We start from the raw sequence: 57553 nt of genomic DNA, 5'->3' as shown, positions 1-57553 counted from the left end.
TGCTCCTTTTGCTGGCTGTATCTCGGTGACTGGGGCCCCTCCGCCCCAGCCGCCAAGCATTTCATTTCTGCTCGCTTTGTGGCGTGACCCGCAGCACTTCTTCGATGGTCGTCAGGCCCGAGGCGACTTTTTGCGCACCGGACAGGCGCAAGCTGCGCATGCCCTCCTTGAAGGCGGCCCGGCGCAACGCGATCAGGTCGGTATCGGCGGTGATCAGCGGTTTGATCGCATCGGACAGCAGCATGATCTCGTAGACCCCGGCACGACCGCGGTACCCGGTGTCGCGGCATTCGAGGCAACCGACGGCGTGGTGGGCGCCGGTGGGCAGCGGTGCGCTCCAGGGTTTGGTCAGGCTGGTCCAGTCCTCCTCGCGCAGCTCCATCGGTGCCTTGCAGTGCGGGCAGAGGGTCCGTACCAGGCGCTGGGCCATGACCCCGAGCAGGGTGGCGCGCAGCAGGTAGTAGGGCACACCCAGTTCCAGCAGGCGGGTAATGGCGCTGGGCGCGTCGTTGGTGTGCAGGGTGGAGAGCACCAGGTGGCCGGTCAGGGCGGCCTGGATGGCCATCTCGGCGGTTTCCAGGTCGCGGATTTCGCCGATCATGATGATGTCGGGGTCCTGCCGCATCAGCGCGCGTACGCCGCTGGCGAAGGTCAGGTCGATGTTGTGCTGCACCTGCATCTGGTTGAAGGCGCCCTCGATCATCTCGATGGGGTCTTCGATTGTGCAGACGTTCACCTCGCTGGTGGCCAGCTGCTTGAGGGTGGTGTAGAGCGTGGTGGTCTTGCCGGAGCCGGTGGGGCCGGTGACCAGGATGATGCCGTTGGGCTGGTTGGTCATGCTCTGCCAGCGGCGCAGGTCGTCCTGGGAGAAGCCGAGCTGGTCGAAGCTCTTCAGCAGCACCTCGGGGTCGAAGATCCGCATCACCATCTTCTCGCCGAAGGCGGTGGGCAGTGTGGAGAGACGCAGCTCCACCTCGCCGCCGTCCGGGGTCTTGGTCTTGACCCGGCCATCCTGGGGCTTGCGCTTTTCCGCCACGTTCATGCGCCCCAGGCTCTTCAGGCGACTGACCACCGCCATGGTCACCTGCGGCGGGAATTGATAGACGGTGTGCAGCACGCCGTCGATGCGGAAGCGCACGGTGCCCTGTTCGCGGCGCGGTTCGATGTGGATATCGCTGGCGCGCTGCTGGTAGGCGTACTGGAACAGCCAGTCGACGATGTTGACGATGTGCGCGTCGTTGGCGTCCGGTTCCTGTTCGTTGGAGCCCAACTTGAGCAACTGCTCGAAGTTGCCGACGCCGCTGATCTTCTGATCCACCGCGCTGGCGCCGCTGACCGATTTGGCCAGGCGGTAGAACTCCAGGGTGAATTTCTGGATGTCCACCGGGTTGGCGACCACCCGCTTGATCGGGCGCTTGAGCACATGGATCAGGTTGCTTTCCCAGCTCTGCACGAAGGGCTGGGCACTGGCGATGGTCACCGCTTCGCTGTTGGCGGCCACGGCGAGGATCTTGTGGCGCTGGGCAAAGGCGTAGGACATCAGCGGCGTGATGGCAGCGACGTCGATCTTCAGCGGGTCGATGCGCAGGTAGGGCTGGCCGGCGAGCTCGGCCAGCCAGTGGCTGAGGGTTTCCAGGTCGAGCTTCTTGCCCGGACGCTTGAGGTCGTCCACCTGCTGGCTGGCCAGGAACTCCAGCGGGTGCTGCTGGTTGTTCACCGCGCTACGGCGAATGGCCAGGCAATGTTCCGCCTGGTCCTGGCTCAGGCGACCCTGGGACACCAGTTCGCGCATCAGGTCGTTGAGATCCAGCCAACGATCCTGGGCGGGTGAGGCAAAGGCGGACATGCAGGCTCCTCGGTCACGCTGCTCAGTCTGGAAGAGTAGTCAAACGCTCTTCTCGTGGGACGGCAAGCATGCCCGAATTGCCATCATTGGGCTAAGCGCTGCATCAAGGAACCGGCGAGAACTCCAGCTCCACCGTGAACACGCTGACCAGCGAGCGCATCTTCTGCGCGATGACTTCGGCCCGGTGTGGGGTCAGCCCGGGCTGGCGCAGCTGGACCAGCAGGTTGTCGCCGAGCCGGTTGACCTCCAGCCAGCGCGGTACCAGTTGCAGCTGGGCGAAGAAGGCGAGCAGGCGGCCGAGGATGTCCGCTTCGGCCTCGGCGAGGATGGCGAACTGCATTTCACGTGCCTCGAACCGGGCAGTGTGCGGGTGCCAGTGGTCTTCGCGGGCGACGGGGGCGGACTGGAGGCTGAGCATGCTGGATTCCTCGGTGGGGAGGACGATAGTTTTCCAGCCTGGGGTGGGATTTTTCTGCCTGAATTACGTGGATTGGCAATATTTTTGGATAGACTTTCCTGGTTATCTTCAAAGCTGGGATTTTTTATGTCCGTCACTCTGGATGCCTACGACAAACGCATTCTCGACCTGCTGCAGGAGGATTCGAGCCTGTCCACCGCCGAGATCGCCGAGCGGGTGGGGCTGTCCCAGTCGCCCTGCTGGCGGCGCATTCAGCGCCTGAAGGACGAGGGTGTGATCCGCCGCCAGGTCACCCTGCTGGATCGGCGCAAGGTCGGTCTGAACGCGCAGATATTCGCCCAGGTCAAACTCAACGCCCACGGCCGCTCCAACCTCACCGAGTTCGCCGAGGCCATGCGGGAGTTTCCCGAGGTGCTGGAGTGCCATGTGCTGATGGGCGCGGTGGACTTCATGCTGCGCATCGTCACCCGCGACATCGAGGCCTACGAGCGCTTCTTCTTCGAGAAGCTGTCGCTGGTGCCGGGAATACAGGAAGTGAACTCCATCGTCGCGCTGTCGGAGATCAAGTCCACCACTAGCCTGCATATCGAGTAGGTTGCGGCAGAGCGTTTGTAGGGGCGATTTCAATCGCCGAACTTGTAGGAGCTAGCTTGCTAGCGAAAAGGAGCCCTTCGCTGGCAAGCCAGCTCCTACGGGCAATGCAGCTACCTGCAAATTCGCCCCTACACAAGTTCTTCCGGAGGCCTTGGCTCCTTAGCCAACTTCCCCGCCTGATGCGGCGGCGTGAGGCCCATGGACAGGTAGATGCTGGTCAGGCCTTCCACGCCCATCTCCGCCGGACGCAGCCACTCCACCGGGACGTAGATCAGCCCGCCACCCACAGGAATGGGCGCGGTCGGCACCAGGATGGCGCAGTAGCTTCGGCCGTCCAGTTCGAAGGTTTCCGGGTTCGGGCGCAGGGCCAGGACGGCGGCGCCCTCGCCACCGAAAATGCACCAGACCGGGCTCATGGCGGCGATGTCGGCGTTCTTGCTGCGGTCGAGCAGGCCGACGAAGCGGTCTGCCAGGCCATAAAGGCTGCCGATCAGCGGTGCGCGGCGCAGGGTCATGTCCAGCAACCAGGCCAGTGGGCGGCGCAGGCCGAGCTGCACCGCCAGGCCCAGGGGGTACAGGCTGCCCAGCAGCACCAGTGTGCCGACCAGGTACGCCAGCACCGGGTTGCTGGCGAAGGGTTGGCCGAGGGCGCCGAGGAGGTGGCCGATCACCGTGGAAGGCCCCACCAGCCGGTTCAGCAGGCTGAGCAGCCAGGCCAGCAACGCCAGGGTCAGCACCAGCGGCAGCAGGGCCAGCAGGCCGGTGAGCCAGGTGGTGACCACGGAGCGGAAGCTTTGCTTGAGCATGGCGGGTTCCCGGCGCGGTGCCTTACCTGGTCAGCGCCTTCCAGCCGCGCAGGCTGATCAGGGTCTGCGCCTGCTCGCTGCGTGCGGCCAGTACCTCGCCGTCCAGCGGCAGGGCCGCCAGCTCGGCGAACTTGGACAGCTCGCCGTAGGCGCGGTCGGCTTCCGGCACTTCCAGTACCTGGCGGGCCAGACGCAGCCAGACCAGCAGGCGCTCGATACGCGGCAGCTGCTCGGCCAGGTCCTCGGGCTGGCGCTTGTAACGTTCCAGCTTGAGGCCCTCGGCTTCGTCGGCGAGCAGGCGCGGCAGCCAGTTGCCCAGCGGTGCCTTGCCCTGGCGATTGCCGCGCTCGTTGCGCTCGACGGTCCAGGCGCGGGCCAGCAGCCAGCGCGAGGCATTGAGGGAGAACAGGCCCCAGCGGATGCCGGCGAGTTCTTCGGCAAACTGTTGCGGCGCGGCGTGGCGTACGGCTTCGTCCAGCTCACCGGCCTGGATGCGCGGGCGCCAATCCTGGAGCAGGGCGTCCAGGGCTTCGCGCAGGTTGTGGCTGCTGGCGCGCGGGGCGGCCTGGCCGAGGCTGCCGATCAGGGCGCGCAGGTCGACCAGTTGCTGCAGCCAGTCCACCAGCAGTTTCCAGTGGCCATTGAAGCGGTACTGCTCGGCCAGACGCTGGCTGCTGCCCAGCAGGTGCCAGGCCAGCGCGGTGAAGGCGTCGTCCAGCGGCAGCTCGGCGCTGAGTTCCGGGACCGGCAGGCTGAGGTGGTAGCTATTGGCGTCGTGCAGGCGATAACCACGCTCGGCCTTGCTGATGTCGCAGGGCATCAGCGGCAGGTCGGTGGCCAGTTCAGCGGCCAGTTCCAGCAGGGCCTCGGGCTCGCCCTGGCGCAATTCCAGCTCCAGTTCGCAGATTTCTTCTTCCTGCTTGCCGGCGATGACCTTGCCCAGGTCGAGCGCGGCCTCGATCACGACCTTGGCCTTGCCACGGCCCCAGGCGATCTCGGCCCGGTCGCGCTGGAAGTCGGTGGTGAAGATCGGCTTGAGCTGCTTCTTGTCCAGCTCGGCCAGGCTGGCGGGCCAGCACTCGTCGGTAAGCTTCTTCGGGTCCAGCTTGGCCTTGTCCAGGTACCAGTCCCACTCGTTGCGCTCGGACAGCCCGGCCACGCTCTGGCCACGGGTCTTGAGGGTCTGGATGAACTGCTCGCCGTCACGGCGCAGGCGCAGGGCCACGCGGGCCTGGGCCAGGTCCCGTTCGGGGGTGTCGAAGTACTGGTTGAAAAGCTCGCGGCGTTCCCAGCCGGACTTGTTGCGCTTCTTCAGCAGCGGATGGTCGCGCAGGGCTTCCAGGGTCTCGCGACTGGCGCGAAGCTTGATTTCGGTCTCTTTGTTCATCGCCGGGGTCTTTCAGACGCAGCCAGGGGGTGGCTACCAAGGCGGTGAAGTTTACAGGACCGGTCGGCAGCGTGCCGCAGCGGTTTCACCCGTCGCGGCCTTGAGCCTATGATGATCCCTCGTCCGAGGAGGTCCCCCGATGTCCGTTCCAGACCTGAAATCGCAGTTCGCCGCGCTGATCGCCACACCGTCGGTGAGTTGCACCCAGCCCAGTTGGGACCAGTCGAACCAGGCGGTGATCGAATTGCTGGCCGGTTGGCTAGGCGACCTCGGTTTCCGCTGCGAGATCCAGCAGGTGTCGCCGGGCAAGGCCAACCTGCTGGCGACCTACGGCACGGGCCCTGGCGGCCTGGTGCTGGCGGGCCATAGCGACACGGTGCCCTTCGACGCCGCCCTGTGGAAAACCGACCCGTTGAAGCTCAGTGAAGTCAGCAATCGCTGGTACGGCCTGGGCAGCTGCGACATGAAAGGTTTCTTTCCCCTGGCCATCGAGGCCGTACGCGGCCTGCTGGACCAGCGGTTCCAGCAGCCGCTGATCATCCTCGCCACCTGCGATGAGGAGAGTTCCATGGCCGGTGCCCGCGCCCTGGCCCAGGCCGGCCGACCGCTCGGTCGTGCGGCGGTGATCGGCGAGCCCACCGGACTCAAGCCTATTCGCCTGCACAAGGGCGTGATGATGGAGCGCATCGATATCCTCGGGCAGAGCGGCCATTCCTCTGATCCGAGCCTCGGCCACAGTGCCCTGGAAGCCATGCATGCGGTGATGAGCGACCTGATCGAGCTGCGCGGCGAATGGCAGCAGGAATTCCGCAATCCGCAATTCACCGTGCCGCAGCCCACGCTGAACCTCGGCTGCATCCACGGTGGCGACAACCCCAACCGCATCTGCGGCCAGTGCAGCCTGGAGTTCGACCTGCGCCCGTTGCCGGGAATGAACCCGGACACTCTGCGCGCCGTGATCCGCCAACGACTGCGCCCGGTGGCCGAGCATTACCAGGTGAAGATCGACTTCAAGCCGCTGTTCCCGGCGGTGCCGCCGTTCGAGCAGTCGCCGGAAAGTGATCTGGTGCGCCTGGCCGAACGTCTTACCGGCCATACGGCGCAGGCGGTGGCCTTCGGCACCGAAGCGCCGTATCTTCAGCAGCTCGGTTGCGAGACCCTGGTACTCGGCCCCGGCGACATCGCCTGCGCCCACCAGCCGGACGAGCATCTCGAACTGTCACGGATCGAGCCTACCGTTGCGCTATTGCGCCAGCTCATCCAGCATTACTGCCTTCAATCCGCCGCCACATCCTGACCGAGAGGGTTTCCGTTGATGCTCATGCGACGACGATAACGCGCCGACTCACTGCTCGCCGGCCGAGCACGCCTTCGTCTATTCGCCACCTGTTCAGGCTCACGGAACCATGCCCGATTACGTCAACTGGCTGCGCCACGCTACTCCCTACATCAACGCCCACCGGGACTGCACCTTCGTGGTGATGCTGCCCGGCGAGGGTGTCGCCCATCCGAATTTCGGCAATATCGTCCACGACCTGGTGCTGCTGCACAGCATGGGCGTGCGCCTGGTGCTGGTGCACGGCTCGCGGCCGCAAATCGAAACGCGCCTGGCCACGCGTGGCCTGACCCCGCACTTCCACCGCGACCTGCGGATCACCGACGGCCCGACGCTGGAATGCGTGATCGATGCTGTGGGGCAGCTACGCATTGCTATCGAAGCGCGCCTGTCCATGGATATTGCCGCTTCGCCCATGCAGGGCTCGCGGCTGCGGGTAAGCACCGGCAATTTCGTCACGGCGCGTCCCATCGGCGTCGTCGACGGCGTCGACTACCACCACACCGGTGAAGTGCGCCGGGTCGACCGCAAGGGCATCGGCCGCCTGCTGGACGAGCGCACCATCGTGCTGCTGTCGCCGCTCGGCTATTCGCCCACTGGGGAAATCTTCAACCTCGCCTGCGAAGATGTGGCGACCCGCGTGGCCATCGACCTGGGCGCGGACAAACTGATCCTGTTCGGTGCCGAGCGCGGCCTGATCGACGAGTCTGGCAAGCTGGTGCGCGAGCTGCGCCCGCAACAGGTGCCGCCGCACCTGATCCGGCTGGGCAACAACTACCAGGCCGAACTGCTGGACGCCGCGGCCCAGGCTTGCCGCGCCGGGGTCAAGCGCAGCCACATGGTCAGCTATACCGAAGACGGCTCGCTGCTGACCGAACTGTTCACCCGTGACGGCGGCGGCACTCTGGTGGACCAGGAGCAGTTCGAATCCCTGCGCGAAGCCACCATCGACGACGTCGGCGGCCTGATCGACCTGATCACCCCGCTGGAAGACCAGGGCATCCTGGTGCGCCGTTCACGCGAGGTGCTGGAGCGGGAAATCGAGCAGTTCACCATTGTCGAACGCGACGGCCTGATCATCGCCTGCGCGGCGCTCTATCCCATCGCCGATTCCGATACCGGTGAGCTGGCCTGCCTGGCGGTGAATCCGGAGTATCGCCATGGCGGACGTGGCGACGAGTTGCTGGAGCGCATCGAGGAGCGTGCTCGCGCTATTGGTCTGAAGACTCTCTTCGTCCTCACCACCCGCACCGCCCACTGGTTCCGCGAACGCGGCTTCCAGCCCAGCGGCGTCGAGCACCTGCCGGCCGCGCGTGCCTCGCTGTACAACTACCAGCGCAATTCGCAGATATTCGAGAAGACGCTCTGATTTCACCCGAGCGCCTTGCCCCCCACGGGGCAAGAACTTCTTTTCTGTGGGAGCGAATTCATTCGCGAAGCAGGTCGTAGACCTGCACTTGGAAGTTGCAGGGGGCAGCAGAGCTGCCCTTAGCGAATGAATTCGCCCCCACAAGGGTTTCCCCTGCGCGATCAGTTACTGATCAACCCCAGGATGCTCGCCTGGTAGGCGGCGACGAAGGTGTCGAAATCCACTTCCGGTTCGGCTTCCAGGCGCGCCTGTTCATCCAGGGATTGGCGAGCCAGGGCCTCGAAGCGTGCCTGGTCCTCGACGCTCAGGGGTTGGCTGCGGAAGTAGTCGGCGTGCTGGCGGCTGTGGCGCAGGGCGAACTGGCTGAAGCTTTCACCATTGCCGCGAAGTTCCGCCAGTACCTGGGCCGAAGGGGTCAGCTCGGGATCGGCGACCTTGGCGCGTTGTGCGGCCAGGGCTTCGGCGTGTTCCTCGATGCCTAGCGCGCGGTCCAGCACTTCGGCGGTACGCGCGATGCGGTCGAGCAGATCGCCGGCCCACTCGGTGAGGCCGACGGCATGGCCGTGGCGTTGCAGGGTCAGACCCGGACGGCGTCCTTCCTTGACCACACGCTGGAAGTTGTCAGTGGCGCTGCGGCATTCCTCGCCGGCCATCGGCGGGCTGTCCTGCAGGGCGCAGAACAGCAGGAAGGCATCGAGGAAGCGGGCTTCGGTGAGGTCGATGCCCAGCGGCAGGAACGGGTTGATGTCGAGGCAGCGCACTTCCACGTACTGCACGCCACGGGCCATCAGCGCCTGGATCGGGCGCTCGCCGGTGTAGGTGACGCGCTTGGGACGGATCGACGAGTAGTACTCGTTTTCGATCTGGATCACGTTGGTGTTCAGCTGCACCCATTCGCCGTCCTGCTTGGTGCCGATCTCGGCATAGGGCGGGTAGGGCGTGGAGACCGCCTGGCGCAGGCTCGACAGGTAGCTGTCCAGGTTGTTGTAGCAAGGTGTGAGGCCGGCCTGGGCGTTGTTCTGGTAGCCCAGGTCACTCATGCGCAGGCTGGTGGCGTACGGCAGGAAGAGCGTGTCCGCGTCGAGGCTGTCGAGATCGTGCGGGCGGCCGCGCAGGAAGCTCTTATCCAGCGCAGGGGCGGCGCCGAACAGGTACATCAGCAGCCAGCTGTAGCGGCGGAAGTTGCGGATCATCGCGATGTAGCGCGCAGACTGGTATTCGCGGTCGCTCTGCGGATCGCCTTCGGCCTGCTTGAGCAGCGGCCAGAGCGCCTCCGGCAGGGAATAGTTGTAGTGGATGCCGGCAATGCACTGCATGGTCTTGCCGTATCGCACGGCCAGGCCCTTGCGATAGACGTACTTCAGGCGGCCAATGGGCGAGGTGCCGTAGCGGGCGATCGGGATGTCTTCTTCCGACGGCAGCCGGCAAGGCATGGACGGGCTCCAGAGCAGCTCATCGCCGAGCTTGTCCACGGTGAAGCGATGGACTTTCTCCAGGTCCGCCAGGGTCTGCGCCGGATCGGCCTCGGCCGGAGTGATGAACTCCAGCAGCGACTCGGAATAGTCCGTGGTGATCTGCGCATGGGTCAGGGCCGAGCCCAGTGCAGGGGAGTGCGGCGTCAGCGCCAGTTGGCCATTGCCATCGACCCGCAGGCACTCGCGCTCGATGCCATGCAGGCAACGGGTGAGCAGGGGCAGGTTGGCGCGCTCGCCGAGCAAGGCCAGGCGGCGGGAAAGAAGATCGCTCAATTTGGAATCCTTCACGCGTCGGTCGCCCCAATATGGGGGTGGACCAAGCTGTCTACAAGAGGCGGACTTTGCTGCCGGCCGAAATACTTTTCCAGCCGGCAGGTCGCGTTGTCGCTTCGTCCAGAATAGAGCTTTGCAACTGCCCCGCTGTTACAGCTGAGCGAAGGTGCCTTGTCCCTTGGCGACCAGTTTGTCGCCTTGCAGTACATCGGCCTCCACCACCAGCGTGCGCTTGCCGGCGTGCAGAACCCGCGCTTTGCAGATCACCTCGCCTTCCGCCACCGGCCGCAGGTAGTTGATCTTGCATTCCAGCGTGGCGCTGCGCCGATCGAAACCATGGGTGCTGGTGCAGGCCAGCCCCATGGTGATGTCCAGCAGCGAGAAAATCGCCCCGCCATGCATGACCTGGCCACGGTTGCGCAGGTGCTCGTCCATGGACAGGCGCGCCTCGGCGATGCCGTCGCCGAGGCTCAGCGGCTCGATACCCAGCAGCTTGCTGTAGGCGCTGGTGGTTTGCTGGTCGGTGAAGTCCATCGTCACTTCTTCTTGATCTGCTTGGCGTTGGCGAACAGCGATGCCATGGCGCCGCTCGCCGGCGGAGCGCTATTGCGCGGCGCGCTCTGCTGCTGGCGCGGCTGGCCGCCCTGGCGACCGCCGCCGCGTGGGCCTTCGATCTTCTCGCCGGGCGTGTCGCTCATGCGCATGGACAGGCCCACGCGGTTACGCGGGATGTCCACTTCCATCACCTTCACGCGGACGATGTCACCGGCCTTGACCACTTCGTACGGGTCCTTGACGAACTTCTCCGACAGCGCGGAGATGTGCACCAGACCGTCCTGGTGGACGCCGATGTCGACGAAGGCGCCGAAGTTGGTGACGTTGGTCACCACGCCTTCAAGCGTCATGCCGGGCTTGAGGTCCTTGAGGCTTTCCACGCCTTCCTGGAACTCGGCGGTCTTGAACTCGGGGCGCGGGTCGCGGCCCGGCTTGTCCAGTTCCTTGATGATGTCGGTGACGGTGGGCAGGCCGAAGGTCTCGTCGGTGAACTTGGCCGGGTCCAGGCGCTTGAGGAAGCCCGAGTCGCCGAGCAGCGAGCGGATGTCGCGGCCGGTTCCTTCGGCGATGCGCTGCACCAGCGGGTAGGTTTCCGGGTGCACGGCGGAGGCGTCCAGCGGGTTGTCGCCATTCATCACGCGGAGGAAGCCGGCGGCCTGCTCGAACGTCTTCTCGCCCAGGCGGCTGACCTTCTTCAGCTCGTCGCGGGTCTTGAACGCGCCGTTGGCATCGCGGTAGGTGACGATGTTCTGCGCCAGGGTGGCGTTGAGGCCGGAGATGCGTGCCAGCAGGGCGGCGGACGCGGTATTCACGTCCACGCCCACGGCGTTCACGCAGTCTTCCACCACGGCGTCCAGGCTACGCGCCAGCTGAAGCTGAGACACGTCGTGCTGATACTGGCCGACGCCGATGGATTTCGGGTCGATCTTCACCAGTTCGGCCAGCGGGTCCTGCAGGCGGCGGGCGATGGACACGGCGCCACGCAGGGAGACGTCCAGGTCCGGGAACTCCTTCGCCGCCAGCTCGGACGCGGAGTACACCGATGCGCCGGCCTCGCTGACCATGATCTTGGTCATCTTCAGGGCCGGGTATTTCTTGATCAGCTCGATGGCCAGCTTGTCCGTCTCGCGGCTGGCGGTGCCGTTACCGATGGCGATCAGGTCGACGCTGTGCTTGGCGCAGAGCTTGCCGAGGATGGCCAGGGTCTCGTCCCACTTGTTGTGCGGCACGTGGGGGTAGACGGTGGCGGTATCCAGCACCTTGCCGGTGGCATCGACCACGGCCACTTTGCAACCGGTACGCAGGCCCGGATCCAGGCCCAGGGTGGCGCGCGGGCCGGCTGGGGCGGCCAGCAGCAGGTCATGCAGGTTGCGGGCGAAGACGTTGATGGCTTCGCTTTCGGCGGCTTCGCGCAGCTCACCCAGCAGGTCGGTTTCCAGGTGGGTGTAGAGCTTGACCTTCCAGGTCCAGCGCACCACTTCGGACAGCCACTTGTCGCCGGCGCGGCCCTGGTTGGAGATGCCGAAGCGCTCACCGATCATCAGCTCGCAGGGATGCAGGGTGCCGGGCAGCTCTTCGCCGACCTTCAGGGCGATGCTCAGGACGCCTTCATTGCGGCCACGGAAGATCGCCAGGGCACGGTGCGACGGCACGCCCTTGAGGTTTTCGTCGTGCTCGAAGTAGTCGCTGAACTTGGCGCCTTCCTGTTCCTTGCCGGCGACCAGGCGGGCGCTGAGGGTGGCGCCGTCCTTGAGGAAACCTCGCAGGTTGGCCAGCAGCGTGGCGTCTTCGGCGAAGCGCTCCATGAGGATGTACTTGGCGCCTTCGAGCACGGCCTTGATGTCGGCAAAGCCCTTTTCAGCGTCGATGAAGCGCTCGGCTTCGGCTTCCGGAGCCAGGGACGGGTCATTGAACAGTGCATCGGCCAGCTCGCCGAGGCCGGCTTCCAGGGCGATCTGGCCCTTGGTGCGGCGCTTCTGCTTATAGGGCAGGTAAAGGTCTTCGAGGCGGGTCTTGGTGTCGGCGAGCTTGATCTCGCGCTCCAGTTCGGGGGTCAGCTTGCCCTGTTCGGTGATGCTGGCAAGGATCGCGGTGCGGCGGTCTTCCATCTCGCGCAGGTAGCGCAGGCGTTCTTCCAGGTTACGCAGCTGGGTGTCGTCGAGGCTGCCGGTGACTTCTTTCCGGTAACGGGCGATGAAAGGCACGGTCGAACCTTCGTCCAGCAGTTCCACTGCGGCGGCGACCTGTTGCGGGCGCACGCCCAGTTCTTCGGCGATGCGGTTGTTGATGCTGTCCATTGAAAACACCTGCATGGGCGGCAGCCCGGGCCGGGCCGCTGAGGCTGCCGCAGAATGACAGACCGGCGAGCCAGGGCTCGCCGGTGATGAAAGGCGCCGCATTATAAACACCGAGTTTCGAAGGGTAGGAAACCGTTCGGGGAAAAATCTGCTAACAATGGGCAGGCCGCCGCGAGCCGCTGGCAAGCGATAATGTGCGGCTTGTCGAACAGGAGAAAACATGAGCAGCAACCCGACCGCTGAAGGCGAAAAGATCCTCATAGTCGATGACGACGCCCGTTTGCGGCGCCTCCTCGAACGTTTCTTCGACGAACAGGGCTTTCGCGTGCGCGCCGTGGAGAACGTCGAGCAGATGGATCGCCTGCTGGCTCGCGAACTCTTCAATCTGGTGGTGCTCGACCTGATGCTGCCTGGCGAGGATGGCCTGTCGGCCTGCCGCCGGCTGCGCGCGTCGAACAACCAGGTGCCGATCATCATGCTCACCGCCAAGGGCGACGAGACCAGCCGCATCCAGGGCCTGGAACTGGGCGCCGACGACTACCTGGCCAAGCCGTTCAACCCTCGCGAGCTGCTGGCGCGGATCAAGGCCGTGCTGCGTCGCCAGTCCCCGCAGGTGCCGGGTGCCCCGGCCAGCGAGGACGAAAGTGTCAGCTTCGGCGAGTACGAGCTGTCCCTGGCGACCCGCGAGCTGAAGAAGGGCGACGACGTGCAGATGCTCACCACCGGTGAGTTCGCCGTACTCAAGGCGCTGGTCCAGCATGCCCGCGAGCCGCTGACCCGCGACAAACTGATGAACCTGGCCCGTGGCCGCGAGTGGGACGCCCTGGAGCGCTCCATCGACGTGCAGATCTCCCGTCTGCGCCGGCTGATCGAACCGGACCCTTCCAAGCCTCGCTATATCCAGACCGTCTGGGGCGTCGGCTACGTGTTCGTGCCCGATGGCAACAAGTGAACGCGCGGCGGGGGTTCCCGCCGCCGGGCAACCCAGGGTGGTGATGCGCACCCCCTACTGGTTCCCGCAGAGCTTCTTCTCCCGCACCCTGTGGCTGGTGCTCATCGTCGTCCTGTTTTCCAAGGCGCTGACCCTGGTCTACCTGATGATGAACGAGGACGTGCTGGTGGACCGCCAGTACAGCCACGGTGCGGCGCTGACCCTGCGTGCCTACTGGGCAGCGAGTGAAGAAGAGCGTCACGACCTGGCCAAGGCAGCCGGCCTCAAGCGGGTGACCCGCGACGCCGTGCCGGCCAGCGAGCAGCACTGGCCCTACAGCGAAATCTTCCAGCGCCAGATGCAGGCCGAGCTCGGTCCCGGTACCGAAGTGCGCCTGCGTGCGCAAAGCCCGCCGGCTCTCTGGGTCCATGCGCCCGAGCTGGGACCGGACTGGGTGCGTATCCCGCTTTATCCACACCCCCTGCGCGGCCAGCGAATCTGGAGCGTGCTCGGCTGGTTCCTCGGTATCGGCCTGCTGTCCACTGCGGCCGCCTGGATCTTCGTGCGCCAGCTCAATGCCCCGCTCAAGCGCCTCGTCTTCGCCGCCCGTCAGGTCGGCCAGGGCCGCAGTGTGCGCCTGCCGGTGAGCGATACGCCGAGCGAGATGGCCGAGGTGTACCGCGCCTTCAACCAGATGGCCGAGGACGTCGAACGCGGCGCCCGCGAGCGCGAACTGATGCTGGCCGGTGTCTCACACGATCTGCGCACACCGCTGACGCGGCTGCGCTTGTCGCTGGAGCTGATGAGCAACGACTCCGAGCTGACCGACGACATGGTTCGCGACATCGAAGACATGGATGCCATCCTCGATCAATTCCTCGCCTTCATCCGCGACGGCCGTGACGAGCGCGTGGAAGAGCTGGACCTCGGCGAACTGGTCTGCGAGGTGGTGGCGCCCTACAACCAGCAGGAAGAACAGGTGCGCCTGTGCCTGGAGCCGTTGCCGCCATTCCCGCTGCGGCGGGTGTCGATGAAGCGGCTGTTGGTGAACCTGATCGAGAATGCGCTGCGATATGGCGGCAACGGTGTCGAAGTTGCAGCTTTTGTGGCGGGCGACAATGCCGCGCCCTACGTCGTGCTCAGCGTGCTGGATCGCGGCCAGGGCATCGATCCGGCGGAACTGCAGGACATCTTCAACCCCTTCATCCGTGGCGACCGCGCCCGTGGCGGCAAGGGCACCGGCCTGGGCCTGGCCATCGTCAAGCGCATCGCCGCGCAGCATGGCGGCAGCGTTGAGCTGCGCAATCGCTCCGGTGGTGGTCTGGAAGCACGCGTCTGCCTGCCCATAGGGCTGATGCTCCCCCGCGACGCGGTGTAGGTTCCGACGAAAAGGGGCCTGCGCTTCGGTCATGCGTCGTTGGAAATCGGCTCGGCCTGCTCATTGACAGTCGTCAACTCCGCGGCCTCGCCGATTTCCGCCTAGCCTGACCTTTGCTCGGCTCCTTTTCGTGCGGAACGGGATTCCGCAAGCGCGCTGTTGGGCGCTTCTTTTCTTGAAATCCCTTCGGTCCCGGATTCCGGCCTGCTATCGGCGGTGATGCCACGCGGCCATATTTTAGGCGTACGCTTCTGCGGCGCTGGGCTATCTTCAGCTTGCGCACCGACATGAGGTCAGTATGCAAGCCGCTCCTTTCCGACTTCCCCAATGGACCTGGTGGTTGCCGCTGCCGCTGCTGCATCTGGCTACCTGGGCGTCCTTGCTGACTCAAGCGTCCAGCGGACTCGCCGTGTGGTACCTGCCCTTCGCGCTCGGCCTGGTGTTCTGTCTCTGGTGGGGCGCGCGGGTATTGCCCGCCATTTATTTCAATGCGCTGCTCAGCGTGCCGCTGTGGGACCTGAACCTTTACTGGGCGCCGCTCTACGCCATCCCGGAAACCCTCAGCGTGGCTGCCGGCTGGTGGGCGCTCAGACGCTCCGGCTGTCACGCCGACCTGCGTGATTTTCCCGAACTGCTGCGCTTCATGCTCTACGGTGTGCTGCTGCCGGTCAGCCTGCTGGTCTACGGCGAGCAGGTGGCCCTGATGCTGAGCGGCAATCCTGTCCGCGACAGTTGGGGCAACTCCGCCTTGCTGGTCTGGCCCGGCGCGTGCCTGACGACCCTTGCCGTGAGCCTGCCGCTGCTGACCTACCTGACGCCGCTGTTCAGCCGCCATGGCTGGGTGCCCGAGCCGGTGGAAGCGCTGCCCGAAACCTTGCACCGTCTGCCGCCCTGGCCGCTGTTGCTGGCGCTGGCACTGCTCATCCCCTGGCTGGTCACCGTGGTGCCGCTGATCCTCACCTTGCCGCCCATCGGCATGATGATGCTCGGCCTGGCGCTGGTCTGGGGCTTCCCTGGCGCGCTCTGTGGGGCTGGTCTCACCGCCTTGACCGTGCTCGCCCTGCCAGCGCTGCGCAAGCTGGATGGTGGATCGGCCCTGGCTGACCCGCAGTGGGGTGTCGAGCTGTACTTCAGTGTGTTGCTGCTGATGATGTCGGCGCTGCTGGTGGGTCGCAGCCTCAGCGACCTGCGCCTGGCCCTCGGTCGCCGCGACGAGATGCAGAAGGAACTGGCCCTGACCAACCTGGCGCTGCAGGCCAGCCCCCTGGGCGTCACCATCGTCGATGCGCGTCAGTCCGAACAACCGCTGATCTATTGCAACCCCGCCTTCGAGCAGATGAGCGGCTATTCGCGGGAAGAGGCGCTGGGCAACCATTGGCGTTTCCTGCTCCACCATGATCGCAACCAGTCCGAACTGCCGCGCCTCCAGGACGCGCTGCAACGCGGCGAGCAGTGCCAGCTGGTGCTGCGCAACTATCGCAAGGACGGCAGCCTGTTCTGGAACGAGATCACCGTGGCGCCCATGCGGGATGCGCAGGGCATCAGTCATTTCGTCGCCCTGCAGCATGACGTCAGCAGCCGCGAGATGCTTTCCGAGGAACTCGACACCCGCCGCGACGAGCTGCTGCGCCAGACCCATCTGCTGAACCAGACCGAGGCCATCGCCGATATCGGCAGCTGGGTGCTGGACATCACCACCCTGAAGATGGCCTGGAGCGAGGGCAGCTTCCGCATCTACGAGATGGACCCCGCTGCCGGTGCCCCCAGCCTCGGCCAGATGCTCAGTTTCTTCGATCCGGCCAGTCGCGCCCTGCTGGAAGACACTCTGGAGCAGTGCCTGCGCAGCGCCGAGCCCTTCGACGTGGAGTTGCGCATCCAGGGCGCGCGCGGCACACCGCGCTGGCTGCGGATCAAGGGACTGGCCGAACACGATGGCGACCAGGTGATCCGTATCTACGGCGCCATGCTCGACCTGACCACCCAGAAACGCTCGGAGCGCCTGCAACACGAGCGCGACAAGCACCTGCACCTGTTCTTCGAGGCGCCGCTGATCGGCATGGCCCTGTGCACGCCGGACCAGCGCTGGGAAGAGGTCAACTACAAGCTCTGCAGCATCCTCGGCCGCTCCCGCGAACAGCTGCGTGGCGTCGACTGGATGAGCATGACGGTGGCCGAGGACCGGGCCGCGGAAGAGGCCCTGCTGGACGAAGTACGCAAAGGGGAGCGCGACGGCTACGAGTTGGACAAGCGCTTCATGAGAGGCTCTGGCGGTACCGTGCACACGCGGGTCAACGTCCGCGGGGTGCGCGATCTGGATGGCCAGCTCTATGCCCTGCTGGCGCTGGTGGAAGACATCAGCGCCCGCCACGAGGCCGAGGCGCGCTACCGGACCCTGGTGGAGCACGCCCCGGAAGCCATCCTGGTGTTCGATCCGCAGCTCGGCATCGTGGAAGCCAACGAGAATGCCGCGCGCCTGTTCGGGCTGTCCCGCGAGCAGTTGAACGGCCACATGCCCACCAGCTTCAGTCCACCGTTGCAGGCTGATGGACGTTCCTCGCGGGAGCTTGGAAATGCTTACACCCGCGCGGCACTCAAGGGCGACACGCCGACCTTCGACTGGTTGATGCGCGATGTGAACGGTCGCGTGCGTCCCTGTGAGGTGCGCCTGGTGCGCCTGCCGGGTGAAGGCCGGCCGCTGATTCGCCTGAGCATCACCGACATTTCCGAACGACAGCGCTATCAGCGCGAAATCGAACGCCTGGCCTACAGCGACGAACTCACCGGTCTGCCCAATCGCCGATTGCTGCTCGACCGCCTGCAACACGCCATGGCCCGCGAACAACGCGAAGCCCGCTACGGCGCGCTGTTGTTCATCGACCTGGACCACTTCAAGACGGTCAACGACAGCCTCGGTCACCCGGTGGGCGACGCCTTGCTAAGAGAAGTCACCGCACGCCTGGCGGGTTGCCTGCGCAATGAAGACACCCTCGCGCGCCTCGGGGGCGACGAGTTCGTGGTGCTGCTGGAAGCCCTGGCCGATAGCCCGGAACAGGCCGGCAAACTGGCTGCGGAAGTGGGCGACAAGTTGCTGCAGAGCCTGCACGGCAGCTACATCATCGGCGAGCACGAACTGGTGGTCAGCGCCAGCATCGGCATCGCCCTGCACCCCTTCCTCGAACAGATCGCCGCGGATGTCCTCAAGCAGGCGGACACCGCCATGTACCGGGCCAAGCAGTCCGGGCGCAACGCGCTGCATTTCTTCGCTCCGGAAATGCAGGCGGCCATCGACCAGCGCCTGCAACTGCAAAGCGAACTGCGCCAGGCCATCGACCGCGGTCAACTGAGCCTGGAGTTCCAGCCGCAACTGGCCCTGTCCGATGGCCGTGTGCTGGGCGCCGAGGCCTTGATGCGCTGGCACCATCCCACACGGGGTGAGGTGCCGCCGGCGCAGTTCATCCCGTTGGCGGAAGAGACCGGCCTGATCATCGAACTGTCGGACTGGATGCTGGAGCGCGCCTGTTCGTGCCTGGCCAGTTGGCAAGCGGAGATGCCGTGGCTGGTGCTGGCCATCAACGTCAGCCCCCGCGAGTTGCGCAAACCCGGCTTCGTCGAACGCATCCATAGCGCGCTCAAGCGCCATGGCGTGTCGGGTTCGCGGCTGGAGCTGGAAATCACCGAAGGCAGCCTGCTGGAAGAAGTCGAGCAATGCATTTCCGCGATGCAGGCCCTCAAGGCCCTGGGCGTGCGCTTCGCCATCGACGATTTCGGCACGGGCTATTCGTCCCTGGCCTACCTCAAGCGGCTGCCCCTCGACCGGCTGAAGATCGATCGCAGCTTCGTCGATGGTCTGGCGACTGATGCGAGCGACCTGGCTCTGGTGGAGACCATCCTGGCCATCGGCCGCAACCTCGGGCTGGAATGCATCGCCGAAGGCATCGAAGGAGAAGAGCAGCTGGCCATGCTGCGCCAGCGCGGCTGCGAACTCGGCCAGGGCTATCACTTCAGTCGCCCGCTGGACGAGGAAGGATTCCGCCGCTGGATGCGCGACCGGGAAGGGCGGCAAATGATGGAAAGCAGTTTATAGGACGCACGAGTCTGCCCATGTGGGGGCGAATTCATTCGCGAAGCGGACCGCAGGTCCGCCTGGCTGGCTTGCATGGGGCCAGCTCCGCTGGCCATTGCGATTGAAATCGCCCCCACAGAGTGGAGCGCTTACCCCTTGCCCTTGGTCCGCGTCGAGTTGGGGCAAGCGTTTTTCTCGAGGTACTGGATGATGATCCCGGCCACGTCCTGCTCGGTGGTGGTCTCGATGCCTTCCAGGCCGGGCGAGGAATTCACTTCCATCACCAGTGGCCCGTGATTGGAACGCAGGATATCCACCCCCGCGACCGACAGGCCCATGACCTTGGCGGCGCGGATCGCCGTCATGCGCTCTTCCGGAGTGATCTTGATCAGGCTGGCGCTGCCGCCGCGATGCAGGTTGGAGCGGAATTCACCGGGCTTGGCCTGGCGCTTCATCGAGGCGATCACCTTGTCGCCTACCACGAAGCAACGGATGTCGGCGCCGCCAGCTTCGCGGATGTACTCCTGGACCATGATGTTCTGCTTCAGGCCCATGAAGGCTTCGATCACCGATTCGGCGGCCTTCTCCGTTTCGCACAGCACCACGCCTATGCCCTGGGTGCCTTCCAGCACCTTGATCACCAGCGGGGCGCCGTTGACCATGCGGATCAGGTCGGGGATGTCGTCGGGGGAGTGGGCGAAACCGGTCACCGGCAGGCCGATGCCCTTGCGTGACAGCAGTTGCAGCGAACGCAGCTTGTCCCGCGAGCGGGTGATGGCCACCGACTCATTGAGGGGGAAAACCCCCATCATCTCGAACTGGCGCAGCACGGCGCAGCCATAGAAGGTGACCGAGGCGCCGATGCGCGGGATCACCGCGTCGAAGCCTTCCAGCGGCTGGCCGCGATAGTGGATCTGCGGCTTGTGGCTGGCGATGTTCATATAGGCGCGCAGGGTGTCTATCACCACCATTTCATGGCCGCGCTGCTGGCCGGCCTCGACGAGGCGGCGAGTCGAATACAGGCGCGGATTGCGCGATAACACGGCGATTTTCATTGGGCACCCGGAAGGGAAAGAGTCGGTTTTTCCTGAACGTAGGTGAGCGCCGGGTTGACCACCAGTTGCGCCTGCACCAGGGCTTTGGAGCCCAGCAGTACGCGGTAACGCATGGTCTTGCGGCAGGCCAGAGTGAACTCGATGGGCCAGATCCGGTCACCCAGCGCGAGCAGGGTGCGAATGACATAACGGGTCTGCGCCTGGCCGTTGGAGCTTTTTATGGTCTTCACCGAAACCACCTGCGCCTCGCAACGATGTCGCCGCTGCACCAGGGTGCCGAGGTGCGCGGTGAACCTGACCCACTTCTCGCCTTTCTTTTGGAAGGGGACGATGTCACTGGCGTGCAGGGTAGAGGTGCTGGCTCCGGTATCGATCTTCGCGCGCAGGCCAACCATGCCAAGTTCCGGCAGGGCGATCCACTCGCGGAGTCCGATCACGGAGAGATGGTCGAAAGTCTTCAATACAGGCTTTCCGGTAAAGTTGGCGCATTCTAGTGGGCCGATGTGACAACTGCATCTGGCCCTGGCTGAGCTTAGACCGGGCTGGCGAATGGGGCAGCCCGGGCAGGATGGAAACGAGTCATGCGTGATAAAGACGAAAAAGACGACAAGGTGCGCCTCGACAAATGGCTCTGGGCGGCGCGCTTCTACAAGACCCGTGCCCTGGCCAAGGAAGCCATCGAGGGTGGCAAGGTCCACCATCAGGGCGATCGCTGCAAGCCGTCGAAGGAGCCGCGTGTCGGCGACGAGTATGTGATCCGCACCGGTTTCGATGAGCGCACCGTCATTGTCCGTGCGCTTTCCGCGGTGCGTCGCGGCGCCCCGGAAGCTCAGACCCTCTACGAGGAAACGGCCGAGAGCCTGGCCAAACGGGAAGAGGCTGCCGCCATGCGCAAGGCGGGTGCCCTGGGTATCCAGACCGATGGCCGGCCGACCAAGAAGCAGCGCCGGCAGATTCATTTCCTGCGGGGTGGCAGCGAGTAATAAAGGCCGGCGAATACGGGCTTCCAAGCGCGCGCTGAGCATCGATAGAAAACACCCGAGCCGGCGATAGATAACCGGCCCTTGGTCCGTTGACGGATTTGCGCATAAAATCGCCAGCCTTTCGGCCAAATTGGCCCAAATGCAGCGAGTCCGGCATGTCCGATTTCACCCAACGTTTTCTGTTCGACGACACCGACGTGCGCGGCGAACTGGTCTCTCTCGGCGAGAGCTACGCCCACGTCCTGGCCAAACATCCCTACCCGGAGCCGGTCGCCCAGCTGCTCGGCGAAATGCTCGCGGCCGCTTCCCTGCTTGTCGGCACCCTGAAGTTCGATGGCATGCTGGTGCTGCAGGCACGTTCCTCCGGCGCGGTTCCGCTACTGATGGTCGAATGCTCCAGCGACCGCGAAGTGCGTGGCATCGCCCGTTATCACGCGAGCCAGGTCAGCCCGTCCGCCGGCTTGGCCGAGCTGATGCCCGAAGGGTCGTTGACCCTGACCGTTGACCCGAAGCAGGGCCAGCGCTACCAAGGCATCGTCGCCCTCGAGGGCGCCACCCTGGCCGAATGCCTTTCCAGCTATTTCGACACCTCCCAGCAGTTGCCCACCCGCTTCTGGCTCAACGCCGACGGTCGCAATGCCCGTGGCATGTTGCTCCAGGCCCTGCCGGCCGATCGCCTGAAGGACCCCGAGGCCCGCGAGGCCAACTGGCAGCACCTGACCACGCTGGCCGACACCCTGACCGCCGAAGAACTGTTGGGGCTGGACAACGAAACCGTGCTGCACCGGCTCTACCATGAAGAAACGGTGCGCTTGTTTGATCCCCAGGCCATCCACTTCCGCTGCAGCTGCTCGCGTCAGCGTTCGGCCAACGCGCTGGTGAGCCTGGGCAAGGACGACGCCGAAGCCCTGCTGCAGGAAAGCGGCGGCACCGTGGTGATCGACTGCCAGTTCTGCAACCAGCGCTACAGCTTCGACGCGGCGGATATCGCCCAGCTGTTCGCCGGTGGCGGCAGCGCCGCGCCGTCGGAAACGCGCCACTGAAAAGATGTAGTGTGCCCGCAAGGTCGCTGAGTGACCGGGGTGCGATTATCGGTCATGAATATGCCTCCCTGACAGGAGGTTTCTACCCAAAGCGGGCTTTTCTGGCATAATCGCGCGCACTTTTTTCGCTGTAGGGGGTCGCAGTACCCACTACAAAACGTTTGGAGGACTCGGCTTCTAGCCGACGGGGAACCACATGACGCAAGCCAATAACGCCGTGTACACCGATATCAGCGCCGCGCAACTGGTCGAAGAGGCCATCCGCCGTGGTGAGGGTGAACTGGCCGCCAACGGTTCGTTGGTAGTGAAAACCGGTCATCGCACCGGTCGTTCTCCGGCAGATCGTTTCATCGTTCAAGAGCCGAGCACCGACGCCAAAATCGCCTGGGGCAACATCAACCGTGCCTTCCCGGCGGACAAATTCGATGCGCTGTGGGCTCGCGTTGAAGCTTATGTGACCGAACGCGAGCGTTTCGTCTCCCACGTGCACGTTGGCGCCGATCCCGAGCACTACCTGGCCGTCAAGATGACCACCGAGACCGCCTGGCACAACCTGTTCGGCCGTTGCCTGTTCATCAACCCGGAACAGTACAACCCGCAGTCCCGCCAGGAGTGGCAGATCCTCAACGCCCCGAACTTCGTCTGCGAGCCGGAGCGTGACGGCACCAACTCCGATGGTTGCGTGATCCTCAACTTCGCCGCCAAGAAAGTGCTGATCGCCGGCATGCGCTACGCCGGTGAAATGAAGAAGGCCATGTTCTCCGTGCAGAACTTCCTGCTGCCGGAAAAAGACGTGCTGCCGATGCACTGCGCCGCCAACGTTGGCGAAGAAGGCGACACCACCCTGTTCTTCGGCCTGTCCGGCACCGGCAAGACCACCCTGTCCGCTGACGAAAGCCGTTACCTGATCGGTGACGACGAGCACGGCTGGGGCGTGGGCACCGTCTTCAACATCGAAGGCGGCTGCTACGCCAAGTGCATCGACCTGTCCGAGAAGAACGAGCCGGTAATCTGGAAAGCCATCCAATTCGGTGCCGTGCTGGAAAACGTGGTCCTGAACCCGGAAACCCGCCTGCCCGACTACAGCGATGACAGCCTGACCCAGAACACCCGTGCCGCCTACCCGCTGCACCTGGTCGAGAAGCGCGTCGAGGCCAACCGTGCCGGCGAGCCGAACGCAGTGATCTTCCTGACCTGCGACCTGACCGGCGTGCTGCCGCCCGTTTCCATCCTGAACAACGAGCAAGCTGCCTACCACTTCCTGTCCGGCTACACCGCGCTGGTCGGTTCCACCGAAATGGGTTCCGGCGGCGGCATCAAGTCCACCTTCTCCACCTGCTTCGGCGCACCGTTCTTCCCGCGTCCGGCTGGCGAGTACGCTGAGCTGCTGATCAAGCGCATCCAGGGCTTCGGCTCCAAGGTGTACCTGGTCAACACCGGCTGGACCGGTGGTGGCTACGGCGTTGGCAAGCGCTTCAACATCCCGACCACCCGTGGCGTGATCGCTGCCATCCAGAGCGGTGCCCTGATCGGTGCCGAGACCGAGCACCTGGACACCATCAACCTGGACGTGCCGAAAGCCGTACCGGGCGTCGAAACCAACCTGCTCAACCCGCGCAACACCTGGGCTGACAAGGCTGCCTACGACGAAGCCGCCAAGGCCCTGGCCAAGCAGTTCGTCGAGAACTTCAAGAAGTTCGACGTCTCCGACGCCATCAAGAACGCCGGCCCGCAGCTCTAAGCCGCACCGCGTCCTTGTCGAAGAAGCCGCCTCCGGGCGGCTTTTTCATTGTTGGCGAGCCCGGTCCCTCTCGTAGGATGGGTAGAGCGGAGCGAAACCCATCAAAGCGGATCGATGGGGCTCAAAGGCGAAACGTCGTACCCGGATTCAGGACCCTGTCAGGTCCATCGCGGTCCATGATCAATGCCCCATCAAAGGAGTGATCCCCATGCCCGCAACCAGCCTCACCAAGGTCTTCGGTTACGACCATTTCCGTCCCGGCCAGGAAGCCGCCATCTCCGCCGTGCTGGCGGGCCGTTCGGCCGCCGCCATCTTCCCCACCGGTTCCGGCAAGTCGCTGTGCTACCAGCTGCCGGCGTTGCATCTGCCACACCTGACCCTGGTGGTATCGCCATTGTTGGCCCTGATGCAGGATCAGCTGGCCTTCCTGCACCGCCACGGCATCGCCGCTGCCAGCATCGACTCGGCACAGAGCCGCGAGGAGGCCGCCGAGGTCATGGCGCGGGCCCGCTCCGGCGAACTGAAGATCCTGATGATTTCCGTGGAGCGGCTGAAGAACGAGCGATTCCGTGGCTTTATCCAGCAGGTACCGATTTCCCTGCTGGTGGTGGACGAGGCCCACTGTATTTCCGAGTGGGGGCACAACTTCCGCCCCGACTACCTCAAGCTGCCCGAGTACCAGCGCCAGTTCGGCATCCCCCATGTGTTGCTGCTGACCGCCACGGCGACGCCGGCGGTGATCGCCGATATGCAGCGCAAGTTCGCCATCGCCGATGCCGATGTCATCACCACCGGCTTCTACCGCCCCAACCTCAACCTGCTGGTGGAACCGGTGGCCGGCGAGCGCAAGCTGGAACGACTGGTGGATTGGCTGGGGCAGCGCAGCGGGCAGCCGGCCATCGTCTACGTGACCTTGCAGAAGACCGCCGAAGAAGTCGCAGCGCGCCTGAGCCAACGGGGCGTTGCGGCCAACGCCTACCACGCCGGCATGCCCCATGAGGAGCGCGAGGCACTGCAGCGCCGGTTCATGGCCGGGCAGGTCAACGTGATGGTTGCGACCATCGCCTTCGGCATGGGCATCGACAAGAGCGACATTCGCCAGGTAGTGCACTACGACCTACCCAAGTCAGTGGAGAACTACAGCCAGGAAATCGGCCGGGCGGGGCGCGACGGCAAGCCATCGGACTGCCTGGTACTGGCCAACCGCGACAGCCTCAACGTGCTGGAGAACTTCGTCTATGGCGATACGCCGGAACTCGCCGGCATCCGCCAGGTACTGGCGGAACTCAAGGCGGCGGGGCAGGGTGGCGATCGCTGGGAGCTGATGCTCGGCGCGCTCTCCGACCAGAGCAACATTCGCCAGTTGCCGCTCAAGACCTTGCTGGTGCAGCTGGAGCTGCGCGGCATCATCGCACCGCTTTACGCCTACTTCGCCGAGTACCGTTTCAAGCACCTGCTGGAGCCCGAAGCCCTGGTGGCGCAGTTCGAAGGCGAGCGTCGCCAGTTCGTCGAGGCGCTGCTGCGTACCTCCACCCGCGCACGTACCTGGTGCACCGTTGATTTCGACCGCCTGTACCGCGAATACAGCGCTGAACGCAGCCGCGTGGTGAAGGCCCTGGACTACTTCCAGGAGCGCGGCTGGATCGAGCTGGAAAGCAAGCAGATGACTGAGGTCTACGCCGTGGACAATCGCGACTTCGAGCCGGAGGCGTTGGCTACCGAGCTGCATGACTACTTCCGCCAGCAGGAGCGCAGCGAGATCGCCCGCATCCAGGCGATGCTGGCCTTGTTCGCCAGCGAGACCTGCCTCAGCGCGCGGCTGGCCCACTACTTTGGTGACCACGACGTACCGGAGCGTTGCGGCCATTGTTCGGTCTGCCAGGGACGTGTGGCGCAGCTGCCGGCGCCGGCTGCGCTGCCGCCATTGGCGGATCGCAACTTCAGCGCCCTGTGTGGCGGCTTCATCCAGCGCTTCGAAGAACTGAAGGGCGAGCGGCCCGGCGCCGAATGCCTCACGCGCATGCTCTGCGGCATCACTGCGCCGCTCTTCACGCGGCTCAAGGCTCGCAACCTGCCGGGTTTCGCTGCGCTGGAAGCCTATCCCTACGCCGAGGTGCGCGACTGGGTAAGCCAACAGCCGGGCCTGTAGGGACGAGTTCATTGCAGGAACCTCGTAGGAGCTAGCTTGCTAGCGAAAAGGGGGCCCCGCTGGCAAGCCAGCTCCTACATGCAGACACAGCGAATTCATGTAAAGCCCGCTCCCAACAGGAGGGTCGGGCCAGACCGATTTTTTGATCGATACCATCGTTAATCAGTGTTGGAAGCAGGCCTTCCGGCTGCTTAGGATGGCGCCACTTTCAATCTCGCCTCTCACAAGGATTCCTACATGCACATTGACGACGCCATCCGCAGCCGCCGTGCCATCAAGGCCTACGACACCGGCCACAGCATCAGCCGCGAAGAGAAGGACGAGCTGCTGCAACTGGCGCTGCTCGCGCCCACTGCCTTCAACCTGCAGCACGTGCGCCTGGTGGAAGTCAGCGATCCGGCACTGCGCCAGCGCATTCGCGATGTGGCCTGGGACCAGTCCCAGGTCACCGAAGCCTCGATGCTGGTGATCGTCTGCGCCCGCCTCGATGCCTGGGAGAAGGACGCCGCCCGTGTCTGGGAGGAAGCTCCGCAGCCGGTGCAGGACTTCATGGCTGGCGCCATCGACAACTACTACCGTGGCAAGCCCCGGGTGCAGCGCGATGAAGTGATGCGCAGCTGCGGCCTGGTCGCCCAGACCCTGATGCTCGCTGCCCGCGGCAAGGGTCTGGATACCTGCCCCATGGACGGCTTCGATTTCGACGCCGTGGCCGACCTGATCCGGCTGCCGGAGAACCATGCCATTGGCCTGATGGTCGCCGTCGGCAAGCAAGCGGTCGCGGCCAGGCCGCGTATCGGCAAACTGGCCTTCGACGAAGCGGTGATCCGCAACCAGTTCTGACGACCCCCGCTGTATGTGGGAGCGATTTCAATCGCGAATGAATTCGCTCCCACAGGCTCCTCCGTAGGATGGGTAGAGCGGAGCGATACCCATCATCCCGGTGGACTGAAGCCCACTCTACTCACCCACCTCATATCCGGCCGATACCCATCAGCCGCTCGATCAGCCATTGCAACGCTTCGTCTCCCGCGCGTTGGGCCACGCTCACCAGGTCGAGATGGAAGGGCCCGACCGCGAAGGGCAGGGGATGTACCTGCAAGGGCAGCAGACGGGCGAAGTGCTGGGCCAGCCGCGCCGGCAGCACCACGGTGAGGTCGGTACTGGCGACGATATGCGCCGCCTGCAAATAGTTGGGTGTGGTGTAGACGATGTCCCGTGCCAGCCCTTGCTCGCCCAGCCATTGATCGACCATGCCTTTGGTCTGGCCACCGTGCACCCAGAGGTGACGTAGCCTGAGAAAACCGGACAGGTCGGGTGCTTCCTGCATTTGCGGATGGTCGCGGCGGGCCACCAGGCGCAGCGTTTCGCTCATCCAGCGGCGGCTGGCGAAGCGCGCGGGAATGCTTTCGAAGCGGCCCAGCACCAGATCCAGTTCGCCCTGGTCCAGCGCGGCGGCGGGCAGGCTCGGGGACAGGTGGCGGATGGCGATCTTCAACCCCGGCGCCTCCTCTGCCAGCTGCTGCAACAGGCGCGGCATGCAGATCAGTTCCACGTAGTCGGTCACGGCGATGGTGAAGCGCTGGCGGCTACGTGCCGGATCGAAGCCTTCTCCGACGACCAGGCTCTGCTCGATCTGCTTGAGCGCGGCACGGATCGGCGTCTCCAGTGCCAGCGCCCTTGGCGTCGGCTGCATCGCCCGGCCCACGCGCACCAGCAAGGGGTCGCCAAGCAACTCGCGCAGCCGGTTGAGTGCGTTGCTCACTGCCGGCTGGCTGAGGGAAAGACGTTCCGCCGCGCGCGAGACGTTGCGTTCGCGCAGCAGGGCGTCCAGCACTCGCAGAAGGTTGAGGTCGAAGTTGGAGATATTCACCAGGGGAATGCCATCTATCACAAGACTAAATTTCAAAAATAGTACCGGCTTCCTTAAGGTGATTGGCGTTTTCGTGATCACGCGGCGGTCGATTGGCCGAGGTTCGTAGGAGCGAGCTTGCTCGCGAACCACGCAGCACATTCGCCAGCAAGCTGGCTCCTACAAGGGACGCCGCGTCCGTAATCGCCCTACTAGAACAAGAGGACATCTCAGTGACCCCTAGCGTATCCACCATCCAGCGGGCCGCCGTGATCGGCGCCGGCACCATGGGCCGTGGCATCGTCATGAGCCTGGCCAGCGCCGGCCTCGACGTCCTCTGGCTGGACAACAATCCGCAGATGCTCGAACAGGCCCAGGGCGTGGTGGCCGATACCTACGCCCACCATGTGCGCCAAGGCCGTATCAGCGAGGCTCAGGCCGCCGAGCGCGTCGCGCGCATCCAGCCTGTGGGGGGCTACGCGGACCTGGCCGATGTCGACCTCGTGATCGAAGCGGTCTTCGAGAACCTCGAGCTCAAGCAATCCATCTTTCGCGAGCTGGACGCCCGGCTGACGCCGTCGGCGATCCTCGCCAGCAACACCTCGGCCCTGGATATCGATGCCATTGCCGCGGTCACCGGGCGCCCGGAGCAGGTCCTGGGCCTGCACTTCTTCAGCCCGGCGCACATCATGAAACTGCTGGAAATCGTTCGCGGCGCCCGCACTGCCCCCGCCGTGCTGGGCGCCGCTGTTGCATTGGGCCAGCGCATGGGCAAGGTCAGCGTGGTCGCCGGCAACTGCAAGGGCTTTATCGGTAACCGCATGCTCCATACCTACGTGCGCGAGGCGCGGATGATGCTGCTGGAAGGCGCCTATCCGCATCAGGTGGACAGCGCGCTGCAAGGCTTTGGTTTCGCCATGGGTCCCTTCCGCATGTACGACGTGGTCGGCATCGACCTGGAATGGCGCGCCCGCGAGCTGGCCGGCAAGGGCCAGGACGACCCGGCGGTGCAGGTGGACAATCGCCTCTGCGGCCTTGGCCGCTTCGGCCAGAAGTCGCGCATGGGCTACTACCGCTACGCCGAAGGCAGCCGCCAGGCCGAGCCCGACCCGGAAGTGGACGCGCTGGTGCTGCAGGTGTCCGAACAGCTCGGCTTCGAGCGCCGCGACATCTGCCCGGAAGAAATCCTCGAGCGTTGCCTGCTGGCACTGGTCAACGAAGGGGCGAAGATCCTCGAAGAGGGCATCGCCGCCTCCAGCGCCGATATCGACACCGTTTACCTCAACGGCTACGGCTTCCCGGCGGACAAGGGTGGGCCGATGGCCTGGGCCGACAGCCAGGGGCTGGCGGCCATCCGCGAGCGCCTGCACGCGCTGGCCGAACGCTTTGGCGCCCATTGGCAACCGGCCGCGCTGATCCGTCGCCTGGCCGAGTCCGATCGCCACTTCGCCGATTTCCAACAGGAGGCCTGACATGGCTTACAAGGCACCCCTGCGCGACATGCGCTTCGTACTCCATGAGCTCTTCGACGTCGCCGGCCACTGCGAGCTGCTGGCCAACGGTCTCGACCGCGAACTGATCGACGGTGTGTTGGAAGAGGGCGCGCGCTATGCGGGCGAAGTGGTGTCGCCACTGAACCGCAACAGCGACGAAGAAGGCGTGACCCTGGAGCAGGGCGCGGTGACGACGCCCAAGGGTTTCCGCGAGGCCTATCGACAGTACTGCGACAACGGCTGGGCCAGCATGACCGGGCCGCAGGAGTTCGGCGGCCAGGGCTTCCCGCAGATGGTCGCCTGCAATTTCCACGAGATGCTGATGGGCGCCAGCCTGTCGTTCCGCGTGTACTCGGGCCTCACCGAAGGCGCCGTGCTGGCGCTGTACAAGCACGGCAGCGATGCGCTCAAGCAGGCTTACCTGGAGAAACTCGTGAGCGGCCAATGGGCCGGCACCATGTGCCTCACCGAGCCCCAGGCCGGCACCGACCTGGCGCTGCTGCGCACGCGCGCCGTGCCCCAGGCCGACGGCAGCTACAAGGTCAGTGGCAGCAAGATCTTCATCAGCGGTGGCGAGCAGGACCTCTCCGAGAACATCGTCCACCTGGTGCTGGCGCGCTTGCCGGATGCCCCGGCCGGAGTAAAGGGCATCAGCCTGCTGCTGGTCCCCAAGTTCATCGCCAATCCCGATGGAACCCCGGGAACGAAGAACGCCGTTTCCTGCGGTGCCATCGAACACAAGATGGGGATCAAGGGCGCCGCCACCTGCGTGATTAACTTCGACGACGCCACCGGTTGGCTGATCGGCGAAGCCAACCAGGGCCTGGCGTGCATGTTCACCATGATGAACGACGCGCGCTTCCAGGTCGGCCTGCAAGGGCTCGGTATCGGCGAGCAGGCGTTCCAGGGCGCGCTGGCCTATGCCCGCGAACGCCTGCAATCCCGTGCCCTCAGCGGCCCGGCGGCACCGGATAAACCAGCTGACCCGATCATCCACCACCCCGATGTGCGGCGCATGCTGCTGACCCAGAAGACACTGGTGGAAGGCAGCCGCATGCTGGCCGTGTATTGCGCCCGCCAGCTGGACCTGGAACACGGCCACCCGGATGCAACGCAACGCAAGGCCGCTGGCCGCCGTGCGGCGCTGCTGATTCCCATCGTCAAGGCCTTCTTCACCGATATGGGTCAGGAAGTGGCCAGCCTGGGCGTGCAGGTCTACGGCGGTCACGGCTTCATCCGTGAGTGGGGTATGGAGCAACTGATGCGCGACAGCCGCATCACCCAACTCTACGAAGGCACCAATGGCATCCAGGCGCTGGACTTGATCCGCCGCAAGCTGATGGGCGACGGCGGCGCCGAACTGGCCGCCTTGCAGGACGAGTTCGCCGCCCTGGCCGATGCCCAGCTGGAACGTGCAGAAGTGGCCGAACTGGCGGGCGCCGTGCTGGCACGCCTGCAGGAATGGCGTGGCTTGAGCTCGACCCTGCTGGATCGGGTGCGGGAGAACCCGGAAGAAATCGGTGCCGCCTCGGTGGACTTCCTCCAGTACTCGGCCTATGTGCTATTGGCGGGCTTCTGGTTGCAAGCCGCGGCGCGCGCCCAGGACGCCCTGGAGTCGGGCACCTTGGAGGCGGACTTCTACCAGGCCAAGTTGCACAGCGCGCGCTTCTACGTGCGTCGCGTGCTGCCGCGTGCCAGCAGTCATCGTGAAGCCCTGTTGGGCGGCGCGGACTGTCTGATGGCGCTGTCCGAGGAGCATTTCGCGTTCTGACGGCGTGAGCCGGCGTGAACCGGCGTGCCGCGTGCTCGCGGTACGCCTCGACAACAACAAGGGAGGACGCCCGGATGCAGCCCTTCAGCTTCGCCACCACCGCGCAGATTCTTTGCGAATCCGGCTCGGCCGCACGCCTTGCTGACCTTTGTCGCGAGCGTGACGCCCAACGCGTCCTGCTGGTGACCGATCCCGGCATTACCCGGCTCGGCTTGCTGGACGATATCCTTCTCGGCTTTGCCCTCGCGGGACTCAGCGTTGCGGTCTACGACCAGGTCCAGGCCGATCCGCCCGAGGCGGTGGTGCTGGAGGCCGTGGAGCTGGCGAAAGTCCTCGGCGCCCAACTGGTGGTGGGTTTCGGCGGTGGCAGTTCGATGGACGTGGCCAAGCTGGTGGCGCTGCTGGCGCACCCCGACTGCCAGCAAGGGCTGGCGGACATCTACGGCGTGGGCAACGCGCGAGGCCGGCGTCTGCCGCTGCTGCAGGTGCCGACCACCGCCGGCACCGGTTCCGAGGTGACGCCCATTGCCATCGTCACCACCGGCGAGACCACCAAGATGGGTGTCGTCTCGCCGCTGCTGCTACCTGACCTCGCCCTGCTGGACGCCGACCTGACCCTCGGCCTGCCGGCAGCGGTCACGGCGGCCACCGGGATCGACGCCATGGTCCATGCCATCGAGTCCTACACCAGCAAGCTGAAGAAGAATCCGCTGTCCGACCTGCTGGGTCGCGAGGCCTTGCGCCTCCTGGCCGGCAACCTCGACGCGGTGGTCCAGGACGGCCGCAACCGCGAAGCGCGCCAGGCAATGCTGCTGGGTGCCTGCCTCGCCGGCCAGGCGTTCGCCAACGCTCCGGTAGCGGCCGTGCATGCGCTGGCCTATCCGCTGGGCGGGCACTTCCACATTCCCCATGGCCTGTCCAACGCCCTGGTGCTGCCCCACGTGCTCCGATTCAACGCCGAAGTGGCTGCGCCGCTCTACGCGGAGCTGGCGCCGCTGGTGCTCGGTAGCAAACTCAAGCCGGGCAGCGAGGCGGAACTCACCCAGCAGTTGATCGGCGAGCTCGCCGCCTTCAGCGAGCGCAGTGGATTGCCCACGCGCTTGCGTGATGCCGGTGTGCCCGAGGCGATGCTGCTGCGTCTGGCCAGTGATGCCATGTTGCAGCAGCGCCTGCTGGTGAATAATCCGCGCGAGGTCAGCGAAGCGCAGGCCCTGGCTATCTACCAAGCCGCCTTCTGACCCCCCCCTTGTAGGAGCCAGCTTGCTGGCGAAGGCAACGGTTCGCGAGCAAGCTCGCTCCTACATGAGTCGATCCAACCGAACCCAGGGAACCCCATGAGCCAACCCGAGCACCTGCGCGGCGACTACCGCCACTTCCAGCCCATCACCACGCGCTGGCACGACAACGACATCTACGGTCATGTGAACAACGTGGTCTATTACGGCTTTTTCGACAGTGCCGTGAACACCTACCTGATCGAACAGGGTGGGCTGGATATCCATGAAGGCGGCGTGGTGGGCTTCGTGGTGAGTTCGTCCTGCGATTACTTCGCCTCCATCGCCTTCCCCGACCGCATCGAGGTCGGGCTGCGGGTGGGCAAGCTGGGCAACAGTTCGGTGCAGTACGAACTGGCGATCTTCAAGCAGGGCGAGAGCGAGGCCTGTGCGGCCGGACGCTTCGTGCATGTCTTCGTCGAGCGCGAAAGCAACCGGCCAGTGCCAATTCCCGAGACGCTGCGTGCGGCATTGGCGGAGTTGGTGGTCGCAACCTGACTGACTGCTTTTCCTGTGGGGGCGAATTCATTCGCTATGCAGACCGTAGGTTTGCCCGACGAAGCCTAGGGGGCGGCTACGCCGCCCTTAGCGAATGAATTCGCCCCCACAAGTGCAGCTTCCCGCCGTCCTCAGCCTGTGGGCAACTTTCATCCATTCGGCCCGATATGGCTGAAATAGCGACATCCAGAGTCCCGACCGTCCGCGCGATCTATCCATTGCTGGCGTGAATCCGCACAATGCGCGCCAAACCCGAAACGTCCCGACCGGCTGCGAGGTGAACACCACGCGGCAGGGTTCTTTCTTTTTTGCTTGATCTGCAGCATGGAGGACGGGACGTCATCGGAGTCCAATTGCCATTCCCGGGCTGGCTTGTCGTGTGGCCCGAACGTTCTGCGGTACCTGCCATGACTCATGCAAACGGCTCCATCCTGCAACGCTTGAAACGCACCAGCCTGGTGACCCGGATCATCGTCGGCCTGATCGCCGGCATCGCCCTCGCCTTGACCGCACCCCAGTACGCCAGCGCCGTTGGCCTGCTCGGCAAGCTCTTCGTCATGGCCCTGAAGGCCGTGGCGCCTGTGCTGGTGTTCATCCTGGTGATCGCTGCTATCGCCAACCACAAGCCGGGCGAGCGCACGCACATTCGCCCGATCCTCGTGCTTTACCTGATCGGCACGTTCTCCGCCGCCGTGGTGGCCGTGATGGCTTCCAGCGTCTTCCCCTCGACCATCACCCTGAGCACTGGTGCCGCTGACCTGGCGCCGCCCGGCAACATCTCCGAAGTGTTGCTGAGCCTGCTGGGCAGTGCCGTGGCCAACCCGGTGACGGCGCTGATGGAGGCCAACTTCATCGGCATCCTGGTCTGGGCCGTGGGCCTGGGCATTGCCATCCGCCAGGGCAGTGAAACCACCCGGAATGTGTTCAGCGACCTGTCCCATGGCGTGTCGCTGATTGTCCGCGTGGTGATCAGCTTCGCCCCACTGGGCATCTTCGGCCTGGTGGCTTCGACCCTCGCCGAGAACGGCATTGGCGTGCTGGCCGACTACGCCCACCTGCTGGCGGTGTTGCTGGGCTGCATGCTGTTCGTGGCCTTCGTCGTGAATCCGCTGATCGTGTTCTCGAAGATTCGCCGCAACCCCTATCCGCTGGTGCTGACCTGCCTGCGTGAAAGCGGCATCACGGCCTTCTTCACCCGCAGCTCGGCGGCCAACATCCCGGTCAACCTGCAACTGGCGGAGAAGCTTGGCCTGCACGAAGACACCTACTCGGTCTCCATCCCGCTGGGCGCCACCATCAACATGGCCGGTGCCGCCATCACCATCACCGTGCTGACCCTGGCAGCGGTGACGACCCTGGGCATTGTCGTCGACATCCCCACCGCGATCCTGCTCAGCGTCGTGGCCTCCATCTGCGCCTGTGGCGCTTCCGGCGTGGCGGGTGGCTCGCTGCTGCTGATCCCGCTGGCCTGCAGCCTGTTCGGCATCCCCAGCGAAGTGGCAATGCAGGTCGTGGCCGTGGGCTTCATCATCGGCATCCTCCAGGACGCCGCCGAGACCGCGCTGAATTCGTCGACCGACGTTCTCTTCACCGCAGCCGCCTGCATGGCCAGCGGCGACGTGGATGAGGCGCGCGCCGAACAGCAGATCGGCTGATTTCGCCCAGCAACAAAAAAGCCCGGCAAATGCCGGGCTTTTTCATGGGTGCATCAATCAGTGGCGATGCTTGCGGTGCTTGTGGTTGTGACCGTCGTGATCGTCCTTGGTCAGTTCGGTGGCGATGGCGCCACCCGCTGCGCCACCCAGGCCAGCGCCGATGGCGGAACCTGTGGAGCCGCCCAGTGCGCGACCGGCTACCGAGCCGCCCGCTGCACCCAGGCCACCGCCGATGGCGGCTTCGGTCTTGCGGCCGCTCTTGGCGGTCATGGCGCCACCTGCTGCACCACCCAGGCCGGCACCGATAGCGGCGCCAGTGCTGCCGCCGACAGCGTTGCCAACAACGTTGCCCAGGACGCCACCGAGGCCGCCACCGATGGCGTTGTTGGTGGTTTCACCGGCTACTACGGCCTGAGTGGCCAGCAGGCTGAGGGCGAGGGCGGTTACTGCTTTACGCATGTTGCTAAGTCTCCATTTCAAAAAGGTGAGCCATGGTCCCGCCGCTTGGCCGGTACTCATGACAGAAGTCGAATTTTGGAATCGGGAGGGGTGGCTGTCGCTCGACCAGACCTCAGGTCTTGAAAAAGCCCGCTTCAAGCGGGCTTTTTTGTTAGCGGGGTCGATCAGTCGTCCCAATCACCGTGGTGCTTGTGCTTGTGCTTGCGATGGCCCCAGGCGTGTCCACGACCGGGGTGGTCGCGGTAGGCACGACGATAGTGGCGATGGTCATCATCGTAGTCGTCATCGTCGTAGCGGTTACGGTCACCGAATTCGTTGCCGAGGGCACCGCCGGCGCCGCCGCCGAGGGCCGCGCCGATCAGACCACCGGTGGTGCCGCCCATCTGCCGACCAACGACTTGACCGCCAGCCGCGCCCAGGCCACCGCCGATGGCGGCTTCGGTGCGGTTGCGTTTCGGGGCTGCTACTGCGCCACCGGCTGCACCACCCACGCCGGCACCAATGGCCGCGCCGGTGCTGCCGCCTACGGCATTGCCGACCACAGAACCCAGGACCCCGCCCAGCGCACCGCCAATACCGGCATCGGTATTGCCGCCTGCGAAGACGCTGCCGCTGGCGAGGCCAAGGGACAGAAGGAGGATCGAGGTGTACTTCATGATGAGGGTCGCCTCATTGGTTTTGGTGAGGCGATATTTACTGTGGGAATTTACTTACGCAAGTAGTGGGCGACGAAAAGTATCAACTTTTCTTATTTTTTTAATTATCTGATTTTGCGACAGAACTTTTTTCGATTCGGGTTGTCAGAGACCTATTCCCATCCGCTTGTTTCGTGCCTTTCAGGCTCTTCTGGATGCTGGCAAAGTGCCCATTCACATAAAGTTCCGTCGAGACTTTATATAGGCATTTATTCCGTATTTCAAATTGTTTCTTGTTATTCAAGTTCGAGAAGCAAACTTACCCTACTTAAGTTTCAAGTTGATATTTACCGCAATCCGGCACCCCGGATTGCGGTGAATTCTTGCGCGCGCACTGGCGCCATTCGGTAGGAGCAGCCGCAGTCTCAGAGGATGCGGCTGTTGTCGCGGGAGGCTTCGAGGCGGATGGCCACGAACTTGGAGGTGGGGGTGTAGCTGCCGTCGCCGTAACTTTCCAGCGGTACCAATGGGTTGGTTTCCGGGTAGTAGGCGGCAGCCTGTCCGGCCGGGATGTCGAAGGCCAGCAGGCTGAAGTCGGATACGCGGCGTTCCACACCGTCGTCCCAGAGCGTGACCATGTCCACCTTCTGCCCAGGCTCAAAGCCCAGCCGGCGAATGTCGGCCTCGTTGGCGAAGACCACATCGCGCTGGCCGCGCACGCCACGATAGCGGTCGTCCAGGCCGTAGATGGTGGTGTTGTACTGGTCGTGGGAGCGCAGGGTCTGGAGGATCAGGTGCGGCGTTTTGCCGGTGCTGCGAACCTTCTCGTGGAGCAGGTCGGCCGGTAGCGGATTCGACTGGAAGTTGGCGCGGCCGGTCTGCGTCGTCCAGCGCCGGGCATTGGCGCTGTTGCCCAGGTAGAAACCACCGGGATTCTGCACGCGGCGGTTGAAGTCCTCGAAGCCGGGAATGGTCTCGGCGATCAGATCCCTGATGCGGTCGTAGTTGGCGATCAGGGCGTCCCAATCCACCGGATGGTCGCCCAAGGTGGCCTTGGCGATGCCGGCAATGATGGCCGGCTCGGAACGCATTTCGCGGGAAGAGGGCTCCAGCTGGCCGTAGGACGCATGGATCATGCTGAAGGAATCTTCCACCGTCACGGCCTGCGGGACGTCCAGCTGGCGGTCGATATCGGTACGGCCGAGGCAGGGCAGGATCAGCGCTTCCTGGCCAATGGTCAGGTGGCTGCGGTTGAGCTTGGTGCTGATCTGCACGGTCAGTTCGCAGTTCTGCAGCGCGGCATGGGTGCGGGAGCTGTCCGGCGTCGCCTGGGCGAAGTTGCCGCCGAGGCCGATGAAGACCTTCCCATGACCCTCGAGCATGGCGTTGATCGCTTCCACGGTGTTGTGGCCGTTGTCCCGGGGGACCTGGAAGCCGAAGCGTTTTTCCAGTGCGTCGAGCAGCGCCGCGGGCGGCCGGTCATTGATGCCCATGGTGCGATCGCCCTGCACGTTGCTGTGGCCGCGAACCGGGCACAGGCCCGCGCCGGGACGGCCGACGTTACCGCGCAGGAGTTGCAGGTTGACGAGTTCCTGGATGGTCGGCACCGAATGGCGGTGCTGGGTGATGCCCATCGCCCAGCAGACGATCACATTGCGGGAATTGCGGTAGATGCGCGCGGAGATTTCGATCTCTTCCAGCGTCAGGCCCGATTGCGCTTCGATCTGCGCCCAGGGCGTGGCATCCACTTCCGCCAAATAGGCGTCGACGCCGAGGGTGTGTTCGGCGATGAAGGCGTGGTCGAACACTGGCGCTTCGCCGTTCGCCTGGGCTTCGCGCTCCCACTGCAGGAGGAACTTGGCGATGCCGCGAATGGCCGCCATGTCGCCGCCCAGCGCAGGGCGGAAGAACGCGGTGTTGAGCGGCCGAGAGCCGTTGCTGAGCATCTCCAGGGCATGTTGCGGGTGCTGGAATCGCTCCAGGCCGCGCTCCTTGAGCGGATTGAAGCAGACCACCTGCGCGCCCCTTTGCACGGCTTCGCGAAGCGGCTCAAGCATGCGCGGATGGTTGGTGCCCGGGTTCTGGCCGAACACGAAGATGGCGTCGGCATGTTCGAAGTCGTGGAAGGTCACGCTGCCCTTGCCGACCCCGACGCTCTGGATCAGCGCAACGCCGCTGGCCTCGTGACACATGTTCGAGCAGTCGGGGAAGTTGTTGGTGCCGAAGGCGCGGACGAAGAGTTGATACAGATAGGCCGCTTCGTTGCTGGCGCGGCCGGAGGTGTAGAACTCCGCCTGGTGCGGGCTTTCCAGGTTGCGCAGATGGCGTGCCACCAAGGCGAAGGCATGGTCCCAGCTGACCGGCACGTAATGGTCGGTCTGGCGGTCGTAGCGCATCGGCTGGGTCAGGCGACCCTGGTATTCGAGCCAATAGTCGCTCTGGTCGCGCAGCTGGCTGACGCTGTAGCGGGCGAAGAAGGCGGCATCCACCCGGCGCTTGGTGGCTTCCCAGTTGACTGCCTTGGCGCCGTTCTCGCAGAACTTGACGCGGCCGTCCTCGGGGGAATCGCCCCAGGCGCATCCGGGGCAGTCGAAGCCGCCGTTCTGGTTGGTCTTGAGCAGGGCGCGGAGATTCTTGAACGGCTGTTTGCTGTCCAGCCAGAAGCGGGTGACGCTTTTCAGCGCCCCCCAACCAGCCGCGGCGCCTTTGTAGGGCTTGTAGCGGGGGTTTACGGGTTGCAGGCTCATTCGATGTCGGCTTTCGATTGCGGCGCCGGGCTGTAGACCCGTGGTGCGCTGTGATGGGGCAGGTGGATGAGGTTGAGGTGATGCCGGCGTGCCCATTCCACCGTCAGGGTGGTGGGGGCGGAGAGGCTGACCAAGGTGGACAGGCCCGCGCGCACGGCCTTGTGGATAAGTTCCAGGCTGCAGCGGCTGGTGACCACGGCAAAACCGCAGCGAGGGTCCAGCCCCTGGCGCAGCAGCGCGCCGATCAGTTTGTCGAGGGCGTTGTGGCGGCCGATGTCTTCGCGGCAGAGGCGCACCTCACCATCGCCATCGACGAACAGCGCGGCGTGCAGTGCACCGCTGCGTCGGGCCAGTTCCTGCGCGGCGTTGATACGCTGGCGCAGGTCGATGAAGTGCTCTGCAGGCGGCAAGGGAGCCGGCGTCAGGGAGCGCAGTTCCGGCAGCGCCTGTTCCAGCGCTTCTACGCCGCAGAGTCCGCAGCCGGTGGTGCCGGCCAGATTGCGGCGCTGTTCCTTGAGCGACCAGAAGGCGCGATTGCCGATATCCACTTCCGCGTGCAAGGCGATGCCCTCGCCTTCGAGCTGGATGTCATAGATATCGTCGATTGACTGGACTACGGCGCTGCTCAGGCTGAAACCCGCGACGAAGTCTTCCAGGGCACTGGGGGAAACCATCATCACGGCATAACTGATGCCGTTGTAGGAAATCGCCAGGGCGCACTCTTCGGCCAGGGCGGCATCTTCCACGCGCGCTTCACCATCCAGCTCGGCATATTGGTAGCCGGTTGGTTCGGGCGGGTTATCCACAGCGGTGAGATGGCGCTTGGCGTCTGGGTTCGGCATGGTTCTGCCCCCTGCGACGGATTGACTCAGCCATCCTAGGCCCGCCTGGTACGGGCGTCTAATCGCTATTCCCGATTCATTGATCGAGCGCGTCTATCGGCTGGGCGAATCGAGCTCCAGCAAGGCCCGCGCTTCGGAGAAACAGGCATCCGCCAGGGCCGAGCGCGGGGCGCCCCGCCGCAGGATCAGGCCCAGTGGGGCCAGGGTGCGGGCGTCCTCTATGGGGATCAGTGTCAGGTGCTCGGTGAAATCGTCGAGGCCGCTGTCCAGCGGCATGATGGCGCAGCACAGTCCGGCACTCACGGCCTGCAGCAACTGATGGACGGCATCGGTTTCCAGCCTCGGCTGGGGCGACAGGCCCCGGCTGCGGAAGCCATGGTCGATGGATTGGCGGAAGTGCATGCCGCCCGAGAGCAGGCCCAGGGGCAGGTCCACCAGGCTTTCCCAGGGCAGGGCCGAGGTGTCGAAGCTGAAATGCCGGCGATCGTGCAGAAGGCCCATGCGGGCCTGTGCCAGTTCCAGGCTCTCGAAGTGCTCGCGATCCAGGCGGTCGAGATAGGACAGGCCAAGGTCCAGCTGATTGCGCGCCAGGCCTTCGAGAATCTGCTCGGAACTCATCGAAAACAGCTGGAAGCGCAGGCTCGGGTGCGGTGCCGAGAAGGCTTCGACCAGGCGCATCGGGTCGAAGCCGGCCAGCGGCACCACCCCGAGGCGCAAGGTCCCGACCAGTTGGCCGCGACAGGCCGCCGCTTCGGCGTAGAGACCGTCATGGGCCGCGAGCAGGGTGCGCGCCCAGGCCAGCACACGCTGGCCGGCATCAGTGAACCCTTCGAAGCGCTGACCACGGATCACCAGTTCCAGGCCGAGCTCCTCTTCCAGGCTGCGCAGGCGCATGGACAGCGTCGGCTGAGTGACGTGGCAGCGCGCGGCGGCCTGGCCGAAATGGCGGGTTTCCTCCAGCGCGATGAGGAACTTCAGTTGCTTGATGTCCATGCCGGCTCCTTGATGTGCAGCGGAATTCTAGCCTGTCGTCGCCATCGGGCGGTCGAGCTGGAACGGACGTCTAGACTTGCACCTCCCAGGCGCCGGGTGCGCCATCCCTGTGGAACGAGAGGATTTGTCATGGGCATCTTCGACTTTGTCAAAGAAGCGGGTGTGAAGCTGTGGGAAACGCTGGTGGGCCAGGAGGCGCAGGCTGCTGATGCGCTGAAGGAACACGTGGCCAAGGTGGGCTTGGGCAATCCTGCCATCGAGCTGACGGTGGAAGGTGACAAGGTGATCGCCCGTGGCGAAGTGGCCACCCAGGAAGAGAAAGAGAAGATCCTCCTGGCCCTGGGCAATGTCGAGGGTGTGGCCAAGGTTGAAGACCAGATCAGCGTCAGCGCGCCTGCCGTGGCTCCGGCACGTTTCGTCACGGTGAAGAAGGGCGACACCCTGAGCGCCATTGCCAAGGCCGAGTACGGCAACGCCAATGCCTACAACAAGATCTTCGAGGCCAACAAGCCGATGCTCTCGCACCCGGACAAGATTTATCCTGGGCAGGTGCTGCGCATCCCTGAATAGCGATCTGCTGCGCGCGTCTGGAGTGGTTTCGGGCTACTGAAGGCCTGTCAGAGGCCTTCCACGAGCGTCCGGTAGTTCTCCACTGCGGCGAACTCTTCGGTGTCCTTCGGACCCTTGCGGCTGTCCGGCTCGCGCACCGCCAGCAACTGGGCGATGCCGTACTGCCGCGCGCTGCGCAGGATCGGCAGGCTGTCGTCGACGAACAGGCTGCGCGCCGCGTCGAAGCCGAAATCCTGCTGCAGGGCGTGCCAGAACTGCTGGTCTTCCTTGGGGAAACCGTAATCGTGGGAGCTGATCAGGCGGTCGAACCAGGGCGCCAGCTCGACGCGCTCCATCTTCAGCGACAGCGAATCGCGGTGGGCGTTGGTGATCAGCGCCACACGCTTGCCTGAGCGGCGCAAGGCAGCGAGGAAGAAGTCGGCATCCGGCCGCAGGGCGATCAGGTGCGCGACCTCGCGCTTGAGGTCGCGGATCGACAGGCGCAGCTCGCGACTCCAGAAGTCCGTGCAGTACCAGTTCAGCTGTCCGGCGTTGTCGCGGAACAGCGGCAGCAGCTCGGCGTCGGCCAGCGCGCGGCTGATGCCGTGATGCTCGGCATAGCGTTGCGGCAGGTACTCCATCCAGAAGTGGTTGTCGAAGTGCAGATCGAGCAGGGTGCCGTCCATGTCGAGGAGGACGGTGTCGATTGCATTCCAGGGCAATTGCGGCATGGGCGGTATCGGTGGTTGCGGGTGGCTGTCGTCCTTGCGTCGCTGGCCGTCGCGGGCACGCAATCTCCGGCGGGGACATTCGGCAAAGGCGGAGTATGATAACCCGCCGGTCATGCCAAGGAGTCCGTTATGCGCCAGAAGCCCACGGTGCTCGCTCGCGAGATAGTCGCCAGCAGCCGCCTGTTCCGTGTCGAGGAATTGCAGTTGCGTTTCGCCAATGGCGTCGAGCGCACCTACGAACGCCTGGTGGGCAAGGGCTCCGGTTACGGTGCCGTGATGGTGGTGGCCATGGCCGATGCCGAACACGTGCTGCTGGTGGAGGAGTACTGCGCTGGCACCGACGATTACCAGCTGTCCCTGCCCAAGGGGCTGATCGAACCGGGCGAGGAAGTGCTCGCCGCCGCCAACCGGGAGCTCAAGGAAGAAGCCGGATTCGGTGCGCGCAAGCTGGAGCACCTCACTGAGTTGTCCCTGTCCCCCGGCTACATGAGCCAGAAGATCCAGGTGGTCCTGGCCCGCGACCTCTATGAGGAAAGCCTGCCCGGCGATGAGCCGGAACCGCTGCGGGTCGACCGCATCAGCCTGCGCGAGCTTTCCAGCCTCGCCCAGCACCAGCAATTCAGCGAGGGTCGCGCCCTGGCTGCGCTATACCTGACCAGAGACATCCTGACCCAACGTGGGGAGTACCAACCTTGAACCATCCCTTGCTTCCCGCCGTGATCGAACTGGTGCGCCAGGCTGGCGATGCCATCCTGCCTTTCTGGGGGGGTGACCTGGACGTTACCGAGAAGGACGACGCTTCGCCCGTGACAGCAGCCGATCTCGCCGCTCACAAAGTCCTGGATGCGGGGCTGGCGGCACTGGATGCGAGCATTCCGGTGCTTTCAGAAGAGGCGGCCAACATTCCTCTCGCCGAGCGTGCCAAGTGGCAGCGCTGGTGGCTGGTGGACCCGCTGGATGGCACCAAGGAGTTCATCTCCGGCAGTGATGAGTTCACCGTCAACGTGGCGCTGATAGAAGGTGGCCGGGTGGTCTTCGGTGTGGTCGGCATGCCGGTGACCGGACGCTGCTACTACGGCGGCGCTGGCCTTGGCGCCTGGAGTGAGGATGAAGAGTACGAGGCCGACGAAATCGCAGTACGCATCGCACCAGACGAAGCGTTCACTGTGGTGGCCAGCAAGCGCCATTCGAGCCCGGCGCAGGAGCGCCTGCTGGCAGGGCTGTGCGAACGCTTCGGCGATCTGCAGCTGGCCAGTATCGGCAGCTCGCTGAAGTTCTGCCTGCTCGCCGAAGGGTCGGCGGACTGCTATCCGCGTCTCGCGCCCACTTCGCAGTGGGACACCGCCGCCGCCCAGGGCGTGCTCGAAGGTGCGGGTGGCGAGGTGCTGAATCTCGCCGGCGAACCCCTTACCTATGAGGCTCGCGAGAATTTCCTCAACCCTTCGTTCCTGGCGCTGCCGGTTGCCGCCGAATGGCGGGCTGAGCTGATTCAGCTGGCGCGCGCGCTGGACTGAGCACACCGAATATGAAAAAGGGCCCCGAGGGGCCCTTTTTTGTGGCGGGCATTTCCTGTGGGAGCGAATTTATTCGCGATTAGGGGACCGCTGCGCGGTCCTTCGCGATTGAAATCGCTCCCACAAGGGCAAACGCCTCAGTCGAGCATATCGGCGAAACGCTCGTCCTTCTTGTAACGCAGGGTCTGGGCGAAGCCGGGAACCTGGATACCTTCAGGGCTCAGTTCGATCTGTTGCTCGTCGATCAGGTCGTTGCCGAAGTTGTAGATGATGTCCAGCTCGCCCAGGCGCGCGCGGCGATCGTATTCCTCGGCGTTGGCGCGGGTCTGCTCGCGCTTGGCGTTGTAGGCGGAGAAGGCCGCTTCTCCATGGCGCTTCTTCAGCATCTTCTCGGCCAGGCGCGGGGAAATGACGACGCCAGTGGCGTTGTTGCCGCCAAAGCCCTTGGAGTTGATGAAGCAGACGTCCATGTGGCGATCGCCCAGGACCCGATCACGGGTCTCGATGGACAGGTGCTGGCGATGGACGTCGTCGGCCACGCGGTCAATGGTCTTGATGCCCGGCAGGATGCCGTACTTGAAGGTGCCCAGGGCGGCGATCACCTGGTCGCCGCTGGCGGTGGCCAGGGAGTGGCCGACGTAGGCCTTGACCGCCGCAACAGGCCATCCTTCGATGCCGAACGCACCGGCAACGCGGTCCAGCAGCTCGGACTCGGTGACGCGGTTGGCCGGGGTGCTGGAGCCGTGGGCATGGACGAAGCTGCGCTCGCGCACGCCATCCGGACCGATCAGCTGGGAGGCGGCGGCCACGGCCTTGGCCAGGGTCAGGTAGTTGCCCGGGCCGGGAGCAGAGATGGATTTCTTGAAGCCGTCGGCGTTGATGAACACATCGGTCACTGCACCATGGATATCGGCGCCCAGTTCCAGGGCCAGTGCGTCGTCCATCAGCACCACGTACTGGCTGGACTCGGCCAGGGTGAAGCCGCAGTTTTCACCGAAGGGGCGGCTGGCACGTTGGAAGTCGACGTCCTCGCGGCCACCGACCTGGCGCAGGCCCTCCTCGGTAGCCAGGGCGCCCATGGCGCCGTAGCCGTCGATGCATTCCTGGTTGATGGGCGCCTCGGCGTTGCCGATCAGGGCCACACGGGCGTGGCCGGAGGTGATGAGCTCGATGCCCTTCTGCAGGTTGTAGAGGAAGGTGGCGCAGGCGCCGGTGACGCTGCCGGTGGTGCCGACGCTGCCCAGCACGTAGGCGTTGATGAAGTCGGCGGGCATGGTGTTCAGGCCAAGCGGACACTGCTTGGCGGTGACGCGGGTGCCCTTGAGGCGCGACTGCATCATGCCGCCGAATCCGAACTCGTCCAGCTGGCTCATGATGCTGCCGGAGAACACGGCGATTTCGTCGGGCTGCACGCGGTCGACGATGTCCTTCCACGGCAGGCCGATGGAACGGATGGCGTCGGTCGCCGCGACCACCGACATCTGCAGGCCGCGCGGGTGGAAGCGGGAGTTGTACAGCTCACCCGGCTCGAAACCGGTGGGCAGTTGGCCGGCGGACTTCACCGGCAGTTCGCGGTAGCTGTCCACCTTGAAGTCGGAGGTGCCCTTCAGGGTCACGCGCACTTCACCGTTGTCCAGGGTTTCCACTTCCCAATTGGCCGGCAGCGGCTCGGGGAGTTGCTTGCGCGAGGTGATGAAGCTGAGGGCCTCGCCATCGGTGGCCGCAACGCTGAGGTTCTTGTGCCAGTGAGCGGCGTCTACATCCAGGTGCTGCTTGCCGATGCGGCGAACCAGGGTCGCTTCGAGGATCTCGGCGGCGTAGCGGGCTTCGATCTCCGCCAGGGTCAGGACCTTGCCGTCGGCATCGTGGTACTGGCCATCGGTCACCGATACCAGCTTCGTCATCACGGCGAGGCCGGCCAGGGTTTCCTGGCGGGCCTGGGCGTCCAGGGTCTCGATCACGATGCGGCGGAAGCCGTGGTGGAACGAGCTTCGCCCAGCCGCGTTATAGCCGCCAAAACCCACAATCACTGGAAGTCGGGACATCTCTCGGAAACTCCTCAAAAAGACCATCTCATGCCGGCGGGATGGCTTGCCCACGGGGCGCCGCGTGTCGGGGCGGCAATTTGCGGGGTCAAGCGTCACGGGCCAGGTGGCATGAGCCAGGTGGCAGCTCGAATGAACGGGATGTCTACCTGACGCGGGGTGTGACTATCAAGTCACTCCTTTGGTCATTCGGCGGGAGATTGGGGGCTGTGCGACGGGGGCGGGAAGCAACCTTGTGGGGGCGATTTCAATCGCTGAGCAGACCGCAGGTCTGCTTTTCGGGATATCCGAGGGCAGCTGCGCTGCCCTTTGCGAATGAATTCGCCCCCACAGGGGAGGTGCCTCGCGATCAACGGTACTCGATGCCGGCCTTCTTGGTGCTGACGCGGGTACCGGACTTGCCTTCGGTGATCGCCACGATGTTTTCCAGGGAGCCGATCACCGCGTCCTTGCCAGTGAGGCGGGCGAACTCCATGGCGGCCTGGACTTTCGGACCCATGGAGCCAGCGGCGAAGCCGAGGCGTTCCAGTTCGTCCGGGTGGGCCTGGGCGATGGCTTTCTGAGTGGGTTTGCCCCAGTCGATATAGGCCGCGTCCACGTCAGTGGCGATGATCAGCACATCGGCATTGAGTTCCTGGGCCAGCAGCGAGGAGCAGAGGTCCTTGTCGATTACCGCTTCGACGCCGGAGAGCTTCTTGCCCGACTCGTCGTACATGGTCGGGATACCGCCACCGCCTGCGCAGATGACGATGGTGCCTTTCTCCAGCAGCCATTTGACCGGGCGAATTTCGAAGATGCGCTTCGGACGCGGGCTGGCGACCACACGGCGGAACTTGTCGCCGTCGGGGGCGATGCTCCAGCCTTTTTCCTTGGCCAGGGCTTCGGCCTCTTCCTTGGCGTATACCGGTCCAATCGGCTTGGTCGGGTTCTGGAAGGCCGGGTCTTTAGCGTCGACTTCGACCTGGGTGAGGATGGTGGCGAACGGCACTTCGAACGGCAGCAGGTTGCCCATTTCCTGTTCGATCATGTAGCCGATCATGCCCTCGGTTTCGGCACCGAGGACGTCCAGCGGGTACGGCGCGACCTTGTCGTAAGAAGCGCCCTGCAGGGCCAGCAGGCCAACCTGCGGGCCATTGCCGTGGGCGATCACCAGTTCGTTGCCCGGCGCGACCTTGGCGATCTGCTCGGCGGCGATCTTCACGTTGGCGCGCTGGTTGTCGGCAGTCATGGGTTCGCCACGACGCAGCAGGGCGTTGCCACCCAATGCGACGACGATACGCATATTGATTTCCTCCAGAGAGTGAAAATGCGTCCCGGACCGGCGAACGCGTCGCGGTCCGGGGCGTATCGGGACTTACATGTCGGCGAGGGTCGAAACGAGGATCGCCTTGATGGTGTGCATGCGGTTCTCCGCTTGCTCGAAGGCGATGTTGTACGGCGACTCGAAGACGTCTTCGGTGACTTCAATACCGTTCTTCAGGTTCGGGTACTTCGCGGCGATATCCTTGCCGACCTTGGTTTCGCTGTTGTGGAACGCAGGCAGGCAGTGCATGAACTTCACGCGCGGATTGCCGGCCGCCTTCATCATGTCCATGTTGACCTGGTAGGGCAGCAGTTCCTGGATGCGTTCGCCCCAGGCTTCCACCGGCTCGCCCATGGAAACCCAGACGTCGGTGTGGATGAAGTCAACGCCCTTGACCGCTTCCTTCGGATCGTCAGTGATGGTGATGCGTGCACCGCTTTCTTCAGCGAATTTCTTGCAGGCGGCGACGTGCTCGTCGGTCGGCCAGAGCTCCTTGGGTGCGGCGATGCGCACGTCCATGCCGAGCTTGGCGCCAATCAGTAGCAGGGAGTTGCCCATGTTGTTGCGGGCATCGCCCAGGTAGGCATAGCTGATTTCGTGCAGCGGCTTGTCGCTGTGCTCACGCATGGTCAGCACGTCCGCCAGCATCTGGGTCGGGTGGTATTCGTCGGTCAGGCCGTTGAACACCGGTACGCCGGCGTATTTGGCGAGTTCTTCGACGATTTCCTGCTTGAAGCCACGGTACTCGATGGCGTCGTACATGCGGCCAAGCACGCGAGCGGTGTCCTTCATGCTCTCCTTGTGGCCGATCTGCGAGGAATTCGGGTCGATGTAGGTGACGTTGGCGCCCTGGTCATAGGCGGCCACTTCGAAGGCGCAACGGGTGCGGGTCGAGGTCTTCTCGAAGATCAGCGCGATGTTGTTGCCCTTGAGGTGCTGTTGCTCGGTACCGGTGTACTTGGCGCGCTTCAGGTCGCGGGACAGATCAAGCAGGTAACGCAGCTCGCGGGTGCTGTGGTGCATGAGGCTGAGCAGGTTACGGTTGTGCATGTTGAAAGCCATGATTCTTTCTCCTTGTGGGTAACTTGAAACCAGGCTCCGTCAGAACAGCTTTTGGCTGGCGGGGCGGGCGGCTCCGGGTTGGGAGCCGCCAGGGGCAGAAACTCAGTAGTCGATAGGGTCGCGCAGGATCGGGCAGGTCATGCAGTGGCCGCCGCCACGGCCGCGACCCAGTTCGCTGGCGCTGATGGTGACGACTTCGACACCGGCCTTGCGCAGCAGGGTGTTGGTGTAGGTGTTGCGGTCGTAGCCGACCACCACGCCGGGCTCCAGGCAGACCACGTTGTTGCCGTCGTCCCACTGCTCGCGCTCGGCTTCGAAGGCGTCGCCGCCGGTTTGCACCACGCGCAGTTTCTTCAGGTTGAGGGACTCGGCGACCACGGAGATGAAGTCCTTGTCTTCGCGGCGGATGTCGATGCCGTACGGGCGGCTTTCATCCGGGCGCAGGACGAAGGGCACGATTTCCTTGACCACTTCCGGGAAGACGGTGACCAGGTCGCGGTCGCAGAAGGTGAACACGGTGTCCAGGTGCATGGCGGCACGGGACTTGGGCAGGCCGGCGACGACGATTTTCTGCGCCGCGCCCTTGCTGAACAGCGCCTGGGCCAACTGGCCGATGGCCTGGCGGGAAGTCCGCTCGCCCATGCCGATCAGTACCACGCCGTTGCCGATAGGCATCACGTCGCCGCCCTCGAGGGTGGACGCCGCATGATCCTTGTCAGGGTCGCCGTACCAGACCTCGAACTCGGCCTCGGTGAAGGTCGGGTGGAACTTGTAGATGGCGGAGGTCAGCAGGGTTTCCTGGCGACGGGCCGGCCAGTACATCGGGTTGAGGGTCACGCCGCCGTAGATCCAGCAGGTGGTGTCACGGGTGAACTGGGTGTTGGGCAGCGGCGGGAGGATGAAACTGGAGTGGCCCAGGTAGTCGCGATACATCTTGATCGCGCTGACGCCTTCGCTTTCCGGCAGGTCGGAGCCGGCGACGCCGCCGATGAGGAACTCGGCAATCTTGCGCGGTTCCAGGCCTTCGATCCAGGAGCGCACTTCATTGACCAGACCCACACCGACCTGGTCGTTGGTGAGTTTGCGATCAAGGATCCACTTCAGGGCTTCCTTGTTCTGCACGATGTCGGTGAGCAGGTTGTGCATTTCCAGTACATCGATACCGCGCTCACGCATCTTGGTGACGAAGTCGAAGTGGTCGCGCTTGGCCTGGTTTACCCAGATCACGTCATCGAAAAGCAGCTCGTCGCAGTTGTTGGGGGTCAGACGCATATGCGCGAGCCCCGGCGAGCAGACCATTACCTTATGCAGCTTGCCGGCTTCCGAATGAACGCCGAGTTTTACTTTGGACATGGCAGGTCTCCTTACGAGTTACAGGGTCAGGAAGCCGTCGTAGAGCCCGTAGGCGGCCACGACCGCGCCGATTACCACGGCGGCGAAGATCAGCTTCTCGACATTGGTGAATACCGGTTGGCCAACTTCCCGTTTGGCCTTGGCAAAGAGGATCACGCCCGGTGCATAGAGCAGGGCGGAGAGCAGCAGGTACTTCACGCCACCGGCATACAGCAGCCAGACGGCGTAGATCAGGGCAATGACGCCGATGACCAGGTCCTTGCCGCGGTCCTTGGCATCCTGCTCGTAGGTCTCGCCACGCAGGGGCAGCAGCACCGCGTAGGCAGCCGACCACAGGTAGGGCACCAGGATCATGGAAGTCGCCAGGTAGATCAGCGACAGGTAGGTGCTGGCGCTGAACAGCGTGATGATCAGGAACACCTGCACCATGGCGTTGGTCAGCCACAGGGCGTTGGCCGGGACCTGGTTGGCGTTCTCCTTGCGGATGAAGGCCGGCATGGTGTGGTCCTTGGCTGCGGCGAAGAGAATCTCGGCGCAGAGCAGTACCCAGGAAAGCAGGGCACCGACCAGGGAGATGACCAGACCGACGCTGATCAGCACGGCGCCCCAGTGACCGACCACGTGCTCGAGCACCGCCGCCATGGACGGGTTCTGCAGTTTGGCCAGTTCCGGCTGAGTCATGATGCCGAGGGACAGCACGTTAACCAGTACCAGGAGCAGCAGAACGATGATGAAGCCCAGCACCGTGGCCTTGCCGACGTCGCTGCGCTTTTCGGCCCGTGCGGAGAAGATGCTCGCACCTTCGATGCCGATGAACACCCAGACGGTGACCAGCATCATGTTGCGCACCTGGTTCATCACGCTGCCCAGTTCGATGTTCTTCGAACCCCAGATGTCAGCGGTGAAGATGTCCAGCTTGAAGGCGAACAGGCAGATGAGGATGAACAGGAACAGCGGCACCACCTTGGCTACGGTGGTCACCATGTTGATGAAGGCTGCTTCCTTGATTCCGCGCAGCACCAGGAAGTGCACGGCCCAGAGGACGATGGAGGCACCGATGATGGCCGCTAGCGTGTTGCCTTCGCCGAAGATCGGGAAAAAGTAGCCGAGGGTGCTGAACAGCAGCACGAAGTAGCCGACGTTGCCCAGCCAGGCACTGATCCAGTATCCCCAGGCCGAGGAAAAGCCCATGTAGTCGCCGAATCCGGCTTTGGCGTAGGCATACACCCCGCCGTCGAGGTTCGGCTTGCGATTGGCCAGGGTCTGGAAGACGAATGCCAGGGTGAGCATGCCCACCGCGGTAATGCCCCAGCCGATAAGAATGGCGCCGACATCGGCACTGGCCGCCATGTTCTGCGGTAACGAGAAAATACCCCCGCCCACCATTGAACCGACAACCAGCGCGACTAGGGCGCCTAGTTTAAGTTTGTCGGACGATTCAGACATCTTGCACCTCCATCCGGAGTAGGAACTGTGCTTATTGAGCGCTTGGCCTGTTAACCGCGTTCTGATCCAGATCAATAGCTAGCTAATGAGTCATGCGGACAATTTCCTTACTGTCGTAGATGGGAGGGAGTTACTGCAGGTCGCTGCCCAGAACGAGCAATTTAGAGGGTTCGGCATGCCATCCCGGGCAACGCCTAATACAAACTAGCCGGTTTTCCCGAGCCTTCAAGTTGCAACTTGCACGAAGTGGATTGCTTCAGAAATGCCCCATATTCCTTGTAGGAAATTACATATTTTTGTAGGGACATTTCGCTATAAGGAGGGATTTTTGGACTGGGAAAGGGTGGAAATTTCGAGAGGAGGAAACATGTTCAAAGTAGGACAAATTGCCATCAGTCGAGCTTCCGTCGGACGAATTCCGGCCTTTGATTTGGCGCTGGAATACGACATCGAAAAACGTGGAAGAGACCCGTTCGTCAACTTCGAACTGCATGGGCAGATCGCTGGAAAACCGGTGCACGAGCGCTTTTCCTTGCACGGCGACGTCGCCTACAACTTCCTTCACAGCGCGGGGTTGCGATTGCGCAAATACGGCTTCCGTCCCGGGCTTGCCGCGATGCCTGAATTGCGCGCCGACTTCGAAAAGGCCTATGCCGACCTGCGGGAAAGGTTGGGCGTCGTGCCCGGCCAGCCGGTGGATCTTGATCGCTTCGTACTCGAGCGTCCATGAGCCTTATTAATGAAGAAGCCCGGCACTGGGCCGGGCTTCGAACACCCGGCGGGTAGCTGGGTGGGGTGCCACCGGGCTTGGCCCGTGGCGTCGAGAGGATAGCCCCATGGCTGGCTTGTGGCCGGCTTGGGGAGAGGTCAGACCCTGTCTGGGCCACCCTCCTGACCCTGCGCAGCGCAGGGATTACCGTTCAGAGGGCAAGCCTTGTGCCACTCTGCGGCGACCGCTCTGCTACGGGCTCCTTCGTGCCCAAGTGAGTAGCAGATGAGCGGAGTCTTGCCGATCAGTCCTGCTCTTCTGCGGGATTCCCGCCACTGAAGCTGAGGTTGTGTTTGCGCAACTTGTCCGAGAGCGTCTTGCGCGGCAGGCCGAGCGCTTCGGCCACACTGCGCAGCGAGCCATGGGGACGGGTCAGTTCGGCCGCGATCAGCGCGCGCTCGAAGGCCTCGACCTGATCACTCAGGCCGCCTTCCACCTTCGGCAGGTTGGCGGGCGCGTTATCCAGGTTCAGGTCCAGGCCCAGGGCGAAGCGCTCTGCGGCGTTCTGCAACTCCCGTACGTTGCCCGGCCAGCCGTGGGTCAGCAGCAAGGCGCGCTGGCTGCTATCGAGGCTGCGCGGAGCGGCGCCGTGACGACTGCGGGCGGCGTCGGCGAAATTCTGGAACAGCGCCAGGGCGTCCTCGCCGCGTTCGCGCAGGGGCGGAATGCGCAGGCTGGCGACGTTCAGGCGGTAATAGAGGTCGGCGCGGAACCGGCCCTGGTCGGCGGCGTGGCGCAGGTCCTCCTTGGTCGCTGCGATCACGCGGATATCCAGCGGGATCAGTTGGTTGGCGCCGAGGCGCTCCACGACGCGTTCCTGCAGCAGGCGCAGCAGCTTGACCTGGACGTCCAGGCTCATGCTTTCGATCTCATCGAGGAACACCGTGCCGCCATTGGCGAACTCGAACTTGCCGATCCGGCGCTTCTGCGCGCCGGTGAACGCGCCTTGCTCGTGGCCGAACAGCTCGCTCTCCACCACCGATTCGGCCAGGGCGCCGGCATTGATGGCGACGAAGGGCCCGTCGCGTCGCGCCGACAGATCGTGCAGGGCGCGCGCTACTACCTCCTTCCCGGCTCCGGTTTCACCCAGGATGAGCACGTCGGCATTGGTGGCGGCGAGGGCGCCGATCTGCTCGCGCAACCGTTGCATGGCGGACGACTGCCCTACGAGGCGACCGCTGAGTTGCTGGCGATCGGACAGGGCCATGCGCAGGCTGCGGTTTTCCAACACCAGGCGGCGCAGGTCCAGGGCGCGGTGGACGCTGTCCAGTAACTGGTCGCTGGGGAAGGGTTTCTCCAGGAAGTCATAGGCACCCGCGCGCATGGCCTGGACGGCCAGCGGAACATCACCGTGGCCGGTGATCAGCAACACCGGCAGATCAGGATCGCGTTCGCGCAGTTGCTTCAGCAATTCGAGGCCGTCGATGCCGGGCATGCGGATATCGGTGACCACCACCCCCGGCCAGTCCTTGTCGATCTTCTCCGCCACGCCCTGGGCATCGCCGAGGGCTTGCACCTTGAGGCCCGCCAGGTCGAGGGTCTGGCTGAGGGCCTGGCGCAGGTGCGGATCATCGTCGATCAGCAGCACCTGGGTTCGGGCATCGAGGGCGTTGGTCATGCAGAGAGGTCCTCAGGGGGCTGTGGGATGACGCCGGGCGCGGCGTTGCGCATGCGCAGGGTGAGCAGGGCACCACCGTCAGGGTGGTTGGCGAACAGCAACTCGCCGCCAAGGGCGCGCATCAGGCTATCGCAGATGGCGAGGCCCAGGCCAAGGCCCTGGGCGCTGGTCTTGGTGGTGAAGAAGGGCTCGCGCGCATGACGCAGGGCTTCTTCGGTAAAGCCGGGGCCGTTGTCGCGCAGGTGCAGCTCCACACCGTCGGCAGTGGTTTCGGCGCTCAGCCAGATACGGCGCGGATGGGGTTTTTCCTTGAGCGCATCGAGGGCATTGGCGAGCAGGTTGCCGAGTACCTGGCGCAGGCGGGTTTCACCGGCCTGGACCCAGAGCGGAGCGTCCGGCAGGTCGCGGATCAGTTCCACGTCCATGGCCCGGCGGCGTTGCGCGACGAGGGCCAGGGCATCGTCGAGAGCCGGCTGCAGCGCGACGCTTTCCGGTGCGTGACGATCGCGACGGGCGAATGCCCGCAGGTGGGCGATGATCGACGCCATGCGGCCGGTCAGGTCGCTGATCTGGCGCAGGTTGCCGCGAGCATCGTCGAGGCGCTGGTGGTCCAGCAGTACCCCGGCGTTGTCGGCATAGCTGCGGATCGCCGCCAAGGGTTGGTTCAGCTCGTGGCTGATGCTCGCCGACATGGTGCCCAGGGCGGACAGTTTGGTCGCCTGCACCAGTTCGTCCTGGGCGCTGACCAGCTCCTGCTGCGCCTGCTCGCGCTCCAGCACCTCGTCTTTCAACCGGCTGTTCAGCGCCTCGAGGTCCTGGGTGCGTTCCAGCACGCGCATTTCCAGCTCGCGGCGGGCCTTGGCGTCGAGGGCGATGCGATCCAGGTAGTGACGGCGGCGCTGCATCATCAGGCCGAGCAGCAGCAGCAGGGTCAGCAGCGCAGCGCCACCAATGGCGACCGTCGTGGTCACCTGGCGGTCCACCAACTGGCGCGGGGCCAGGATGCTGGCGGTCAAGCCGGTTTCGCGGAGCTCGCGACTCTGGGTGAGCCAGTCGCCGTCGTCCAGTTTCAACGGTGGCGGCGCTTGGGTCGGGTAGGGCTGGTTGGCGACTATCGCCGAGCGTTCGGCGTTATCCAGCGGGCGGGTGGCATGGAAGCGCCAATCGCTGCGCGACGAGATGATCACCACGCCATTGGCGTCAGTCACCATGAGCTGCTCCGGGGTCTTGCCCCAGAGGGTTTCCGCGTCGTCCAGATCCACCTTCACCACGAGTATTCCGATGATCTGTGCGCCGTCGCGCACCGGGCTGGCGAAGAAGTAACCACGTTTGCGCGAGGTGGTGCCGAGGCCGAAGAAGCGGCCCTGCTTGCCTGCGAGGGCTTCGCGGAAGTAAGGGCGGAAAGGAAAGCTGCGTCCGACGAAACTGTCTGCCTGATCCCAGTTGGAAGAACTCAGGGTGAGGCCGGCGGGGCTCATCAGGTAGATCACATCGGCCCCTGTGTGCTGGCGAACTTCAGCCAGCACGCGATTGGCTTCAGCCTGCAGGGTGTCGCTATCGGGCGCGGCAAGCAGGTCCCGCAACGGTGGCAGGTCGGCCAGGATGGGCGGCAGCACCTCGTAGCGGTGCAGGGTGCCGAGCAGATTGGCGACGTACAGATCGAGGGTCTGGCGATTCTGCTCAGCCAGGGACTCGCTGTAGTAGCGCTCGCTGAAATGCTGCAGCGGCCAGAGCAGCGGCGCCAGCAGCAGCGCCAAGAGCACCAGGCTGCGCCAGCGTGGGCGGTGGGGAATGGGGGTGGCAGTCATGCGATCACTGTGCGCCGGTCGATGAGGCGCATTATGGCATCGACGTCCGGGAACGGTGGCGCGGCTGATACGAGAGGTGGAAACCACGGGGAGGTGCGAGCGCCTCCCCGAGGGTCAGCGCGGCTGGCGCAGGCACTCGGCCAGGGCAGTACGCCAATCGGGCAGACTGACCTGCCAGTCGTTCGCCAGCTTGCGGCCATCCAGCCGCGAATTCAGCGGGCGCCGGGCCGGCGTCGGGTACTCGCTGGACGGAATCGGCACCAGGCGAGCACAGGGCTTGCCGGCGGCTTTCAACTGGTCAGCGATGGCACTGGCAAAGCCGAACCAGGAGGTTTCGCCCCGGTTGGTCAGGTGATAGACGCCCCAATGGCGGTTGCCCGCCTGCCACTGATCGATCAACTGCGCCGTGGCCTGGGCGATGCTGCCCGCCCAGGTCGGCGCGCCTACCTGGTCATCCACCACGCGCAGCTCTTCGCGCTCCTGCAGCAGACGCTGCATGGTGAGCAGGAAGTTGCGCCCGTGCAGCGAATAAACCCAGCTGGTACGGAGGATCAGGTACTGCCCACCAACGGCCTGGATCGCCTGTTCGCCGGCCAGTTTGCTGGTGCCGTAGACGCCCAGCGGCTGGGTCGGGTCGTCCTCGACGTAGCGGCCGTGCTTGGCACCGTCAAAGACGTAGTCGGTGGAGTAGTGGAACAGCGGAATACCGAGGGCGGCGGCCTCTTCAGCGAGTACGCCGGGGGCCGTGGCATTGATCGCGACGGCGGCGTCCGCATCGGTCTCGGCCTGGTCCACCGCGGTGTAGGCGGCGGCGTTGATCAGCAGGTCGGGGGCCAGGGCACGGACCTGCTGGCGGATCTGCTCGGGATGGGCGAGATCGAGCCGGTCGCGCCCCAGGGACACGACCGCGGCCTTGCCGGCGAGGGCGAGCTGGAGTTCCCGCGCCACCTGGCCGCTATTGCCGGTGATGAGAATCTTCATGCGAACAGGTCCGCGTCCTTGAAGTTGACCCCGGCCTGGTCCTTGGCGGACAGCTGCGGCGCCTCGGCCAGCGGCCAGTCGATGGCGAGATCGGGATCGTCCCAGCGAATGCAGCGCTCATGCTCGGGGGCGTAGTAGTCGGTGGTCTTGTAGAGGAACTCGGCGTAATCGCTGAGGACCACGAAGCCGTGCGCGAAACCCTCGGGGACCCAGAGCTGGCGTTTGTTTTCGGCGGAGAGGTGTACGCCGACCCAGCGCCCGAAGGTGGGCGAGTTGCGGCGGAGGTCCACCGCGACGTCGAACACTTCGCCCGCGACGACCCGCACCAGTTTCCCCTGGGCTTGCTGCAGCTGGTAGTGAAGCCCGCGCAGGACGCCGCGCTGGGAGCGCGAGTGGTTGTCCTGGACGAAGTGGCGTTCGACGCCGGTCGCCTCGGCGAAGGTGCGGGCGTTGAAGCTTTCGTAGAAGAAGCCGCGCTCGTCGCCGAATACGCGAGGTTCGAGAATGAGGACGTCAGGGATAGCGGTTGGAATCGCGTTCACGCACCTTCTCCGGCGATGTCGAACAGGTATTGGCCATAACCGGTCTTGCCGAATGCCTTGGCCCGGGTCAGCAATTGCGTCTTGTCGATCCAGCCGTTCTGGTAGGCGATCTCCTCCAGGCAGGCCACTTTCAAGCCCTGACGGTGCTCGATGGTCTGCACATACTGGGAGGCATCCAGAAGGCTGTCGTGGGTGCCGGTGTCCAGCCAGGCGAAGCCGCGACCGAAGCGCTCGACGCGCAGATCACCGCGGCGCAGATAGGCGTTGTTGACGTCGGTGATTTCCAGCTCGCCACGCGGAGAAGGCGTCACCGCCTTGGCGATGCGGATCACATCGTTGTCGTAGAAGTACAGGCCGGTGACGGCATAGCTCGACTTCGGCTGAGCCGGCTTCTCCTCGATGGAAACGGCGCGACCCGCCTCATCGAATTCCACCACGCCAAAGCGCTCGGGATCTCTCACCCAATAGCCGAAGACGGTGGCGCCACTGGGCGATTGCGCGGCGCGCTTGAGCTTCTCGGTGAAGTGCTGGCCGTGGAAGATGTTGTCCCCCAGGATCAGGCATACCGGGTCGTTGCCGATGAACGCCTCGCCGATCAGGAACGCCTGGGCCAGGCCATCCGGCGACGGTTGTTCGGCATAGCTGAAGTGCACGCCGAACTGACTGCCATCGCCCAGCAGGTTGCGGTACTGCGGCAGGTCCTGGGGGGTGGAGATGATCAGGATTTCGCGGATGCCGGCGAGCATCAGCACCGAGATCGGGTAATAGATCATCGGCTTGTCATAGATCGGCAGGAGTTGCTTGGACACCCCCAGGGTGATGGGGTGGAGGCGGGTGCCGGAACCGCCCGCGAGGACTATCCCTTTCATACTGCTGCTCCCAGGCGTTCACGTTGATAGCTGCCGTCCTGCACGCGCTGGCACCACGGGAGGTTATCCAGGTACCACTGGACCGTCTTGCGCAGCCCGGTCTCGAAGGTTTCCTGCGGCACCCAGCCCAGTTCACGCTCGATCTTGCTGGCGTCGATGGCATAGCGCAGGTCGTGGCCCGGGCGGTCCTTGACGTAGGTGATCAGGTCTTCGAAGCGGGCCACGCCGGCGGGCTTGTGCGGCGCCAGCTCTTCCAGCAGGGCGCAGATGGCCCGAACCACATCGAGGTTCTTCTGCTCGTTATGCCCGCCGATGTTGTAGGTCTCGCCCACCGTGCCGCGGCTGACCACTTCCAGCAGCGCCCGGGCGTGGTCCTCGACGAACAGCCAGTCGCGCACCTGCTGGCCGTCGCCATACACCGGCAGGGGCTTGCCTTCCAGGGCGTTGAGGATCATCAGCGGGATGAGTTTCTCGGGGAAGTGATAAGGGCCGTAGTTGTTCGAGCAATTGGTCAGCAGCACGGGCAGACCGTAGGTGCGGTGCCAGGCGCGGACCAGATGGTCGGACGCCGCCTTGCTCGCCGAATACGGCGAACTGGGGGCATACGGCGTGGTTTCGGTGAACAGGTCGTCCGCCCCGTGCAGGTCGCCATACACCTCGTCGGTGGAAATGTGATGGAAGCGGAAGGCCGTCTTGCGTTCGGCGTCCAGCCCCAGCCAATAGGCGCGCACGCTTTCCAGCAGGCTGTAGGTACCGACGATGTTGGTCTGAATGAAGGCCGCGGGACCGTCGATGGACCGATCGACATGGGACTCGGCGGCCAGGTGCATCACCGCGTCGGGCTGGAAGCGCGCCAGCGCTGCGCCGACAACCTGGCTGTCGGCGATATCCGCCTGGAGGAACTGGTAGCGCGGATTGTCCGCGACCGCGGCCAGCGACTCGAGGTTGCCGGCGTAGGTCAGTTTGTCGAGGTTGAGCACCTCATGCTGGGTGTTTGTCAGCAAGTGGCGAACCAGGGCCGAACCGATGAAGCCGGCTCCGCCAGTGA

General features: G+C 64.5%; 47 protein-coding genes. 20 read left to right on the top strand and 27 right to left on the bottom strand.

What is annotated here, in order from left to right:
• Positions 1-61 precede the first annotated feature (61 nt).
• Positions 62-1846: a GspE/PulE family protein gene (locus DM872_RS20960; protein WP_179061264.1), complete on the bottom strand. Its 1785-nt coding sequence runs from the start codon at positions 1844-1846 to the stop codon at positions 62-64.
• A gap of 103 nt (positions 1847-1949) precedes the next feature.
• Positions 1950-2264 (bottom strand): hypothetical protein, encoded by a 315-nt coding sequence (locus DM872_RS20955; protein WP_179061263.1) that lies wholly within the window; start codon positions 2262-2264, stop codon positions 1950-1952.
• A gap of 126 nt (positions 2265-2390) precedes the next feature.
• Between DM872_RS20955 and DM872_RS20950 the strand changes: the two genes are divergently transcribed.
• Entirely contained in the window at positions 2391-2858 is a 468-nt protein-coding gene (locus DM872_RS20950; protein WP_179061262.1) for an Lrp/AsnC family transcriptional regulator, read from the top strand.
• A gap of 128 nt (positions 2859-2986) precedes the next feature.
• Here DM872_RS20950 and DM872_RS20945 read toward each other — a convergent pair whose 3' ends face one another.
• Both DM872_RS20945 and DM872_RS20940 read right to left on the bottom strand, forming a co-directional pair.
• Entirely contained in the window at positions 2987-3664 is a 678-nt protein-coding gene (locus tag DM872_RS20945) for a DUF502 domain-containing protein (RefSeq protein ID WP_179061261.1), read from the bottom strand.
• 22 nt (positions 3665-3686) lie between these two features.
• Positions 3687-5051: a CYTH domain-containing protein gene (locus DM872_RS20940; RefSeq protein ID WP_179061260.1), complete on the bottom strand. Its 1365-nt coding sequence runs from the start codon at positions 5049-5051 to the stop codon at positions 3687-3689.
• Between the two features lie 139 nt (positions 5052-5190).
• On the opposite strand from DM872_RS20940, the gene argE reads away from it, so the two are divergent.
• Together argE and argA are read left to right on the top strand one after the other, a co-directional pair.
• Positions 5191-6348 carry an acetylornithine deacetylase gene (argE, locus tag DM872_RS20935; RefSeq protein ID WP_179061259.1) on the top strand — a complete coding sequence of 386 codons (1158 nt, stop codon included), beginning with the start codon at positions 5191-5193 and terminating at the stop codon, positions 6346-6348.
• Between the two features lie 109 nt (positions 6349-6457).
• Positions 6458-7756, top strand: coding sequence for an amino-acid N-acetyltransferase (gene argA, locus DM872_RS20930; protein WP_179061258.1), 1299 nt, complete (start codon positions 6458-6460; stop codon positions 7754-7756).
• Between the two features lie 161 nt (positions 7757-7917).
• On the opposite strand, the gene gshA is transcribed toward argA, so the two are convergent.
• The 3 genes from gshA to DM872_RS20915 all read right to left on the bottom strand — a co-directional run bounded on the left by gshA (position 7918) and on the right by DM872_RS20915 (position 12356).
• Positions 7918-9504: a glutamate--cysteine ligase gene (gene gshA, locus DM872_RS20925; RefSeq protein WP_179061257.1), complete on the bottom strand. Its 1587-nt coding sequence runs from the start codon at positions 9502-9504 to the stop codon at positions 7918-7920.
• A gap of 150 nt (positions 9505-9654) precedes the next feature.
• Positions 9655-10038 carry a PaaI family thioesterase gene (locus tag DM872_RS20920; RefSeq protein WP_179061256.1) on the bottom strand — a complete coding sequence of 128 codons (384 nt, stop codon included), beginning with the start codon at positions 10036-10038 and terminating at the stop codon, positions 9655-9657.
• 2 nt (positions 10039-10040) lie between these two features.
• Positions 10041-12356 carry a Tex family protein gene (locus DM872_RS20915; RefSeq protein WP_179061255.1) on the bottom strand — a complete coding sequence of 772 codons (2316 nt, stop codon included), beginning with the start codon at positions 12354-12356 and terminating at the stop codon, positions 10041-10043.
• A 220-nt stretch (positions 12357-12576) separates the two neighbouring features.
• Here DM872_RS20915 and ompR point away from each other — a divergent pair, with 220 nt between their 5' ends.
• From ompR to DM872_RS20900, 3 genes are all read left to right on the top strand, one after another.
• Positions 12577-13308, top strand: coding sequence for an osmolarity response regulator transcription factor OmpR (gene ompR / locus DM872_RS20910; protein WP_077525640.1), 732 nt, complete (start codon positions 12577-12579; stop codon positions 13306-13308).
• Between the two features lie 43 nt (positions 13309-13351).
• Complete coding sequence (locus DM872_RS20905; RefSeq protein ID WP_179061574.1) at positions 13352-14665, top strand: ATP-binding protein; 1314 nt, start codon at positions 13352-13354, stop codon at positions 14663-14665.
• Positions 14666-14963: 298 nt separating this feature from the next.
• Positions 14964-18749, top strand: a complete 3786-nt coding sequence (locus DM872_RS20900) for a bifunctional diguanylate cyclase/phosphodiesterase (RefSeq protein WP_179061254.1) — start codon at positions 14964-14966, stop codon at positions 18747-18749.
• Between the two features lie 128 nt (positions 18750-18877).
• Here DM872_RS20900 and rimK read toward each other — a convergent pair whose 3' ends face one another.
• Positions 18878-19783 (bottom strand): 30S ribosomal protein S6--L-glutamate ligase, encoded by a 906-nt coding sequence (gene rimK / locus DM872_RS20895; protein WP_120654039.1) that lies wholly within the window; start codon positions 19781-19783, stop codon positions 18878-18880.
• Positions 19780-20244, bottom strand: a complete 465-nt coding sequence (rimB, locus tag DM872_RS20890) for a retropepsin-like aspartic endopeptidase RimB (protein WP_179061253.1) — start codon at positions 20242-20244, stop codon at positions 19780-19782. The genes rimK and rimB overlap by 4 nt, the downstream gene beginning before the upstream one ends.
• Before the next feature lie 120 nt (positions 20245-20364).
• Here rimB and DM872_RS20885 point away from each other — a divergent pair, with 120 nt between their 5' ends.
• The 5 genes from DM872_RS20885 to DM872_RS20865 all read left to right on the top strand — a co-directional run bounded on the left by DM872_RS20885 (position 20365) and on the right by DM872_RS20865 (position 26539).
• Positions 20365-20766, top strand: coding sequence for an RNA-binding S4 domain-containing protein (locus DM872_RS20885; RefSeq protein WP_077525645.1), 402 nt, complete (start codon positions 20365-20367; stop codon positions 20764-20766).
• Positions 20767-20921: 155 nt separating this feature from the next.
• Positions 20922-21809 (top strand): Hsp33 family molecular chaperone HslO, encoded by an 888-nt coding sequence (hslO, locus tag DM872_RS20880; RefSeq protein ID WP_179061252.1) that lies wholly within the window; start codon positions 20922-20924, stop codon positions 21807-21809.
• A gap of 196 nt (positions 21810-22005) precedes the next feature.
• Positions 22006-23550 (top strand): phosphoenolpyruvate carboxykinase, encoded by a 1545-nt coding sequence (locus tag DM872_RS20875; protein WP_179061251.1) that lies wholly within the window; start codon positions 22006-22008, stop codon positions 23548-23550.
• 208 nt (positions 23551-23758) lie between these two features.
• Positions 23759-25699, top strand: a complete 1941-nt coding sequence (locus tag DM872_RS20870; protein ID WP_179061250.1) for a RecQ family ATP-dependent DNA helicase — start codon at positions 23759-23761, stop codon at positions 25697-25699.
• Between the two features lie 237 nt (positions 25700-25936).
• Positions 25937-26539, top strand: coding sequence for a nitroreductase family protein (locus tag DM872_RS20865; RefSeq protein WP_179061249.1), 603 nt, complete (start codon positions 25937-25939; stop codon positions 26537-26539).
• A gap of 130 nt (positions 26540-26669) precedes the next feature.
• Here the strand turns inward: DM872_RS20865 and DM872_RS20860 are convergent, their stop codons facing one another.
• On the bottom strand, positions 26670-27569 hold the full coding sequence (locus DM872_RS20860; protein ID WP_179061573.1) for a LysR family transcriptional regulator: 900 nt from the start codon (positions 27567-27569) through the stop codon (positions 26670-26672).
• Between the two features lie 206 nt (positions 27570-27775).
• Here DM872_RS20860 and DM872_RS20855 point away from each other — a divergent pair, with 206 nt between their 5' ends.
• The 5 genes from DM872_RS20855 to sstT all read left to right on the top strand — a co-directional run bounded on the left by DM872_RS20855 (position 27776) and on the right by sstT (position 34239).
• Positions 27776-29020, top strand: coding sequence for a 3-hydroxyacyl-CoA dehydrogenase (locus tag DM872_RS20855; protein WP_373273733.1), 1245 nt, complete (start codon positions 27776-27778; stop codon positions 29018-29020).
• A 1-nt stretch (position 29021) separates the two neighbouring features.
• Positions 29022-30812, top strand: coding sequence for an acyl-CoA dehydrogenase C-terminal domain-containing protein (locus tag DM872_RS20850; protein WP_179061247.1), 1791 nt, complete (start codon positions 29022-29024; stop codon positions 30810-30812).
• 74 nt (positions 30813-30886) lie between these two features.
• On the top strand, positions 30887-32050 hold the full coding sequence (locus DM872_RS20845; RefSeq protein ID WP_179061246.1) for an iron-containing alcohol dehydrogenase: 1164 nt from the start codon (positions 30887-30889) through the stop codon (positions 32048-32050).
• 96 nt (positions 32051-32146) lie between these two features.
• Positions 32147-32584, top strand: a complete 438-nt coding sequence (locus tag DM872_RS20840; protein WP_179061245.1) for an acyl-CoA thioesterase — start codon at positions 32147-32149, stop codon at positions 32582-32584.
• Positions 32585-32991: 407 nt separating this feature from the next.
• On the top strand, positions 32992-34239 hold the full coding sequence (gene sstT / locus DM872_RS20835; RefSeq protein ID WP_179061244.1) for a serine/threonine transporter SstT: 1248 nt from the start codon (positions 32992-32994) through the stop codon (positions 34237-34239).
• Between the two features lie 57 nt (positions 34240-34296).
• Here the strand turns inward: sstT and DM872_RS20830 are convergent, their stop codons facing one another.
• The 5 genes from DM872_RS20830 to DM872_RS20810 form a co-directional block, all read right to left on the bottom strand.
• A complete protein-coding gene (locus DM872_RS20830) occupies positions 34297-34698 on the bottom strand; it encodes a glycine zipper domain-containing protein (protein WP_179061243.1) in 402 nt (133 codons plus the stop codon).
• Between the two features lie 164 nt (positions 34699-34862).
• Entirely contained in the window at positions 34863-35354 is a 492-nt protein-coding gene (locus DM872_RS20825; RefSeq protein ID WP_179061242.1) for a hypothetical protein, read from the bottom strand.
• Positions 35355-35758: 404 nt separating this feature from the next.
• Positions 35759-38080, bottom strand: a complete 2322-nt coding sequence (locus DM872_RS20820; RefSeq protein ID WP_179061241.1) for an FdhF/YdeP family oxidoreductase — start codon at positions 38078-38080, stop codon at positions 35759-35761.
• Positions 38077-38922, bottom strand: coding sequence for a formate dehydrogenase accessory sulfurtransferase FdhD (gene fdhD / locus DM872_RS20815; protein ID WP_179061240.1), 846 nt, complete (start codon positions 38920-38922; stop codon positions 38077-38079). Before fdhD ends, DM872_RS20820 begins: the two co-directional genes overlap by 4 nt.
• A gap of 93 nt (positions 38923-39015) precedes the next feature.
• Positions 39016-39915, bottom strand: coding sequence for a LysR family transcriptional regulator (locus DM872_RS20810; RefSeq protein WP_179061239.1), 900 nt, complete (start codon positions 39913-39915; stop codon positions 39016-39018).
• A 129-nt stretch (positions 39916-40044) separates the two neighbouring features.
• On the opposite strand from DM872_RS20810, the gene lysM reads away from it, so the two are divergent.
• Entirely contained in the window at positions 40045-40485 is a 441-nt protein-coding gene (gene lysM / locus DM872_RS20805) for a peptidoglycan-binding protein LysM (protein WP_179061238.1), read from the top strand.
• Positions 40486-40532: 47 nt separating this feature from the next.
• On the opposite strand, the gene yrfG is transcribed toward lysM, so the two are convergent.
• Positions 40533-41195 carry a GMP/IMP nucleotidase gene (yrfG, locus tag DM872_RS20800; protein WP_077525661.1) on the bottom strand — a complete coding sequence of 221 codons (663 nt, stop codon included), beginning with the start codon at positions 41193-41195 and terminating at the stop codon, positions 40533-40535.
• A gap of 129 nt (positions 41196-41324) precedes the next feature.
• Between yrfG and nudE the strand changes: the two genes are divergently transcribed.
• Together nudE and cysQ are read left to right on the top strand one after the other, a co-directional pair.
• Positions 41325-41891 (top strand): ADP compounds hydrolase NudE, encoded by a 567-nt coding sequence (gene nudE, locus DM872_RS20795; protein ID WP_120654057.1) that lies wholly within the window; start codon positions 41325-41327, stop codon positions 41889-41891.
• On the top strand, positions 41888-42709 hold the full coding sequence (cysQ, locus tag DM872_RS20790) for a 3'(2'),5'-bisphosphate nucleotidase CysQ (protein ID WP_179061237.1): 822 nt from the start codon (positions 41888-41890) through the stop codon (positions 42707-42709). The genes nudE and cysQ overlap by 4 nt, the downstream gene beginning before the upstream one ends.
• Before the next feature lie 137 nt (positions 42710-42846).
• On the opposite strand, the gene DM872_RS20785 is transcribed toward cysQ, so the two are convergent.
• From DM872_RS20785 to arcD, 5 genes are all read right to left on the bottom strand, one after another.
• On the bottom strand, positions 42847-44754 hold the full coding sequence (locus tag DM872_RS20785) for a beta-ketoacyl synthase (protein WP_179061236.1): 1908 nt from the start codon (positions 44752-44754) through the stop codon (positions 42847-42849).
• Positions 44755-45103: 349 nt separating this feature from the next.
• Positions 45104-46036: a carbamate kinase gene (gene arcC / locus DM872_RS20780; protein WP_179061235.1), complete on the bottom strand. Its 933-nt coding sequence runs from the start codon at positions 46034-46036 to the stop codon at positions 45104-45106.
• Positions 46037-46108: 72 nt separating this feature from the next.
• Positions 46109-47119 carry an ornithine carbamoyltransferase gene (locus DM872_RS20775; RefSeq protein WP_179061234.1) on the bottom strand — a complete coding sequence of 337 codons (1011 nt, stop codon included), beginning with the start codon at positions 47117-47119 and terminating at the stop codon, positions 46109-46111.
• A 102-nt stretch (positions 47120-47221) separates the two neighbouring features.
• Positions 47222-48472 (bottom strand): arginine deiminase, encoded by a 1251-nt coding sequence (gene arcA / locus DM872_RS20770; RefSeq protein ID WP_077525667.1) that lies wholly within the window; start codon positions 48470-48472, stop codon positions 47222-47224.
• An 18-nt stretch (positions 48473-48490) separates the two neighbouring features.
• A complete protein-coding gene (gene arcD, locus DM872_RS20765; RefSeq protein WP_179061233.1) occupies positions 48491-49918 on the bottom strand; it encodes an arginine-ornithine antiporter in 1428 nt (475 codons plus the stop codon).
• Between the two features lie 367 nt (positions 49919-50285).
• On the opposite strand from arcD, the gene DM872_RS20760 reads away from it, so the two are divergent.
• Positions 50286-50648: a DUF5064 family protein gene (locus DM872_RS20760; RefSeq protein ID WP_179061232.1), complete on the top strand. Its 363-nt coding sequence runs from the start codon at positions 50286-50288 to the stop codon at positions 50646-50648.
• Between the two features lie 283 nt (positions 50649-50931).
• On the opposite strand, the gene DM872_RS20755 is transcribed toward DM872_RS20760, so the two are convergent.
• From DM872_RS20755 to rfbB, 6 genes are all read right to left on the bottom strand, one after another.
• Positions 50932-52305, bottom strand: a complete 1374-nt coding sequence (locus tag DM872_RS20755; protein ID WP_179061231.1) for a sigma-54-dependent transcriptional regulator — start codon at positions 52303-52305, stop codon at positions 50932-50934.
• Complete coding sequence (locus tag DM872_RS20750) at positions 52302-54113, bottom strand: sensor histidine kinase (RefSeq protein WP_179061230.1); 1812 nt, start codon at positions 54111-54113, stop codon at positions 52302-52304. Before DM872_RS20750 ends, DM872_RS20755 begins: the two co-directional genes overlap by 4 nt.
• Positions 54114-54227: 114 nt before the next feature.
• On the bottom strand, positions 54228-55094 hold the full coding sequence (rfbD, locus tag DM872_RS20745) for a dTDP-4-dehydrorhamnose reductase (protein WP_179061229.1): 867 nt from the start codon (positions 55092-55094) through the stop codon (positions 54228-54230).
• Positions 55091-55636 carry a dTDP-4-dehydrorhamnose 3,5-epimerase gene (gene rfbC / locus DM872_RS20740; RefSeq protein WP_179058985.1) on the bottom strand — a complete coding sequence of 182 codons (546 nt, stop codon included), beginning with the start codon at positions 55634-55636 and terminating at the stop codon, positions 55091-55093. The genes rfbD and rfbC overlap by 4 nt, the downstream gene beginning before the upstream one ends.
• Positions 55633-56505: a glucose-1-phosphate thymidylyltransferase RfbA gene (gene rfbA, locus DM872_RS20735; protein WP_179058984.1), complete on the bottom strand. Its 873-nt coding sequence runs from the start codon at positions 56503-56505 to the stop codon at positions 55633-55635. The genes rfbC and rfbA overlap by 4 nt, the downstream gene beginning before the upstream one ends.
• On the bottom strand, positions 56502-57553 hold a 1052-nt coding region (gene rfbB / locus DM872_RS20730), incomplete at its 5' end, for a dTDP-glucose 4,6-dehydratase (protein ID WP_179061225.1). The genes rfbB and rfbA, both read right to left, overlap by 4 nt.

It is taken from the genome of Pseudomonas taiwanensis (assembly GCF_013393345.1).
Taxonomy (GTDB): Bacteria; Pseudomonadota; Gammaproteobacteria; order Pseudomonadales; family Pseudomonadaceae; genus Metapseudomonas; species Metapseudomonas resinovorans_C.
This window is presented reverse-complemented; position numbering and strand designations above follow the sequence as displayed.

Excerpts from the sequence above, each read along its gene's own strand:
- DM872_RS20960 (WP_179061264.1), bottom strand. The coding sequence starts at position 1,846 with ATGTCCGCCTTTGCCTCACCCGCCCAGGATCGTTGGCTGGATCTCAAC.
- DM872_RS20955 (WP_179061263.1), bottom strand. The coding sequence starts at position 2,264 with ATGCTCAGCCTCCAGTCCGCCCCCGTCGCCCGCGAAGACCACTGGCAC.
- DM872_RS20950 (WP_179061262.1), top strand. The coding sequence starts at position 2,391 with ATGTCCGTCACTCTGGATGCCTACGACAAACGCATTCTCGACCTGCTG.
- DM872_RS20945 (WP_179061261.1), bottom strand. The coding sequence starts at position 3,664 with ATGCTCAAGCAAAGCTTCCGCTCCGTGGTCACCACCTGGCTCACCGGC.
- DM872_RS20940 (WP_179061260.1), bottom strand. The coding sequence starts at position 5,051 with ATGAACAAAGAGACCGAAATCAAGCTTCGCGCCAGTCGCGAGACCCTG.
- argE (WP_179061259.1), top strand. The coding sequence starts at position 5,191 with ATGTCCGTTCCAGACCTGAAATCGCAGTTCGCCGCGCTGATCGCCACA.
- argA (WP_179061258.1), top strand. The coding sequence starts at position 6,458 with ATGCCCGATTACGTCAACTGGCTGCGCCACGCTACTCCCTACATCAAC.
- DM872_RS20920 (WP_179061256.1), bottom strand. The coding sequence starts at position 10,038 with ATGGACTTCACCGACCAGCAAACCACCAGCGCCTACAGCAAGCTGCTG.
- DM872_RS20915 (WP_179061255.1), bottom strand. The coding sequence starts at position 12,356 with ATGGACAGCATCAACAACCGCATCGCCGAAGAACTGGGCGTGCGCCCG.
- ompR (WP_077525640.1), top strand. The coding sequence starts at position 12,577 with ATGAGCAGCAACCCGACCGCTGAAGGCGAAAAGATCCTCATAGTCGAT.
- DM872_RS20905 (WP_179061574.1), top strand. The coding sequence starts at position 13,352 with ATGCGCACCCCCTACTGGTTCCCGCAGAGCTTCTTCTCCCGCACCCTG.
- DM872_RS20900 (WP_179061254.1), top strand. The coding sequence starts at position 14,964 with ATGCAAGCCGCTCCTTTCCGACTTCCCCAATGGACCTGGTGGTTGCCG.
- rimK (WP_120654039.1), bottom strand. The coding sequence starts at position 19,783 with ATGAAAATCGCCGTGTTATCGCGCAATCCGCGCCTGTATTCGACTCGC.
- DM872_RS20885 (WP_077525645.1), top strand. The coding sequence starts at position 20,365 with ATGCGTGATAAAGACGAAAAAGACGACAAGGTGCGCCTCGACAAATGG.
- hslO (WP_179061252.1), top strand. The coding sequence starts at position 20,922 with ATGTCCGATTTCACCCAACGTTTTCTGTTCGACGACACCGACGTGCGC.
- DM872_RS20875 (WP_179061251.1), top strand. The coding sequence starts at position 22,006 with ATGACGCAAGCCAATAACGCCGTGTACACCGATATCAGCGCCGCGCAA.
- DM872_RS20870 (WP_179061250.1), top strand. The coding sequence starts at position 23,759 with ATGCCCGCAACCAGCCTCACCAAGGTCTTCGGTTACGACCATTTCCGT.
- DM872_RS20865 (WP_179061249.1), top strand. The coding sequence starts at position 25,937 with ATGCACATTGACGACGCCATCCGCAGCCGCCGTGCCATCAAGGCCTAC.
- DM872_RS20850 (WP_179061247.1), top strand. The coding sequence starts at position 29,022 with ATGGCTTACAAGGCACCCCTGCGCGACATGCGCTTCGTACTCCATGAG.
- DM872_RS20845 (WP_179061246.1), top strand. The coding sequence starts at position 30,887 with ATGCAGCCCTTCAGCTTCGCCACCACCGCGCAGATTCTTTGCGAATCC.
- DM872_RS20840 (WP_179061245.1), top strand. The coding sequence starts at position 32,147 with ATGAGCCAACCCGAGCACCTGCGCGGCGACTACCGCCACTTCCAGCCC.
- sstT (WP_179061244.1), top strand. The coding sequence starts at position 32,992 with ATGACTCATGCAAACGGCTCCATCCTGCAACGCTTGAAACGCACCAGC.
- DM872_RS20830 (WP_179061243.1), bottom strand. The coding sequence starts at position 34,698 with ATGCGTAAAGCAGTAACCGCCCTCGCCCTCAGCCTGCTGGCCACTCAG.
- DM872_RS20825 (WP_179061242.1), bottom strand. The coding sequence starts at position 35,354 with ATGAAGTACACCTCGATCCTCCTTCTGTCCCTTGGCCTCGCCAGCGGC.
- DM872_RS20820 (WP_179061241.1), bottom strand. The coding sequence starts at position 38,080 with ATGAGCCTGCAACCCGTAAACCCCCGCTACAAGCCCTACAAAGGCGCC.
- fdhD (WP_179061240.1), bottom strand. The coding sequence starts at position 38,922 with ATGCCGAACCCAGACGCCAAGCGCCATCTCACCGCTGTGGATAACCCG.
- DM872_RS20810 (WP_179061239.1), bottom strand. The coding sequence starts at position 39,915 with ATGGACATCAAGCAACTGAAGTTCCTCATCGCGCTGGAGGAAACCCGC.
- lysM (WP_179061238.1), top strand. The coding sequence starts at position 40,045 with ATGGGCATCTTCGACTTTGTCAAAGAAGCGGGTGTGAAGCTGTGGGAA.
- yrfG (WP_077525661.1), bottom strand. The coding sequence starts at position 41,195 with ATGCCGCAATTGCCCTGGAATGCAATCGACACCGTCCTCCTCGACATG.
- nudE (WP_120654057.1), top strand. The coding sequence starts at position 41,325 with ATGCGCCAGAAGCCCACGGTGCTCGCTCGCGAGATAGTCGCCAGCAGC.
- DM872_RS20785 (WP_179061236.1), bottom strand. The coding sequence starts at position 44,754 with ATGTCCCGACTTCCAGTGATTGTGGGTTTTGGCGGCTATAACGCGGCT.
- arcC (WP_179061235.1), bottom strand. The coding sequence starts at position 46,036 with ATGCGTATCGTCGTCGCATTGGGTGGCAACGCCCTGCTGCGTCGTGGC.
- DM872_RS20775 (WP_179061234.1), bottom strand. The coding sequence starts at position 47,119 with ATGGCTTTCAACATGCACAACCGTAACCTGCTCAGCCTCATGCACCAC.
- arcA (WP_077525667.1), bottom strand. The coding sequence starts at position 48,472 with ATGTCCAAAGTAAAACTCGGCGTTCATTCGGAAGCCGGCAAGCTGCAT.
- arcD (WP_179061233.1), bottom strand. The coding sequence starts at position 49,918 with ATGTCTGAATCGTCCGACAAACTTAAACTAGGCGCCCTAGTCGCGCTG.
- DM872_RS20760 (WP_179061232.1), top strand. The coding sequence starts at position 50,286 with ATGTTCAAAGTAGGACAAATTGCCATCAGTCGAGCTTCCGTCGGACGA.
- DM872_RS20755 (WP_179061231.1), bottom strand. The coding sequence starts at position 52,305 with ATGACCAACGCCCTCGATGCCCGAACCCAGGTGCTGCTGATCGACGAT.
- DM872_RS20750 (WP_179061230.1), bottom strand. The coding sequence starts at position 54,113 with ATGACTGCCACCCCCATTCCCCACCGCCCACGCTGGCGCAGCCTGGTG.
- rfbD (WP_179061229.1), bottom strand. The coding sequence starts at position 55,094 with ATGAAGATTCTCATCACCGGCAATAGCGGCCAGGTGGCGCGGGAACTC.
- rfbA (WP_179058984.1), bottom strand. The coding sequence starts at position 56,505 with ATGAAAGGGATAGTCCTCGCGGGCGGTTCCGGCACCCGCCTCCACCCC.